Source organism: Arthrobacter sp. UYCu511 (genome assembly GCF_040547105.1).
Classification (GTDB): Bacteria; Actinomycetota; Actinomycetes; order Actinomycetales; family Micrococcaceae; genus Specibacter; species Specibacter psychrochitiniphilus.
The window spans coordinates 115,344-173,014 of the sequence record NZ_JBEPPB010000007.1 but is presented as its reverse complement, the minus strand read 5'-3'; the positions used below and the strand labels follow the sequence as shown (position 1 = coordinate 173,014).

46 protein-coding genes (2 of these 46 cut by a window edge) are annotated in these 57,671 nt (G+C 58.0%); 26 read left to right on the top strand and 20 right to left on the bottom strand.

Annotated features, from left to right (window positions below; translation table 11 throughout):
• From gnd to dnaA, 3 genes are all read right to left on the bottom strand, one after another.
• A protein-coding gene (gene gnd, locus ABIB48_RS11610; RefSeq protein WP_354213055.1) for a phosphogluconate dehydrogenase (NAD(+)-dependent, decarboxylating) crosses the window boundary here: on the bottom strand, positions 1-287 show its beginning. It extends 610 nt beyond the left edge of the window; 287 of the gene's 897 nt are visible here — the first part of the coding sequence; the start codon lies at positions 285-287; its stop codon lies off the left edge, out of view.
• A 51-nt stretch (positions 288-338) separates the two neighbouring features.
• A complete protein-coding gene (dnaN, locus tag ABIB48_RS11605) occupies positions 339-1,463 on the bottom strand; it encodes a DNA polymerase III subunit beta (protein WP_110105701.1) in 1,125 nt (374 codons plus the stop codon).
• A 457-nt stretch (positions 1,464-1,920) separates the two neighbouring features.
• The gene (gene dnaA, locus ABIB48_RS11600) at positions 1,921-3,357 is read right to left on the bottom strand and encodes a chromosomal replication initiator protein DnaA (protein ID WP_110105702.1); all 1,437 of its coding nucleotides are present in this window, start codon (positions 3,355-3,357) and stop codon (positions 1,921-1,923) included.
• 567 nt (positions 3,358-3,924) lie between these two features.
• On the opposite strand from dnaA, the gene rpmH reads away from it, so the two are divergent.
• The 8 genes from rpmH (at position 3,925) to ABIB48_RS11560 (ending at position 9,402) form a co-directional block, all read left to right on the top strand.
• Complete coding sequence (gene rpmH, locus ABIB48_RS11595; protein WP_044569795.1) at positions 3,925-4,062, top strand: 50S ribosomal protein L34; 138 nt, start codon at positions 3,925-3,927, stop codon at positions 4,060-4,062.
• A 55-nt stretch (positions 4,063-4,117) separates the two neighbouring features.
• On the top strand, positions 4,118-4,543 hold the full coding sequence (gene rnpA / locus ABIB48_RS11590; RefSeq protein WP_110105703.1) for a ribonuclease P protein component: 426 nt from the start codon (positions 4,118-4,120) through the stop codon (positions 4,541-4,543).
• The gene (gene yidD / locus ABIB48_RS11585) at positions 4,540-4,935 is read left to right on the top strand and encodes a membrane protein insertion efficiency factor YidD (RefSeq protein ID WP_110105704.1); all 396 of its coding nucleotides are present in this window, start codon (positions 4,540-4,542) and stop codon (positions 4,933-4,935) included. Before rnpA ends, yidD begins: the two co-directional genes overlap by 4 nt.
• An 18-nt stretch (positions 4,936-4,953) precedes the next feature.
• Positions 4,954-5,919, top strand: a complete 966-nt coding sequence (gene yidC, locus ABIB48_RS11580) for a membrane protein insertase YidC (RefSeq protein ID WP_110105705.1) — start codon at positions 4,954-4,956, stop codon at positions 5,917-5,919.
• Entirely contained in the window at positions 5,919-6,446 is a 528-nt protein-coding gene (locus ABIB48_RS11575) for a Jag family protein (protein ID WP_110105706.1), read from the top strand. The genes yidC and ABIB48_RS11575 overlap by 1 nt, the downstream gene beginning before the upstream one ends.
• Positions 6,447-6,530: 84 nt before the next feature.
• On the top strand, positions 6,531-7,169 hold the full coding sequence (gene rsmG / locus ABIB48_RS11570) for a 16S rRNA (guanine(527)-N(7))-methyltransferase RsmG (RefSeq protein WP_110105707.1): 639 nt from the start codon (positions 6,531-6,533) through the stop codon (positions 7,167-7,169).
• A 74-nt stretch (positions 7,170-7,243) separates the two neighbouring features.
• The gene (locus ABIB48_RS11565) at positions 7,244-8,299 is read left to right on the top strand and encodes a ParA family protein (protein WP_281268038.1); all 1,056 of its coding nucleotides are present in this window, start codon (positions 7,244-7,246) and stop codon (positions 8,297-8,299) included.
• 89 nt (positions 8,300-8,388) lie between these two features.
• Positions 8,389-9,402 (top strand): ParB/RepB/Spo0J family partition protein, encoded by a 1,014-nt coding sequence (locus ABIB48_RS11560; protein ID WP_354213054.1) that lies wholly within the window; start codon positions 8,389-8,391, stop codon positions 9,400-9,402.
• A 260-nt stretch (positions 9,403-9,662) separates the two neighbouring features.
• Here ABIB48_RS11560 and ABIB48_RS11555 read toward each other — a convergent pair whose 3' ends face one another.
• Positions 9,663-9,875, bottom strand: coding sequence for a hypothetical protein (locus ABIB48_RS11555; protein ID WP_354213053.1), 213 nt, complete (start codon positions 9,873-9,875; stop codon positions 9,663-9,665).
• 2,757 nt (positions 9,876-12,632) lie between these two features.
• On the opposite strand from ABIB48_RS11555, the gene ABIB48_RS11550 reads away from it, so the two are divergent.
• Positions 12,633-13,043 carry a hypothetical protein gene (locus ABIB48_RS11550; RefSeq protein ID WP_354213051.1) on the top strand — a complete coding sequence of 137 codons (411 nt, stop codon included), beginning with the start codon at positions 12,633-12,635 and terminating at the stop codon, positions 13,041-13,043.
• A 200-nt stretch (positions 13,044-13,243) separates the two neighbouring features.
• Here ABIB48_RS11550 and ABIB48_RS11545 read toward each other — a convergent pair whose 3' ends face one another.
• The 8 genes from ABIB48_RS11545 to ABIB48_RS11510 form a co-directional block, all read right to left on the bottom strand.
• On the bottom strand, positions 13,244-13,597 hold the full coding sequence (locus ABIB48_RS11545; protein WP_354213050.1) for a hypothetical protein: 354 nt from the start codon (positions 13,595-13,597) through the stop codon (positions 13,244-13,246).
• Positions 13,598-16,345: 2,748 nt separating this feature from the next.
• Positions 16,346-17,278 (bottom strand): HNH endonuclease signature motif containing protein, encoded by a 933-nt coding sequence (locus tag ABIB48_RS11540; RefSeq protein WP_354213048.1) that lies wholly within the window; start codon positions 17,276-17,278, stop codon positions 16,346-16,348.
• Positions 17,279-17,383: 105 nt separating this feature from the next.
• Entirely contained in the window at positions 17,384-18,235 is an 852-nt protein-coding gene (locus ABIB48_RS11535; RefSeq protein WP_354213047.1) for a DUF222 domain-containing protein, read from the bottom strand.
• A gap of 1,086 nt (positions 18,236-19,321) precedes the next feature.
• On the bottom strand, positions 19,322-19,648 hold the full coding sequence (trxA, locus tag ABIB48_RS11530) for a thioredoxin (RefSeq protein WP_110105714.1): 327 nt from the start codon (positions 19,646-19,648) through the stop codon (positions 19,322-19,324).
• Positions 19,649-19,664: 16 nt separating this feature from the next.
• A complete protein-coding gene (trxB, locus tag ABIB48_RS11525) occupies positions 19,665-20,645 on the bottom strand; it encodes a thioredoxin-disulfide reductase (RefSeq protein WP_110105715.1) in 981 nt (326 codons plus the stop codon).
• Positions 20,646-20,746: 101 nt separating this feature from the next.
• A complete protein-coding gene (locus ABIB48_RS11520; RefSeq protein WP_354213046.1) occupies positions 20,747-22,144 on the bottom strand; it encodes a hypothetical protein in 1,398 nt (465 codons plus the stop codon).
• A gap of 132 nt (positions 22,145-22,276) precedes the next feature.
• On the bottom strand, positions 22,277-23,923 hold the full coding sequence (gene murJ / locus ABIB48_RS11515) for a murein biosynthesis integral membrane protein MurJ (protein ID WP_354213044.1): 1,647 nt from the start codon (positions 23,921-23,923) through the stop codon (positions 22,277-22,279).
• A 226-nt stretch (positions 23,924-24,149) separates the two neighbouring features.
• Positions 24,150-24,680, bottom strand: coding sequence for an NUDIX hydrolase (locus ABIB48_RS11510; protein WP_315914604.1), 531 nt, complete (start codon positions 24,678-24,680; stop codon positions 24,150-24,152).
• Between the two features lie 139 nt (positions 24,681-24,819).
• Here ABIB48_RS11510 and ABIB48_RS11505 point away from each other — a divergent pair, with 139 nt between their 5' ends.
• The 4 genes from ABIB48_RS11505 (at position 24,820) to ABIB48_RS11490 (ending at position 30,023) form a co-directional block, all read left to right on the top strand.
• Positions 24,820-26,343 carry a CCA tRNA nucleotidyltransferase gene (locus tag ABIB48_RS11505; RefSeq protein ID WP_315914603.1) on the top strand — a complete coding sequence of 508 codons (1,524 nt, stop codon included), beginning with the start codon at positions 24,820-24,822 and terminating at the stop codon, positions 26,341-26,343.
• Between the two features lie 43 nt (positions 26,344-26,386).
• Positions 26,387-27,016 carry a histidine phosphatase family protein gene (locus ABIB48_RS11500; RefSeq protein WP_354213043.1) on the top strand — a complete coding sequence of 210 codons (630 nt, stop codon included), beginning with the start codon at positions 26,387-26,389 and terminating at the stop codon, positions 27,014-27,016.
• Between the two features lie 68 nt (positions 27,017-27,084).
• Positions 27,085-28,566 (top strand): glycosyltransferase family 87 protein, encoded by a 1,482-nt coding sequence (locus ABIB48_RS11495; protein ID WP_354213042.1) that lies wholly within the window; start codon positions 27,085-27,087, stop codon positions 28,564-28,566.
• 2 nt (positions 28,567-28,568) lie between these two features.
• Positions 28,569-30,023 (top strand): phytoene desaturase family protein, encoded by a 1,455-nt coding sequence (locus tag ABIB48_RS11490; RefSeq protein WP_354213041.1) that lies wholly within the window; start codon positions 28,569-28,571, stop codon positions 30,021-30,023.
• Between the two features lie 85 nt (positions 30,024-30,108).
• Here ABIB48_RS11490 and ABIB48_RS11485 read toward each other — a convergent pair whose 3' ends face one another.
• The 3 genes from ABIB48_RS11485 to ABIB48_RS11475 form a co-directional block, all read right to left on the bottom strand.
• The gene (locus ABIB48_RS11485) at positions 30,109-30,498 is read right to left on the bottom strand and encodes an META domain-containing protein (protein WP_110105723.1); all 390 of its coding nucleotides are present in this window, start codon (positions 30,496-30,498) and stop codon (positions 30,109-30,111) included.
• Positions 30,499-30,607: 109 nt separating this feature from the next.
• Positions 30,608-31,306, bottom strand: coding sequence for an ABC transporter ATP-binding protein (locus tag ABIB48_RS11480; protein ID WP_354213040.1), 699 nt, complete (start codon positions 31,304-31,306; stop codon positions 30,608-30,610).
• 225 nt (positions 31,307-31,531) lie between these two features.
• On the bottom strand, positions 31,532-32,641 hold the full coding sequence (locus ABIB48_RS11475; protein WP_354213039.1) for an ABC transporter permease: 1,110 nt from the start codon (positions 32,639-32,641) through the stop codon (positions 31,532-31,534).
• Between the two features lie 189 nt (positions 32,642-32,830).
• On the opposite strand from ABIB48_RS11475, the gene ABIB48_RS11470 reads away from it, so the two are divergent.
• The 6 genes from ABIB48_RS11470 (at position 32,831) to ABIB48_RS11445 (ending at position 45,264) form a co-directional block, all read left to right on the top strand.
• On the top strand, positions 32,831-34,207 hold the full coding sequence (locus tag ABIB48_RS11470) for a sensor histidine kinase (RefSeq protein ID WP_354213038.1): 1,377 nt from the start codon (positions 32,831-32,833) through the stop codon (positions 34,205-34,207).
• A complete protein-coding gene (locus tag ABIB48_RS11465; protein ID WP_110105727.1) occupies positions 34,200-34,850 on the top strand; it encodes a response regulator in 651 nt (216 codons plus the stop codon). Before ABIB48_RS11470 ends, ABIB48_RS11465 begins: the two co-directional genes overlap by 8 nt.
• Before the next feature lie 359 nt (positions 34,851-35,209).
• On the top strand, positions 35,210-36,358 hold the full coding sequence (locus tag ABIB48_RS11460) for an NlpC/P60 family protein (RefSeq protein WP_354213037.1): 1,149 nt from the start codon (positions 35,210-35,212) through the stop codon (positions 36,356-36,358).
• 302 nt (positions 36,359-36,660) lie between these two features.
• Positions 36,661-41,643 carry an NPCBM/NEW2 domain-containing protein gene (locus ABIB48_RS11455; RefSeq protein WP_354213036.1) on the top strand — a complete coding sequence of 1,661 codons (4,983 nt, stop codon included), beginning with the start codon at positions 36,661-36,663 and terminating at the stop codon, positions 41,641-41,643.
• Positions 41,644-41,760: 117 nt separating this feature from the next.
• Positions 41,761-44,673, top strand: a complete 2,913-nt coding sequence (locus tag ABIB48_RS11450; RefSeq protein WP_110105728.1) for an NPCBM/NEW2 domain-containing protein — start codon at positions 41,761-41,763, stop codon at positions 44,671-44,673.
• Between the two features lie 216 nt (positions 44,674-44,889).
• The gene (locus ABIB48_RS11445) at positions 44,890-45,264 is read left to right on the top strand and encodes a hypothetical protein (RefSeq protein WP_110105730.1); all 375 of its coding nucleotides are present in this window, start codon (positions 44,890-44,892) and stop codon (positions 45,262-45,264) included.
• An 18-nt stretch (positions 45,265-45,282) separates the two neighbouring features.
• Here ABIB48_RS11445 and ABIB48_RS11440 read toward each other — a convergent pair whose 3' ends face one another.
• Both ABIB48_RS11440 and ABIB48_RS11435 read right to left on the bottom strand, forming a co-directional pair.
• The gene (locus ABIB48_RS11440; protein ID WP_110105930.1) at positions 45,283-45,939 is read right to left on the bottom strand and encodes a response regulator transcription factor; all 657 of its coding nucleotides are present in this window, start codon (positions 45,937-45,939) and stop codon (positions 45,283-45,285) included.
• Positions 45,940-46,000: 61 nt separating this feature from the next.
• On the bottom strand, positions 46,001-47,311 hold the full coding sequence (locus tag ABIB48_RS11435; RefSeq protein WP_354213035.1) for a sensor histidine kinase: 1,311 nt from the start codon (positions 47,309-47,311) through the stop codon (positions 46,001-46,003).
• 214 nt (positions 47,312-47,525) lie between these two features.
• On the opposite strand from ABIB48_RS11435, the gene ABIB48_RS11430 reads away from it, so the two are divergent.
• Positions 47,526-49,208 carry an ABC-F family ATP-binding cassette domain-containing protein gene (locus ABIB48_RS11430; protein ID WP_110105732.1) on the top strand — a complete coding sequence of 561 codons (1,683 nt, stop codon included), beginning with the start codon at positions 47,526-47,528 and terminating at the stop codon, positions 49,206-49,208.
• Positions 49,209-49,321: 113 nt separating this feature from the next.
• Entirely contained in the window at positions 49,322-50,521 is a 1,200-nt protein-coding gene (locus ABIB48_RS11425; protein ID WP_110105733.1) for an MFS transporter, read from the top strand.
• Here the strand turns inward: ABIB48_RS11425 and ABIB48_RS11420 are convergent.
• Complete coding sequence (locus tag ABIB48_RS11420) at positions 50,518-50,898, bottom strand: phosphatase PAP2 family protein (RefSeq protein WP_354213034.1); 381 nt, start codon at positions 50,896-50,898, stop codon at positions 50,518-50,520. The two genes, ABIB48_RS11425 and ABIB48_RS11420, sit on opposite strands and share 4 nt — an antisense overlap.
• A gap of 255 nt (positions 50,899-51,153) precedes the next feature.
• Between ABIB48_RS11420 and ABIB48_RS11415 the strand changes: the two genes are divergently transcribed.
• From ABIB48_RS11415 to ABIB48_RS11395, 5 genes are all read left to right on the top strand, one after another.
• A complete protein-coding gene (locus tag ABIB48_RS11415; RefSeq protein ID WP_354213033.1) occupies positions 51,154-52,095 on the top strand; it encodes an ABC transporter ATP-binding protein in 942 nt (313 codons plus the stop codon).
• 2 nt (positions 52,096-52,097) lie between these two features.
• Positions 52,098-53,000: an ABC transporter permease gene (locus tag ABIB48_RS11410; RefSeq protein WP_354213032.1), complete on the top strand. Its 903-nt coding sequence runs from the start codon at positions 52,098-52,100 to the stop codon at positions 52,998-53,000.
• A gap of 47 nt (positions 53,001-53,047) precedes the next feature.
• Positions 53,048-54,331, top strand: a complete 1,284-nt coding sequence (locus ABIB48_RS11405; RefSeq protein ID WP_245932111.1) for a sensor histidine kinase — start codon at positions 53,048-53,050, stop codon at positions 54,329-54,331.
• A gap of 13 nt (positions 54,332-54,344) precedes the next feature.
• Positions 54,345-55,028, top strand: a complete 684-nt coding sequence (locus tag ABIB48_RS11400; protein WP_354213031.1) for a response regulator — start codon at positions 54,345-54,347, stop codon at positions 55,026-55,028.
• A gap of 83 nt (positions 55,029-55,111) precedes the next feature.
• The gene (locus ABIB48_RS11395) at positions 55,112-56,386 is read left to right on the top strand and encodes a M18 family aminopeptidase (protein ID WP_315914578.1); all 1,275 of its coding nucleotides are present in this window, start codon (positions 55,112-55,114) and stop codon (positions 56,384-56,386) included.
• A 32-nt stretch (positions 56,387-56,418) separates the two neighbouring features.
• On the opposite strand, the gene ABIB48_RS11390 is transcribed toward ABIB48_RS11395, so the two are convergent.
• Together ABIB48_RS11390 and ABIB48_RS11385 are read right to left on the bottom strand one after the other, a co-directional pair.
• Positions 56,419-57,069, bottom strand: a complete 651-nt coding sequence (locus ABIB48_RS11390) for a DUF1345 domain-containing protein (RefSeq protein ID WP_315914577.1) — start codon at positions 57,067-57,069, stop codon at positions 56,419-56,421.
• Between the two features lie 7 nt (positions 57,070-57,076).
• Positions 57,077-57,671: the 3' end of a TM0106 family RecB-like putative nuclease gene (locus tag ABIB48_RS11385; protein ID WP_354213030.1), read on the bottom strand. 3,131 nt of this gene lie beyond the right edge of the window; only the last 595 of its 3,726 coding nucleotides appear in the window; the start codon falls outside the window, past its right edge; the stop codon is at positions 57,077-57,079.

The window sequence follows — 57,671 nt, the reverse complement described above, 5'->3', positions numbered from 1 at the left end:
CCGTGTTTTTGATCTTCCGTGAATCGTGAGTTCCCGCCGTCAACCACAAGGTCTCCTGGTTCGAGAAGTCCTGAAAGATCTGTGATCACTGATTCTGTAACGGCACCGGAAGGAACCATGACCCAAATCAGGCGAGGAGCCGGAACTGCTGCCACGAGTTCAGTCAAAGTAGTGACATCACTGACCTCGGGGTTTTGGTCAAATCCGGTGACTTCGATCTGCGCTGCACGCAAACGGGCCCGCATGTTGAAGCCCATTTTTCCAAGTCCAACAAGTCCAATATGCATGATATTTACTCTCTTCCGTGGGAATGGGCTAGAACGGCGGCAAAATCGAAATTACGAGGAAGGCAACCTCACTGGCATTACCAGGTAGCGGTACTCATCCCGGCGGTCACCGTCAAGATCATCTTGGGCATTGATCATGGCTGGTTTTGGTGCCGAGGTGAAGGAGAACCGAACGTACTTGCTGTCGAAGGCATTCAGACCCTCACTGAGGTAGTGCGGGTTGAATGCAACAGTAATTTCATCGCCCACAAGTGCTGCTTCCAGGTTCTCCGACGCCTGTGCATCCTCGCCAGTGCCCGCATCGAGGGTGAGCTGACCATCAGTGAAAATCAACCGTACTGGCGTGTTTCTTTCAGCAACCAGGGAAACTCGACGAACAGCTTCGGCCAAGGCATGGGTTTCTACTGTTGCATAAATGGGAGTGGTGTCCGGGAATAGTGACCGAATCTTGGGATATTCTCCATCAACCAACAGGGAGGTGGTGCGGCGTCCGCCACTTTCGAAGCCGATGAGTTCGCTGTTGGATGACAAGGCAATGTTGATGTTTCCAGCATTGCCAAGAGTTTTGGCCACTTCGCTGAGAGTTTTTGCCTTGATCAAAGCGGCGGCAGAAATATTGGGCGTTGAAGGGTTCCAACGCACTTCCCGCAGTGCCAACCTGTACCTGTCAGTGGCCAAGAGAGTGATCAGATCACCCTCAATTTCCATCTTGACGCCGGTCAGAACGGGAAGGGTGTCATCCTTGCTCGAGGCAATAATGACCTGGGAAACAGCCTGCGCAAAAGCCTCGCCGTCCACCGTTCCACTAATTTCTGGAAGAGCAGGAAGTTCCGGGTAGTCGTTGACAGGCATGGTGGCCAAATGAAAGCGGCTGCTACGGCAAGTCAAAGTCACCTTGTTGCCGTCGGTCTCTACATCAACGGGAGCGGCCGGAAGGCTTCGGCAGATGTCCGCCAAAAGACGCCCGGAAACAAGGATGGTCCCTTCTTCGGAGATATCTGCTGGTATCTGCAACCGTGCCGAGATCTCGTAGTCAAAGCTGGACAGGCTCAAGGTACCGGCTTCGGCCTTTAGCAACAGGCCTGAGAGGACCGGGACAGGAGGCCGGGGAGACAAGGAACGTGCGGCCCAGCTGACTGCTTCGGTCAGAACATCCCGTTCGACTCGGAACTTCACGGAAGGGTGCCGCCTTTCAAGGTACGAAAAAAATTTAAGGGTTCCCAGTGGACCTGTCCGAAGGGGTCAGACACCAAGGTTGAAATTACATCCTTGGAGACAGCTTAGCGCCTTGGGAAGTTCATTTGGACATTGGTCTTTGCCCTGGGCAGGGCCGGATGGGATAAAAGGTAAATGTTGTTTGAAACGAAAGATTCTTGTAGTTCGTAGTGTTAATAAGTCCTGTGGATACTGTGGATAAGTGCCTTTGAGCACGTGATTTCGCAGAAGTTGCCTGTGCACAGGTTGTGAGGCTGTCCCGTTTTGGGGTGTGGGGAACGGTGGAGAACTTTTTGAGTGCTTTTAATGATCCACAGGCAACCCGGTAGTTATCCGCAGGTTGGGGAGGTTGTGCCTGAGTAATCCACAGGCTTATCCACACCTGTTAATTTCTCAGAATTTTTCCCCGCTCCGCGGGTTACCCTTCGCGCTGCTGCTGTTTAATCTTGTTGGTGAGCTCAGTTACCTGGTTGTAGATGGCGCGTCTCTCAGCCATCAATTCCCGGATCTTCCGGTCTGCATGGATCACCGTGGTGTGGTCCCGCCCGCCAAACTCCTGACCAATCTTGGGAAGAGACATGTCAGTCAGCTCACGGCACAAGTACATGGCAATTTGCCGGGCTGTAACCAGGGTGCGGGTCCGCGACTTGCTGCACAGCTCTTCTAGAGAAATGTTGAAGTAGGCAGCCGTCTGACCAAGGATTGCAGTGGACGTGATTTCCTGGGCCCCATCGTCAGTAATCAGGTCCTTCAACACCAGCTCTGCAAGCCCAACATCTACTGGTTGCCGGTTCAAGCTCGCGAACGCTGTTACACGAATCAGTGCGCCTTCAAGTTCCCGAATGTTTGTGGAGATCTTCGATGCGATGTATTCCAAGGCGTCATCCGGTGCAGAAAGCCCTTCTCCAATAGCCTTTTTCCTCAAAATCGCGATCCGAGTCTCGAGTTCAGGGGGCTGAACGTCTGTCAGCAAGCCCCACTCAAAACGTGAACGCATGCGCTCCTCGAAACCCTGGAGACGCTTGGGCGGCAAATCCGAGGTGATAACTACCTGCTTGTTGTGGTTATGAAGCGCATTGAAGGTATGGAAGAACTCTTCTTGTGTAGCGTCCTTATTGGCCAAAAACTGAATGTCATCAATCAGAAGGATGTCCACATTGCGGTACAGCTGCTTGAAGCTGGCGCCTTCATCGTCCCGGATGGAGTTGATGAAGTCATTAGTGAACTCCTCAGAATTCACATACCGAACCCGGATGCCTGTGTAGAGGCGGCGCGCATAATGACCAATGGCATGCAAGAGGTGAGTCTTTCCCAGACCGGAATCGCCGTAAATGAACAGCGGGTTATAGGCCTTGGCCGGTGCCTCAGCCACGGCAACTGCCGCTGCATGGGCAAATCTGTTGGAAGCACCAATCACAAAAGAGTCAAAAACATATTTCGGATTGAGCCGGCCAAATTCTTGTGACGTGCTCGGCAACATGGGAGAAGGCTTAGAGATGTGCTCCACGGGTTCATGGTGGGCCGGGCTATCAGCACGAACCTGAACCTGCGCGGGAACAGTCTCTTCTTCCTTAGCAGGAGGTACCAGGTCAGCGTTGACACTGAAGGCGCAACTGATTTCCTCGGAAAAGACTTGGGCCAAAGCATCGCTCAACGCTGTATGAAGCTGGTTTTGCAGCACTTCACGAGTGAGTTCATTGGGGACCGCCACCAACAAGGTGTTTCCGATCAGGCCCTGCGGCTGTGTCAGAACTACGAATCCGCGTTGCCGCGGAGAAACACGTTCGTCCTGCTCAAGAATGCGAATGACTCGTCGCCAGGAGCTGCCAACGTCATTGATGTCCTCAGTGCTCATTGACCGTTCCATCCTTACTGCCGACTCAAGAGCCGAAAATTTCGCAATTCACACACACCGTGTACGTGACTTCAGTTACACACATAAAACCAAATTTTTTTATGAGCGCAGACCCACTCAAACTGAGTAATCCACAGAGTTATACACATCGGTGGATAACTTGCCACTGGCCTAGCCTAGAGGATGGATGAGCCAGAAGATAGCGAGAGAAAGTGCTTGTGGATAAATGTCACAGCAGCGCCCTCCTGCGCACCTCATCCACAGAAGTTGTCCACTTAGTTATGCACAGCTGTGGATGAAGCGTTTATAAGCTGTTTTTCAGGATTCCGAGGACCCAAACAGGGACAATTCGCCTCCGTGGCGCTGAAGTCTTCATACTCCGGTTTGACTGACAGGTGTTGCGTGACCTAACGTTGTGAAGTCCCATGTGTCTGTTTTGCGCCCCGGCGTGCACTCCCCATAAATGAGGAGTGGAAAGGAACAGGCATCCATATACTTAGCGTCGACCCCTTTCTTACCTGTTAGTTACGGGCAAGGCGCATCTTTGATTGTCTTGGAGTAACTACCGTGAGCAAGCGGACTTTTCAGCCGAACAACCGCCGTCGTGCCAAGAAGCACGGCTTCCGCCTACGCATGCGCACCCGCGCCGGCCGCGCCATTTTGGCAGCACGCCGCACCAAGGGTCGCGTAGAGCTGTCGGCCTAAACAATAGCTGCTTGACGATTCGTCGAGCCTTATAGAAGTAACGGTTGATCGCAAGGTGCTAGCCACCAAGAATAGAATGCGGACTTCCGCCAACTTCTCACATACTGTACGTTCCGGCGTCCGAAATGGACGCCGGAACTTAGTGTTATATATGGTGTCCACTTCTCCGGATGCACCCAGCCAAGTTGGGTTCATTGTGGCGAAGACTGTTGGGAACGCTGTGACCCGCAACCTCGTTAAGAGGAGACTGAGGGAAATTGTTGTTGAGACAATTAAGCAGCATCCTTACGGGGTCAATGTAGTTGTGCGCGCTTTGCCCGTTTCAGCGCAGGCTTCCTTCAACGACCTTGTCATGGACTATCGAAAGGCCTTCTTTGCTGCATCGACCCGTTTACGGGACAGTGCAGCAGGCTCTTCGCCATTAATTTCAACACCATCAGTTGACAAGGCACATGAGTCAAAAGGAGAAGATGTTTTGTGAGCAGCTCACAAACTCAAGGGCGTGCGCCCAGCCTACTCGGCGCCGTCGCACGTTTCTTGTGGCATGTTCCCCGCAACATTCTCATTATCGTTTTGAAATTATACCGGCGCGTCGTCTCACCCATTTATGGGCAGGTGTGCCGGTTTTTTCCGTCATGTTCAGCCTACGCACTGGAGGCTGTGACTGTTCACGGCGCAGTCAAGGGCACATGGTTTTCCATGCGACGGGTTATCCGCTGCCATCCTTGGAGCGCCGGTGGCCTGGATCCGGTTCCGTCACCGGCAGTTGTGGATTGGGATGACCCTTCCACGGTGCCACTCATTGTCCAACTGAACCACCCGGTTGTATTTCTGGCCAAGCAACAGGAAACGCAAAGTCGCAAAGCGGCTTGAGGAGATAGATAAAGAAATATGGGCTTCTTCAATACAATTCTGTTCCCCTTCAAGTGGATCGTCTCGTGGATCATGGTTGCCTTCCATGATGTTCTGACAACCTTGGGGATGGATGCTGCCTCGGGCATCACCTGGACCTTGTCAATCATTGGTTTGGTGTTGGTGATTCGTGCCGCATTGATTCCGGTTTTCGTCAAGCAGATCAAGGCACAGCGCGGCATGCAAGCGCTGCAGCCGGATATGAAGAAGCTGCAGGCCAAGTACAAGGGTAAGACCGATCAGCTCTCACGCCAGGCCATGGGCCAGGAACAGATGGCGCTGTACAAGGAGCACGGAACCAACCCGTTCTCTGCTTGTTTGCCCATGTTGATCCAGATGCCGTTTTTCTTCTCCCTCTTCCAAGTGCTTTCGGGCGTGGCCAAGGCCAACTCTGAGAACATCGGTATTGGTGCGATGACTCATGCGCAGGTTGTGCAATTTGACGAAGCCACCATCTTCGGTGCCCGCCTTTCCGATGCCCTGCTTCCCTCGTTTCAGGGCGGCAACCTGACGGTCACCATTGCCGTGCTGTCAATCGTGATGATTCTGGCAATGATTGCCTCACAGTTCATCACGCAGAAGCAGATCATGTCGAAGAACATGTCTGAAGAAGCCATGCAGGGCCCTTTCATGAAGCAGCAAAAGATGATGCTTTATGTACTGCCGTTGGTCTTCGGTATTGGTGGTATCAACTTCCCTATCGGTGTTTTGATCTACTGGACCACTACCAACCTGTGGACCATGGGTCAGCAGTTCTTCGTTATCCGCCGCATGCCTACTCCCGGCTCACCGGCGTACAAGGAATACCAGAAGCGCCGCGAGGCCAAGGGCCTGCCGCTGCTGGGTGCATCCAAGAAGACGGTCGAGGCAGAAGTTATTGCGGAGAGCCCTGATCTGAAGGGGCAGCGGAACCAGCCACAACGCAAGAACAGGAAGAAGAAATAATGCCTGAAGAAACGCAGCTTGTCCCTGAGGAAGTATCCGCCCCGGTAGAACCCGGTGTTAGCCGCTTGGAAGAAGAAGGCGACATTGCCGCCGACTACCTTGAAGAGCTTCTCGACATTGCCGATATCGATGGCGATATCGACATTGAAGTTCGTAATGGCCGGACCTACATCTCCATTGTTGCTGATGAGGAGTCTGATTCGTTGCAGAGCCTGGTAGGTCAGGACGGCGAAGTCCTTGACGCCTTGCAGGAACTGACCCGTTTGAGTGTTCTCTCGGCAACGGAAAGCCGGTCCCGTCTTGTTCTGGACATTTCTGGCTACCGTGGCCGCCGGAACGAAGAGCTTGCCAAGATTGCCCAGGATGCGGCAGATCTGGTCAGCGGTGGCCAAGAATCAGTGGCGTTGGATCCCATGGGAGCCTATGAGCGCAAGATTGTGCACGACGCCATTGCTGAACTGGGTTTGGAATCCGAATCTGAAGGTGAAGGCACACGCCGTCACATTGTGGTGAGCGCAGCTCATTAGGCCGCAGTTTTCAAATAGCTACCAAACGGTCCCGGCCGCTGCCTCAGGGAGCGGCCGGGACCTAAATTTTAGAGGACACATATCGTGGTGGAACTTACTGCACAAGAGGCTCTTGCGGCCGAACAAATTTTTGGCGAACGCCTTGATCTCGCCAAACGATATGTTGAACATTTGGCAACGTCAGGCATTGAACGTGGGCTGATTGGTCCAAGAGAAGTACCTCGTTTGTGGAGTCGGCACGTTTTGAACTGTGCGGTGGTGGCAGAACTGATTGCCGACGGCGCTAAAGTTGCCGATGTGGGCAGTGGCGCCGGCTTGCCAGGGCTCTGTTTGGCTATTGCCCGACCTGATCTGTACCTGACACTCATTGAGCCACTTGAACGGCGGGTCACCTGGCTCGAAGAAGTCGTCATGGATCTGGGACTCAACAATGTGGAAATCATTCGCTCCAGGGCAGAAGCCGCCATTGGCAAGGTTGAATGCTCAGTTGTTACCGCTCGAGCAGTATCTGCTTTGAAGACTTTAGCTCCACTGACTATTCCGCTCTTGGGTGGCGAGGGGGAACTCTTGGCGATCAAGGGCCGGAGTGCTGAAGACGAGATTGCTACCGCTGGCAAGACACTTAGAAACCTCGGTGGGTATGAGACATCGATCGTTATTGCAGGGCAAGATGTTCTGGACGAGCCCACAACAGTGGTTCGTGTCAAGGTGAAGCGGCGCTGATTCCCACTGCTGTGGGAATGAACCGATAAGCTAGAGGTTGGCAACCATCGCCACAAGAAAGTGAGAGTGCAAGCGTGACCAGTAGCGAAGCAGCTTCGCAACGGATCCCTCCGTTCATGACATTGGGGTCGGCACGTTCTAACGCCTCAAATCAACCTAATTCAATTGATTTACGCCAACGAAGTTCTAATGCTGGTGTTTCACGTGAAACAAGTGCGGATGCTTTGAGTTCACTCAATGATGAGCTCGATGACAGTAGCCCCATTGCTAGCCAGCTCGTCAGTGAGACTAAGCGTCGCGAACGGTTGCTGGGGCGCAAGCTTCCCCGGCCGTCACATACGCGCATTCTGACGGTGGCTAATCAGAAAGGTGGGGTCGGAAAAACGACCACCACAGTGAATGTTGCAGCTGCACTTGCTTCGGCAGGATTGCATGTTCTGGTGATTGATATTGACCCTCAGGGAAATGCATCCACAGCACTCGGCATACCTCACCATGCGGAAATCGATAGTATTTACGATGTTTTGATCAATGATGTGGCCATGGCCGAAGTAGTTGCCCAGTGCCCCGACATTGCGAATTTGTACTGTGCCCCCGCAACCATCCATCTCGCGGGTGCTGAAATTGAGCTTGTATCCCTCGTCGCGAGGGAGCAGCGACTTCGCCGGGCCATAGATGAGTATGTTAAGTTCCGGGCAAAGAGCGGTGAAGCGCGGCTAGATTTCATCTTCATCGACTGCCCGCCCAGCCTTGGGCTCCTGACGGTCAATGCGTTTTGTGCGGCGAACGAGGTTATGATTCCCATTCAGTGTGAGTACTACGCACTGGAAGGACTGAGTCAGCTTTTGAAGAATATCGAAATGATCCAAAAGCATCTGAATTCAGATCTGATTGTCTCCACTATTTTGCTGACCATGTACGATGGGCGGACAAACTTGGCTGCTCATGTGGCAGCTGATGTGCGCGAGCACTTCCCACAGCAGGTATTGAGGGCCATGATTCCACGGTCCGTCCGTATTTCTGAGGCTCCCAGCTATCAGCAGACGGTGATGACTTACGATCCTTCGTCAACTGGAGCACTCTCATATCTTGAGGCTGCGGCTGAACTGGCTGAGCGCTCCACGGTTTAATGCGATTAGTCGCATAGAATCGTTCCAATTCACTTTAAAGTTCATCAGAGCCCACATGGCGTGGGTTTCATTCAATGGAGGATGTCTCAATGACTGACAAGCGCAGGGGTCTCGGTCGTGGGTTGGGTGCATTGATCCCGAACTCATCTGGTGATGAGAGTGGATCCTCTCAGCCAACACGTCCTGTCGACTTGTTCTTTCCGGAGCCCAAATCCCGTAAACCAGCGGTAGCTCCCACTAATACCGTAAAAAAGCCTGTAGAAGCCAAGAATGTTGAACTTGTAGAAGTTCCAGGTGCCACTTTCATGGAACTTCCTGTTGGCGAAATCCATCCGAACCGTAAACAGCCACGTACTGTCTTTGATGAGGACGATATGGCGGAACTGGTTCACTCAGTCCGTGAAATCGGAATCCTACAACCAATTGTTGTCCGCAAGTCCACTGAAAAGGGCGATCAGCCCTACGAATTGGTAATGGGTGAACGCCGCTGGCGTGCGAGTCAGGCCGCAGGCTTGGAAACTATTCCCGTTATTGTCAGGGAAACTACTGATGACAACTTGCTACGTGATGCTCTTTTAGAGAACCTGCACCGAAGCCAGCTGAATCCACTGGAAGAGGCCGCCGCCTACCAGCAACTTTTGGAAGATTTTGGCACTACGCATGAGCAGCTTGCCGATAAGATCGGCCGCTCACGTCCACAGGTATCGAACACGTTACGACTGCTGAAGCTTCCTCCGTTGGTTCAGCGCAGGGTGGCCTCCGGTGTGTTGTCTGCTGGTCATGCTCGGGCGCTCCTGGCTCTTCCGGATGCGGTGGCCATGGAAAACTTGGCTCAGAAGATTATTGCCGAGGGGATGTCGGTTCGCTCGACCGAAGAGGCTGTCCAGCTCTATCAGGCACCGTTGGATGGAAAGAAGCCGGCAACTAAGACTTCTAGCCCACGTCACGAACGACTTGATTTCTTGGCAAGTTCGCTGGCAGATCGACTGGACACGAACGTGAAGATTTCCCTCGGTGCCCGTAAGGGTAAGGTCAGTATTGAGTTTGCGTCAGTCGAGGATCTTAACCGGATCATGGATGTCTTGAGTCCCGACGCGAATTAGTGAGTGTTAACGAGAGTGGCGGTGTTTCACGTGAAACACCGCCACTCTCGTCTTTAAAGTATCTTCGCCAGGATTGATCCTAAGCGTAAATATCGCGACCTTGACTGACACTCAACGCTTCCAGATTCGGTCAATTTAGGATAGCTGTTGCAACTTGGATGCAACGTTCCACGTGAAACATCTTTTTGAAAAACTAATGAAGTTTAGTTCCGTGCGCCGGATCGGATGGTGTAAAAGTATGGGAGCTTAGACTGGGCTGTTTACTGAATGGTAAGGGCCGCCATCGCAGCTGAATGGACAACGAGGTTTTTATGCAGCGGCGTGGAGTATCCGGTCTGGGAGATGGGGTCGGGGAGTATGGCCTGTTTTTCATGTTCAATCGCGATTGTCCGCTCGGGCCGGTGCTTGCTGCGGAGGTGAACATCTAGTGCAGTATTGCCGGTGGGCCCCTCGTAAAGGGAGGGTGATGGCAAGTGTGCTCCTGGCCCATAGCTTTAGCTGGCACCTGTGTGCGTGCTCCTTGGAAATCACATAGTCTCATTGCCGGGCAAGACGAACATTTTGGGAATGGTATTTTCGAAAACAAACGTCTCTAGCAAGACCCCTTATGAGCAGCTAGTCCGCCTTTCGGCAATCTTAAGCGGCGAGGTTGTTCGGGTGTTTGACGAGGGACAGGTGCCAAGCGTCCAAAGCGGTGATTCTGAGGATCGCTAAACACGAAGTCTAATTCCGCAAAGAGGCGACCATTCAAATTTGCGGCTATCTACCCGTCTCATACACAGCTACTGCAACGCTCATCTAGGTTGGAGGGAGCCTACTAGGATGCGAGGCCTAGATCAAGGCGGCTGTGCGTCTCCCTAAGGGCCTGGGAGGTGTTCCGGCACAACCGGGCCTGCTGGGGTAAGCCGGAAGGGCGCACGTGGGATCTGAGCTTCTAGATTGACCTCTGCTAGTCCCGTTGCACATGAGGTATGTGACTAAAGGTGCTCAGAGGGTGATCGGTGCCTAGGCTGACTCCATGAACCCGTGCAGGACAGCCACCAGTTGTGCAGTAGGTGGGTGACTGCAAAGAGGGTCTCCCGCCACTTAGCTGTTGTTTGATCTGCTGGAATAGGAAGTGCCAGTACCACCCCGGCCCATGGCCAGAACCTACTCAATGACTTGGTGGAGTAGTTGTCTGCCCGGTTCTTTTGTGCGACTCCGGCGTTGGCCGGCATTGGCTCCTGTATCCCCAGCAGGACCGTGTGCCCATCGGCTTTCAGCCAGGGCAAGGTGAAAAGCACAGGGTTCAGAAAGAGTGACACTAGTAGGTGTAGATCGATGCACCAGCGTGTATATCAGACGCAGTACCTGCTTCTAATTAAACCGGCCAGCTCTAAGCGGCGTGACGTCTCGATGGTGCGCCCGCATTCATCCGGAATGGAATCGTTGATACACATACCGCCTAACCACAAGACAACCTCCCGCTTCAGGAGCGCGATGGGGGCGCGAGTGCTTACCGTATTTATAGTCAGGTCTATTGTGCCTGGGCCCTGTTGTACCGGGCTGCGTTGTTACCCAGTACCTCAGCCAAATACGGGAGCTCTGCAGTTCAGTGCATGTGTATGGATCTATCAGCACTGTTCGTAGGTGCGACCGAGTAGGGCCGCCATCTCTGCAATAGCGACCCGTGCGGGGTGGTGATGTACGGTTGCGAAACGATCGCCGGATACCTGGGTGCGAGTGTCGTATCGGCCGTCATAAATGGGTAAGTTGTGCCGGTATATCCCGACTGACCTTTCACCCGTTGGAATCGAACAGCCAGAAAGCTTCACAGTCTACCGCCGCATTCCTTACCCTGCCCGCCGGAGCGAACTGATAGCCTGCAAACGATTCCGCGCCTTACGCCTTGTGCGAGTCCACAAATACGCCGTATCTGCTGTGGTGGGATGGGATCGCAGCTTTTCCATGGAGAGGGGAACACCCGTAAGAGCCATGTGGTGCTGGGATTATCCATGATTCTCTCTGGTGGTGCGGCGTCGGTCCTTGTCACTTCATTGGTACCAGGGTGGCCTTCTGCTGACTTAGTTGTGGGCAGGTTGGTGGTACCGGCCAATTGCGGAGAAGGTGAACAACAACGGCTCTCTCAAAGCCGCTACTGACGTTGAGTTCTAACAGAATTGATAGTGAAGCCGTTCACGAGGAACATGTCAACGGTGCTTATCCAGGGCTGTACGGGTACTGAATCTTTGAACTCGGAGAACTTCCAAACTCGCAGTAACCGGGTATATTTTCGCTTACAGGGTCCGCTTGTCCCGTCCGGGTCATGCTTCATCCACGGCACTGAGACCGTACTGGTGAACTGAGCCAATGAGCCGGTACCAGGCGCGCAGTCTTTATCTTGGGGAATTCGTCATGGATGCTTCATTCGCCGTAGCTGCCGATGCTCTGCCATGTATAGACGAGGCTTTCAATACTTCGTAGACAGCTGCCGGCTCGGTTGCACAGGCAGCTGTGCCGGTGGTTAACGAGTGGACATCACATCAGGTTGTTCTTCTTGGTGTTTGGCACATTGGTCCTCGTAGTGTTATCGTTTGAGATTCCATTGTTTTGCCGAGCACGACGCACCGCAGCGGTCGGCGTTGGGCGTGGGCAAGGAGACTGGCAACCTTGGTAATAGGCCTGCCGGTTCGCGAGGGTGATCTGTACGACTGACTGGTCTGCGGGACTATCCTGGGTGTTTTCTAGCGGCCAGGATTTCCCCGGTCTTGGATGATTGTCAGTACTGCCGGATCAAGGTCTCCCTGAGGCCGTGTACGGACTTGCATGTAGTACAAGGCTTTGGCTTCCAGGGTCGGTTAGGGAATCGGCTGTGTTGCCAGCGTATGTGTTACGCGTCGCGTTGTTTGGGGCGCATTGGTCATTGTGGGTGACGATGTAGCTGCTGTGGTTTGTGCTTAGTTGGCAGCGTCAACCCGACGACCAGATCCGCGATTCCCGCCGGGGCCCGAAATCTCTGAGCAACCAAAGTGGCAGCATGATTTTGCTCGGGCCGCCCGTGGTGGAGTGATTCCTTCGTTCCCTTGTTTCGCTGTTCTCCACGAAGTGGCCCCTTCCTAGCCGGGGCCTGGTAGGCAAGAGTCATTGACATGATCTTTTGGTATAGGAAGAGGAGCGGGCGCGATGATGGTCGTGGGTAGCCCCGATCAGGCCGGGACGGCCTTGCTGGCGGGCGAAATACCCTGTCCTCATTGCTCGACGCCGCTGCGCCCCACGGGCACTCCCGTCACCGCACCGTGCGTGGCCTGGGCCAGGAGCGGCTGACCCTACAGCGGCGGCGAGCCCGCTGTGCCGACTGCGGACGTACCCAGTTCCTTTTGCCGGCCGCGTTGGCCCTACGCAGGGTGCGGCGCTGGCTCCGCCGTGTCCCGGACACACACGTTCACTGGCTGAAGCAACAGGCAGTGAAGCACGCGTTCCGTGTCAACCCCGACAAGCTGGTCCGCCCCAAGCAGTGGCCGAGCCTGCTCGGCTGGCACCTGAATATCTTGGCCGGCGCCGCATTGGCTTTCAACCATCGGGCAAGTGTCGAGCTGCCGCCTTGGACCGTGATCGGGCACTTCACACGAGATAACATACTCAGCCCACCCCTGCACACCTAAAAAGAGACGAGACCGTGCTTTGCCATGCCCTGAAACACCACGTCACCATGACGAGCGGTCCATCGATCCCATCGTCATTTAAGGCGACGACGTCATCGTCAAATAGCGCACTCGGTAACAGTATGTTGAAGTAAATCCCAGGCTGTACGCGGTGTGGAATGGTCCAGGGATTGGCGCGGCCGGCGGTTGTTGTAGTGATCTCAAAACCGGTGAATCCTGCCCTGAAGGTGCTCGAACATGGCGGGCTGCTGCACGTCGAGGAACCGCAGCAGGGTTTGCTGAGAGCGCTCGTTCTTGCTTTGCGTGGTGGGTTTGCCGGGCAGTCCGCTGATCGGCATGGTCCTTTTGGAGGCGAGGAAGATTTCACCGGAACCGATCCTGCCGGCCCGCAGCTGATTGAACGCCAATGAGTTCTCCGACAGCACATCTTTGGTCGGGCCGTAAACGGTGATGGCTCGTTCGAGGACGTCCTTGGCATCGGTACTGTTCTCGGCAAGTGAGTACGCTGCTGTGCCCACATCGAAGCGCGAAGAGTCATCGAGGAGCTGGTACACGGTGATAACTTATTCGCCAGCGAAACGGTACTCGAAAGCATCCAGTTGCCACAATGACATCACGGTGGAGCGTACGAACGGGATGTACGGTGACTTGGGTCGTTCCCTGGGGGCTGCGTAGACGTGACAGACACTGGAGAGCAGGCGGGTTATCCCTCGCGACCGAGGAAACCTTCCCACCCGGGAACCTCCCTTGCTGGCTGGCTTCGTTATAGATCGAACGTGGGCCATAGCACCAGCCATCGGCTTTGAGTTGCTTCCGGATCTTCACCACTTTGTGAATCAGCCGGGACCATATTTACGGGCCGGAGTCTTCGGTGCACGGGAACGCGGGTGAAAGAGAGTTCGCCATTCAATGACTATCGCTGCCAACCCGTCGGTAAAAGTGTCTCCGACGTGGGGAGAGAGTGTCGTCTCCGAAGTGACGAGATCCGATGTATACGAAGTGGCGAGATTACACACCAGATCGACACAGGCCCGCTACCGAAAGCCTCGACTAAATATGCCATATCCGGCAGCTGGCTCTTGAACATTTGTCCGTGCTCGACCCTTAGTATTCCCAAGGAGGGGACATCCGCCAAGACGACACCCAAGTCAACATGATCCACCCCGGATAAGAAGAATCACCCTAGAATAGTGCATATCAGCTCCACACGGATTGACCAGGTTCACTGCCGTGCCACTGGCTGCCAAATAGCCGGAGTCAAGGAGCGGAACACGGCACCGAAGAACGCCCAGACCAGCTGACACCCGGCAACACTGCAGCGAGCAACGGGGAGGTATGCTGGCCAAAAGAATAAGTGACGCGAACACAGACAGCGATGATTAACGGGTACAGCTCCCTAGCTACCTCGTTTCGGGTCCGCGTCCTTGTAGTCGATCGGGAGCGCCACCCTCACCGTGGCGGTGGCGTCATGCTCCGGCCCGCTTGCCCACAGTGCGCATCTACAAACCGACAAGCAACGCCCTAAGTGCCTCCAGATTCCGACCAGCTGTTAGTGCTTGCGTTGTTGTTCGATGCCGGCGTCGTTTTCAGCGACGAGGTGATTGTTGGGTCTGCTTGTCATCGTGATGTGCGGGCTCGTCAGGATGCTCGGCTGAGTCCGCGCGGCTAGATCTTGGGGTATCCCAGGATATCTAGATTGAGGTTGCCTAAGGTACTGCAATATATCCTCGTGCAGCCACTCGGTATGCGATGAGGACACCCTGGCCCAGCAGGCTGGACGCCATGTGGGCTGGCAGCGTCGCTGTGGAGTCCCGCGAAGGATAGTACCCAGACGGCAATGCTGCCGCAGACTACCTCGTGGTGCTCATTATCATCATCGTCTCTGTTCCTTTACGTTATCTCAACGCCCCGGGATGGGATGCTTGCCCATCATTGCCGTTGCTGGGAAGGGGTGCATTTTGGGTAGTTTGGCACTGCCTCGGAACAGATGAGTCACTCCACCATTGATTGGCGGAGAAGACCACTGTGCCAATCAGGCTGCACAAGATACTGGGTGCAGAATAGACCGCTGAATTGGTCTTCACGCTGACGCGGTGGTCAAACAAAGAGACGACGGATTCCTCGGCCTAAGACGCGTGAGGGTTCCAGGACGGGTCAAAGAGGAGCCAATAGTACTGACATGTAAACGGATGCAGTGGTGCCAACCTTTTGGCAGACGAGTGCGTCAACGCCATGCAATATTTCGCTGGATAGACTCGTTCGCGATCTACGATCCGCATGACGGTCGTAGAGCTCATCGCCAGGAAGGGAATGGGGGGACCAACCGGGAAGCAACGTGGCTCTGCCCGGTGGGCGTGGGGGACCGAAACGGTACCAGTCGCAGACCGTGGTTTGGGCTGCCAGCGCATTTGCAAGAGTGCTGGGTACTGAACTCAAGCTGGCACTACGGGATTCTGGATCCAATATCAGGTGAACGCATGATGGGGCTTTCCCGCTGTGGAAATAGCTCAATGTGATCGGAATTGGCCACATGACTTCAATGGCTAATTCCTCACTCTCACCTTGAGTCCTACCAGCCCTGCCGTTCGAAAGGTGTCCAGCGCAAACTGGTGGGTCATGCACAACTAGGAGCTGCGGACAAAGACTCGAGTATTAGGAGGCAATGTTGCGTGTACCAAAGGCTTGGCTGCGGTGACAGCTCATCTTTCGTATGTGCCGGGCACCAGTCTCTCTTCGATGCCACGCGCACGTTCTTATGGCTCGCTTCATCCAGGTACTAACGTACCTCGCTGATCCTCACTGCCAACAGTATGGTGGCGTAAGGTGGAATCCCTTCTGCGAGTAACCTGACCATGGAAACCATCCAGGACCACTTGGTATATGGTCAGGCGTTTTGAGTGGATCGATTGGGTCTCCGCAGCTGATCAGAGCTTAGGTGTTTGATCTGAATGAGGCTCTCGGTATCGCAAGAGAACAAGTAGTGTTCCACGTGAAACATGAACGTCAGGTAAGTGAGTTGATACAGAGGGTCGGTTAGAAGATCCGGGGGAGGCCTACCGGATTATTTGTCCGTGTCTGCCAGGGGTTCATTTGCGAGGAATGCCTTGATGGCCATCTCGGTGAGGATCTCTTCATCTTCGTCGCTGGGGATGAGCTCCTCGGTTGGTTCGACCGTGGTGAATTGATCGCAGTAGCCATCTTGGTCCGAGAGGAAAATGCCAATTTCATCCTCGAATCCCTGGGAGTCAATCTCGTGTTGGTCCTGCGTAGAGATTTTGAGCTCTACAATGTTCCGCAGCCATTTAGGGTAGGTGGGGGGGCTGGCTATCGCTGTCCCTGGGCGGATGATAGCGCCCTGAGGGTGACGTCCATGCGATTCCCCTGTCCGTCATTGCCGGTGTCCAGCCCCGCATTTTCACTTCACGACGTTCGGGAGTCTGGTCTGTGCGGTAGTGGCCCTGATGGGTTCTGTTGTCCTTGAAGTGCTTTAGCGCGTGATGCCGCCGGCACAGCACCTCCAGGTTCATGAAGGTCGTGGAGCCGCCGTTCTCGTACTTCCTAATGTGGTCTATCTCGGAAGTATGGGCCTTGGCGTCGCAGCCCGGGAATTGACAGTACTCATCCCTGATCCGCAACATGGTTCGCATTGCCTTTGTAGTTCTATAGTGTTCAGGGGCGGAATCCACTGTCTGGTTCGAGATGGGATCCACCAGAATGCGGTAGAAACTTGAAGACTGCGCCACCAGATGTCTGGCCACTTCCATGCTGATTGGACCAGCACCTTCTATCCACGCCGGCTCGTTGGTGGCGCCGAGCATCGAGAGTATCGGTACCATCAAGACGGGGGTGACCTGGGGCATTGGCGGCCAGACAGGGTCTGTCTTGTCTCTTGTGGTTGTGCCGGCACTGATCTTTGGTGGGGGGATGAGATCGGGAGGGGACCAAGCAGGGATCCAATCCGCCCAGTCATCAATGTCTGGGGCTCTGAACGCAACGTCTCCATAGTTTGGATCATCATAGACAGGGACCTGGCAATTATCGAGGTGGTAGTCACCCCGGTCGAGATCAGGTGTCAAGGATTCTCCAGAGGTTTCCTCTTCATTGCCCAGAGACTCGTGGCTCTTAGACGATTTGACCACACTGGTTGTGGTGAATGGACTGTGAATAAACTCTTGAGCTGTTCCCGTTCCAGCCTCTGTGTCAGGGGTTGGTGAATAGACACTGTTCTCCTCCATGGACTGGTTTAGCAGCAGTGCCGCCGCAACATCAGCCCGGAGCTGAGTTAGTGTCCGGTCCTCATGCGGCCCCTGTGCAGCTTGAGCAGTGCTGGTGCACAGGTTTCAGACACCTTCCAACGTGGGCGCCGGAGCGTAAAGGCTCAACCAGGACATGCCGTCTTGGCCGTGACTGATGCGCAAGTAGCGGCTGGAGTATGCGCGGCGGGTCCGGGCAGGGATGGTTTCAGGATACTGGCGTTCACGGAGTCGACGTGCCTTTTCACGGAAGCTTGGCAGAGTTGACGCTGCGGCCTTCTCGAGCAGGGCTTGCTCGAATGCGTGGATTGTGACTGGCGGCAAACCTGCTGCGCGCAGTAAGTCCGTCTCCTCGGCGATGACGACGGCGTGTTCCCACCCCAGCCCACCATCAACCAGCGTTGCCAAAGTTGTTGGCAATTGCTGGACTAGGGTGGATGCGTGATCCAGAAGCCTCTCGGACATGTTTTCAGGGATGGATAGTATGCTCGCGATTTCGGCTCGGATGCTGTTCATGCACTGTTGGTGTTGCCATGGATCCGCGTTTAGGACAGTGGCTTCCAATAGCGCTGTGGCCTGTAACCGCTCGATGAGCACGGCGGCCAGTGCGGCACATTGGTTTTGATGCTTCTTCAGCGCGACTAGTGCATCTGTGCATTCATCCATGAGAAGTCTGGCTGATTCCAGCTGCGATTGGGGGCCTTGATGCGAAGAATTTTCTGCAGACGACTGGAGGTTGTCTGGAATTCTGTCTCCAGACCGTGGGACGGCAGGGTCAGCTGAATGAGGTTCAGGATACTTCGGGAAGGATGACATGGCAGAAATGTCAGTGTCCAGCGGTTCAATAAGAGGCAGGGTCAGTCCAGCAATCAGGTCCGCCACATGTCCTGTGGTGGATGAAGCATCCCAGCCAGCCGGGATATTCATTGAATCGCCCATATCTTTATTTTAGTGTATATACACTAGTAGAACAAGGATTATTATGATGCATCGTTTATAGGTTCTAAGTCGTATGTTGAGCGCCAAGTACGGCCTGGTGTGCTCCTTCAAGTCCATACAGCTCTTGCGACTGTTCCTGCATGAGCGGTGACAAGGCACTTGCGAATCTATTGGCGGCAACCTCTGGCTCGAACAGCCCGGATACTTCCGGGCGATGTGGAGCCCACACCGGTTCACTCAGGTTCACACCGATTTCCCCCGATCCGTTCCTGACCGGTCTGCCCCTAGTCAATCCGCCCCGATCAGTTCGAATTCAATCCGTTCCGCGATTCTCGTTCACCACCTCCATGCGTGTACTGACGGCCTCCATGGGGCCCAAAGATCAGCATTGGAGGCGTGAGAGGGGTGCTGACAGTCGCCGGTTGGAGGGCCAGAACACGGTGGCTGGAAATTTGTGTGTCGGTTGTAGACGCTGTCTGGACAGCTGATGAAGGTGCTCTTCTGACTGCTTCGATCTTCAGCTTGCTTGCCGAGTGCTAGAGGAGATCATGGCTGGCAACTCATGGGGATCGAAGTGAATGATAGCTTTGCCTCGCGAGCGAAGATGGAGGCCCTACTGGAGGCACTACTGCGCGGCTGTCCAGGGCTGTTCTACTGCGTTGCTGGTCTTCGCTAATTGTCTTTGATACCCGGCTGCGTCACACGACTCTGCGTTGAGTTTGGCGCCAATAGCCCATTCAGGTTCAGTCGGGAAGCCGAGTATCCTATTGTCCCGCCCAGACAACGGCCGAACCCATACCATTCAGTTTTAGGATGCGTGCTTTCTGGAGTCACATTCAGGAGGCCACGTTTCACGTGAAACAGAAGAGGTAGAGGTAGGAGCAGCCTGAGAAGCAGCCGGCATGAAGCAGATTTTCTAGGGGACCCACAAATAATAGTATTGCGCGGGTGAGAAAAAGGGAATTTCCGCGCGGAAGCTATGAGCGCTTTGAAGCTTAGGATCAGTCTGAGAGAAACGCTGGAGTGGTTTAAATGACTGTGGACCGGGAGCACCCCGGTCCACAGTCATTAATATCATTCGCCTCTTTACTTCAGGACGTCTGCGAATTCCTTCTCAAAGTACTGCTTGGGGCGGGCACCAATAACAGTGCTCTGCACTTCTCCGCCGTTGAAGAGGTAAACGGCAGGAATGGAGGTGATTCCATACTTGGCGGAAATGGCGGGATTTGCATCAACATCCACCTTCACCACCTCTACCTTGTCCGAGTACTCCACAGAAATTTCATCCAGGATGGGGCCCAGCTTGCGGCAGGGACCGCACCATTCTGCCCAGAAATCCACAATAACCGGCTTTTCTGACTTCAGGACAACGTCTGCAAATGTTGCATCCGTGGCGCTCTTTGCGTTGCTCATGGGAATCTGCTTTCTCTTAGGAGTCTTGCTCGGCGAGGTAATGCTCAACATCTAGTGCTGCAACACAGCCTGAACCAGCGGCCGTGATGGCCTGGCGGTACGTGGGGTCCACTACGTCGCCAGCAGCGAAGACACCCTTGATGCTCGTCTTGGAGGAGCGACTCTCTACGGCAATGGTTCCTGCCTCTGTTAGCTCCAGGACACCCTTGACGAGATCAACACGAGGATCGTTGCCTATAGCAACGAATAGTCCCGTCACGGCCAAGTCACTTTGTTCCCCTGTGACAAGGTTGTTTAACCGTGCACCGGTTACCTTGGCTTCACCTTCGACGCTGACAACCTCGGAGTTCCAGATGAACTTGATCTTCGGATGCTTCAGCGCGCGTTCGGCCATGATCTTGGATGCGCGTAGGCTGTCACGGCGGTGAACAACCGTGACTGTTGCCGCAAACTTGGTTAGGAAGATGGCTTCCTCCATGGCGGAATCGCCGCCACCAATAACGGCAATGTCCTGGCCCTTGAAGAAGAAACCGTCGCAGGTGGCACAGGAGCTGACGCCATGGCCCACCAGGCGCTTCTCACCATCAACCCCAAGTTCCCGGTAAGCCGAACCCGTGGAAATAATTACGGTGCGTGCCTTGAATTCCTGGCCATCGGCAAGGGTTACAGTCTTGATGGCACCCTCGAGCTCTACTGATGTGACGTCGTCGTACATCACCTCGGTGCCAAACTTCTCAGCCTGCTGGCCAAGGTTTTCCATCAGATCCGGGCCCATGATGCCATCGGGGAAACCGGGGAAATTCTCCACGTCAGTGGTGTTCATCAGTTCGCCACCAGCCGTGACTGAACCGGCAATCATGAGCGGTTTGAGGTCGGCGCGGGCAGTGTAGATCGCGGCCGTGTAACCTGCGGGGCCGGAGCCAACAATAATGACGTCGCGGACTTCGCTGGCGGGGGTAACTTCAGTGCTCACGGGTGAGTGTTCCTTTTCCTTCATAGACGGAACCGCGCTACGGCGGCCCAATAGCTCCTTCGCTAACCACAACCGGTACAGAGAGACACTTATTCCGAATAGGTTGTGGGCGGCGTAGGGGATGGTTACTTGATGCTGATTTCAGTGATCTTTAATCCGAAGGGATAGGTGACATACGGCTGCAACCGGGGCAGTTCCGTGAAGTTGATAATCACGTATTTGGCGGTAACCCCAGGAGCTGCCGTCAACGTGAAGTCCGGTGAGCTGAATGAGCCGCTACCGATCTTCGTGGCATCCTGCAGAACAGGCTTACTGTTAGTTAGGATGTTGAACTGGCCACCGAATCCGGCGAGCTGGTTAATGGTGACTGAACTGATGGTTGACTCAGCCTGTAGTTCCACCACCAGGTTGATGCTGTCTGTCTGGTCGGCGAACGCGGCGTTTGAGAACTCTACGGTAGGCCAGTAAGTGGCTTTGTTTCCATCGATGGCGTCCTTGAGCCGGGGGTAAAACGCCTCACTGTAGTTCGGTGCGCCCGGATTGTAGACGGTGATATCCGTTAGCCCCTTGATAACAGGTGCCACGACCGCGGGCGCTGGGGGTGCCGCGGGGCTCTGCGCTTCTGTGGGCACAGGAGCCGTGGTGGTGGTAGGGCCAGCTTGAACTTCCGGGCCGGGGAACAAGTTGGTGATGTGCGATACCGCAAAGATGAGAGCGCCAATGAGCAGGACACCGAAAATGGCGCCCGTCAGCCAACGGCCGGTGGCACGAGGAGCATTTCCGTCATCCTCGTCGTCGAGATAGTCCTCGGACTCCGTGTAGTCGTCATGGGCGTCCAGGAGTTCCGCCGGGAATCTTCCGGGCCGCCTGGTCTCGTCCAGGTTCTCCTGATGGTCCTCGTTGATGAATCCATAGTCATCCTCATCCCAGAGCGTCACCTTTGAAACAGGGGGTGGTGCTACTGCGGGGGAAGGAACTGCGGCGGCACTTGCGCCGGCGATTCCGCTCACCGCTGCGGTGGGCGGCGGGGTGGGAACATCCGCGTGTGTTGGTGGCGGGGTGGTAATGCCGGGGATGGGGTGGGCCGGCGTCAGCGGGGAGTTGTCCTCGTAGACGTAGGCATCCTTTATAGGAGCTGCGTCCCGGGCCTTGCCGAAAATTTCCGTGCCAAGAGTATCAGTGAAGAACGGCTCCTGGTAGACCTCTTCCAAGGGTTCCGTGGGAACCACCAAGTCAAGCAGGTCAGCAGGGGAATTCCTGGCGGCGATGAGGTAGGTGGCGTTTCCTTCCACACCCAGATCCAAGATGGAAACACTGGAAACCCTTGCACCCGTGGCCACTTCCCTGGCGCTCTGCGTCAGGTTGGGTGAGTTCTCAACAGCTGCCACCAAGATACTCACGGGGCGGTTGAGGACCTGATCCAGGCCGTCGAGGATAATATCGTTCTCGGCAGAGGCCAAGATGCGGCCGGTCACTTTGTAGCGGCCGCCAAGGATAGAGCCCACATCAATGGGTTGTGGCACCAAATCCTCCTTTTACAAACACGGTGGCCGGTGTCAATGAAGATCACAAGCCATATTTTGACTGATTCTATAGGAAAACACTGTAAGGGCCGTGGTTGGGGCGTATCACGGAACGGCGTTGGTCCAATATCTTTATTTTCCGGGTATCAGATTGCGTACTTTGTTGATCAGCGGATTCAAAAGGGCATCAATTTCATCCACACGCAGCTGCTTCAAAACCAGAACATAGACCACCGCCATGGCAGATCCCACAACAGCCAAGGTCACCACTGACGCTTGAATAGATGTCCACATAAAGCCTCCGGTTGCGGAGCTTCCAAAAAGCCTCAACAAAAGCTCCCCAACAATGCCGCTAAGGAGGGCCGCAGCGAGAAAACGCATATGTGCGCGCAGAATAAGGCCGCCACCGTAGTCGCCCAGTTGGGCCTTCAGTAATCGGTGGCTGATCATGGGCCCTACGAAGTTGCTGATGGTGTAGCTCAGTGCAATGCCGTAAATGATCCATTCCGGGGGCAGTTGACCGGCTATCAATACACAGCTTAGAAGCACAGCCACTGCGATGCATTGCAGAATGAATGGGGTCTTGGCATTCTCCTGAGAATAGAAAACTCTGTTGAGAATGAAATTGATACTGAAGAACGGAGCCCCGACGGCCAAAATAGCCAGCGTGATGGCCACCTGACGGCCCACCAGCTCCTGATTTCCGCTAAAGAGCATCCCGAGGGGACCGGACAGCACCAGCAAAGCCATAGCGGCAAAGACCGTAGCCATCCCCGTGGTCCGCAACGCACTGGAGACGGAGGATCGCAACGCCGGAAGGTTCTTGCTTGCTGCGGCGTGTGCCATGGCCGTAAACATCACCGTGGCAATGGACAACGCAATGGTTGAATGCGGCATGATGTACATCTCGGTTGCACGGCTCAATACCAGAGCGCCAGGATACACAGACCCACCAGCGTTGCTGTCTGCGCCGCTCGGGATGGTGGCGATGCGCAGGATGAGGATAAAGCTCAAGTTGCCAATAATCATGGTTCCCATGGTCCATGTGGCGATCTTGGCAGTGGCTCCTAGCCCTGCGCCCTTCAAAGAGAACTTGGGGCGCAGGTTCAAACCCAGACGGTGAACAGGTATAAGCAACACCACGGACTGGGCGATGATGCCGAGAGTGGCGGTACCGGCCAGGATCCACGATTGTCCGGTGGTCCAGTTACCGACCGTGTGCGGGTTAGTCGCGGAGCTGCCAGCAACAAAAATGAACACGAGCAATCCGGTAATGGCCACCACATTGTTCACCACAGGGGCCCAAGCGTAAGCCTTGAAGGAGTTATGCGCATTGAGGACTTGCCCCAACAGCGAGAACAACCCGTAAAAGAAGATCTGTGGCAACAAGAACAAACCAAAGGTAATGGCGAGTTCTAGTTGCTTACCTGTGAACGAAGTTGACAGGCTCATGATGGGTACCACAAGGAGCATGACGACGGCGGTCAGCGTCAGCAGACCCAGAAGTCCTAGGGTCAGCAGCCGAGAAATGAATTCACGGCCGCCATCAGGATGCTTGCTGGCCTTGGCAATCTGCGGGATCAACACGGCATTGAAGACACCTCCTGCCAGCATGAGGAAGATCAAGTTGGGCAGGTAGTTGGCGCCTTCAAAAATGTCACCGATGACCGTGCCGGCCACGGCGATGCTCAAGATAATTCCCTTAATCAACCCCAAAATACGGGACACCAAGGTGCCAACTGCCATGTTGGCGCTGGAACGCGCAGCAGAAGGGCTCATGCGTCCCTTGCTCGCGGTATGAGCTAGGGGCGGAGCGGGGACAAGAGCAGGGTTCCGGGGAGGCACACGCGGTGCGGCTACGGGTTTAGGCGGGATGTTAACCCGTTCAACATTAGACATCACCACCATCATCTCATTGCAGCCTTGAGACGCGCTGACAATGGACACGCACTGAGCGTGGACTCATGGGAGTGCACGCTCACTATCCTGAGCGGCGGCTACTGGACTAAAAATATTCCGGTAATAATTCCCGCGCCAAATCGGTGATGCGCCGCTCATTGGGGAAGGAGAGCTTTCTTGCCAGCTCATTGAGCGGCACCCAAGCGACATCTACTGCTTCATGGTCCGGATCGTTCTCAATGGTTAAGAACCCGCCGGTGGCACGCAACAAGAAGTGATGGACCGTTTTGTGCACTCGGTGGCCGCTAACGGTAAACCAGTAGTCAATGCTGCCCAGGGGAGCCAGAATCTCCCCGGCTATGCCGGTTTCTTCCTCAATCTCCCGGACAGCAGCCTCTGCATGAGTTTCCACACCTTCGGGATGCCCCTTCGGCAGGCACCACTCAAGCCGGCCGCCACGGTTGATGCGGGCAATGATGGCAACCTGGGGAACACCTTGGTGCATTTCCACCACCACACCACCTGCCGAGACTTCCTCAATAGTGGGTAACTGGCTCGGTGCTGCGGGCGCTCCGAGTGCTCCCATTGCCGGTGGCAACGGGTTCCTCTTGGGCGCGCGCGGCACGGGGTGGACCATGCAGTCCACTCTAGCTATCTTTGGCCTTGGATGATGACAGGCCCAGCGGTGCAGTTTTGCGGTGCCTTATGAGTAGCGAGGCGGGATTGGTGTCCTGGACAAACCCGGGAGGGTAAAAGTCTGGCATTCTTAAGGGACCATGGATTTAGTGCCTGATACCTCAAAATTTGACCCGGTTGTTCTTGAACTGGGGATGCTCTTTGCCAATGCTGGCTTTGAGCTTTCCCTCGTTGGCGGACCGGTCCGCGACTTGTTTCTGGGCCGGGTTTCTCCCGACCTAGATTTCACCACGAATGCCACCCCGGATGAGATTCTCGCCGTGGCAAAAAAATGGGCGGATTCACACTGGGAGATGGGCCGCGACTTTGGCACTATTGGCTTTCGCAAACGCAACTCTGCGAAAGAGGTGCTCCTCATTGAGGTCACCACTTACCGAGCAGAAGCTTACGATCCGGACTCCCGCAAACCCGTAGTGGCTTTTGGCACCTCCCTTGTGGATGACCTGCAGAGGCGTGACTTCAGCGTCAACGCAATGGCGTTGCGGCTGCCCGCCATGGAACTTGTGGACCCGTTCGGCGGTGCCAAAGACCTGGCCGCCGGGCTGTTGCGCACGCCGGGAACTGCTGAAAATTCCTTTTCTGATGATCCCCTGCGCATGATGCGCGCCGCACGCTTTGCCTCGCAACTTGGCTTCACATTGCATCCGGACGTGCTTGCTGCCATGAAGGACATGGCCGGGCGTATCAGCATCATCTCAGCCGAGCGGGTTCGCGAGGAGCTGGTCAAGCTCATTTGCGGTGCCCACCCGCGGGCCGGGATCGATATTTTGGTGGAAACGGGCTTGGCCGAACTGGTGCTGCCAGAGATTCCAGCGCTTAAGTTGGAAACCGATGAGCACCACAGGCACAAGGACGTTTACCAGCACTCACTGCAGGTTCTGGAGCAGGCTGCCACCTTGGAGACAGGGCCGGAGGGGCCTGTTCCCGGGCCAAACTTTGTTTTGCGTTTTGCTGCGTTGATGCACGACGTCGGCAAGCCCAAGACCCGCCGTTTTGAACCGGGCGGCGCGGTCAGCTTCCGCCACCACGATCTGGCCGGGGCGAAACTCACGGCCAAGCGGATGAAGGCGCTGCGTTTTGACAACGATTCCATCAAGGCCGTTTCCCGGCTTGTGGAGCTGCATATGCGCTTTTACGGGTATGGGGAATCGGGCTGGAGTGACTCCGCCGTTCGCCGTTATGTGACGGATGCGGGCCCGCTGTTGGAGCACCTGCACCGGCTAACCCGTTCCGATGTGACCACAAGAAACCAGCGCAAGGCGGATAGGCTCTCCTTTGCCTATGATGATCTGGAACAGCGCATTGCTGTTCTGGCGCAGCAGGAAGAGCTGGATGCTATCCGTCCTGACCTTGACGGGGCTGCCATCATGGCCCTGCTCGGCATCAAGCCAGGGCGTGTGGTGGGCCGTGCCTACAACTTCCTCATGGAGCAGCGGATGGAACACGGTCCGCTGGGGCCGGATAAGGCGCAGGCCGTCCTCCGCGACTGGTGGACGGAGCAGCCCGAGTCGCAGCCTGAGGCGGCACATGCGCCACGAGTGCCACAAACGCCTAAGTCAGAGCTTGAAGGCGCAGCTAAGTCCGCGGGTCCTGCAGAAGACTGACGAGTGAGATTCATAATAATATTCTCTGATTGGAATATACGCAATGAGTAATATATCAAAGGGAAGCACTCCGACCAGTGCAACAGCAGCCCTGGGCGGGCCAAAACTCTGGCTATTGCGCCATGGCGAGACCGAGTGGTCCCGCAGCGGCCAGTACACGGGATTGACGGACTTGCCGTTGACACAGGTGGGAGAGGACCAGGCACGCTCCGCGCAGGCTGCATTGGCCGGCGTCGACTTTGACCTTGTTCTTACATCCCCATTGCAGCGGGCATACCGTACGGCGATTCTTGCCGGCTTCCCTGAGGCAATTGTGGAACCCAACGCGGTGGAATGGGACTATGGCGATTACGAAGGCGTTGACAGCGCTGTGGTGCGCGCGGAGAACCCCGGGTACTTGATTTGGGACAACGGAGTTCCCAACGGGGAAACTCTGGAGCAGGTGGGAGAGCGTGCGGATCGGATTGTGAGCCGGGCATTGGCCATCACCCGGGAGGACGGCAACCCTGCCAACGTTCTGTTGGTGGCCCACGGACATTTCCTGCGCATCATGGCCGCCCGCTGGCTGCGCTTGCCGGCCGGTTCCGGCAGGCATTTTGTGTTGGGTACAGCCAAAGTTTGCACGCTCGGATGGGATAAGAAAACCCCTGCGATCGAACAGTGGGGACTGTAGCACCGGCGTCGAGGTAATGCGCACACACCAAGCGGGCCATGAGGGGTTGAACAGGTAGGCTCGTAGCCATGCATCACTCACAGGCTTCGGGGACTCAAACCCGGCATCCCATTGTTGTGCCATCACGCAGCGACAACTTGCTGCGCACGTGGACCGAGGCTGTGGGCGGACCTCTGGGTACGCGCACTTCGCCGGGGCAGACCAACCCGGGTTTCTTCACTGTTGAGCGTGTTCTTGTCCTGATGGCAGCCGTTTCGGCGCTGATTGCAGTCATGACCAAGTCCCACTGCCGCACGGACGGCTGGACAACTCCCGACCAGTACTCCACAGTGTGCTTTTCGGTTTTCCCCAACGCTTTTGTTGATGACTCGGTGGGGACCTTGCTCCCCTTTTTCTCCCAGGGTTCCCCCTTTGAGCAACCGGTTCTGGCTGGCTGGATTGCCACAATCACTGCATGGCTGACGGGCAGTGCCGGGACAGGGGCCTTGCGCCAACTGGCTTTTTTTGACGTCAATGCGGCACTCATTGCGGCGGCTTGGATTACCGCCGTGGTACTAGTTGCCCGGACATCCGGGCGCAGGGTGTGGGACGCCGCCATGGTGGCAGCCAGCCCGGTGCTGATCTTGATGGCCTATGTGAGCTGGGACTTCTGGGCTGCGGCACTGGTCAGCGCCGGGATTTACCTCTTCGCTCGGAAGAAGACACTCTCGGCAGGAGTCTTCTTTGGCGTGGCCGCACTGGCCGCACCATACCCCATCTTCATCCTCATGGCGCTGGTGTTCCTAGGTATCCGAACCGGCCACGTAGCCAAGATGCTCGAGCTGATTGCCGCAGCGGCCATCGCCTGGCTACTGGGTTTGGCCCCGATCATGGCCATCAACCCGCCAGCCTTCCCGGATTACCTCAAAAACCTGATTTCCGCTGACGCCACGGAGTCCTCTCTATATGGGGGAATTAACTTGATTGCGGCCCGCATGGGCTGGCCGACTCTTGAGATTGGTGCCATAAATGCCATGTCAGGCATGCTCTTGATCTTGTTGGTAGCCGGGCTGTTGGGTTTGGCGATCTATACGCCCAGAACACCCAGGGTGGCACAGCTGGTGTTTATTGCGGCAGCAGGATTCATGGTCTTGAACAAGGGCACCGAACCGTGGCATGCGGTGTGGTTGGTGCCGCTGATTGCATTGGCCATGCCACGGTGGCGCCCGGTGCTTGTATGGCAGGCCGCGATCGTGACGCACTTTATTGCCCTGATGCTTTTCCGCAGCAAGAGCCTCGGTAACATCAGTAACCAGCACGCCATAGACACACCCTTTTTCCTCATGGCAGCCGTCATAGGCACAGTGGCAACCTGCATCATGGTGGGCTTGGTGATCCGTGACATGTTTGTGCCTGCCTATGATGTGGTGCGCCGTGCAGGGGTGGCCGATCCCCAGGGTGGGGTACTGCTGGAACCGAGGGCGGAATCCCTGATGGAGAAGGACTCCGGGGAAGGACTGCCTGGGAAAGAACTGCCAGGACAAGCGCCAAAGATTGCGGAAGTGCGCTGATCATGGTGGATGTTGCTGTTGTGGGTTCTGGCCCCAATGGCCTAGCCGCCGCTGTGACCTTGGCACGCGCGGGGCTGTCGGTGCAGGTTTTTGAAGATGCCGATTCGATTGGCGGAGGGACGCGTACTGCAGAAAGTACCTTGCCGGGTTTTCTTCACGATGTGTGCTCTGCCGTCCACCCCATGGCCTTGGCCTCGCCCTTCTTCCGAGCCTTCGAGCTGGAACGCCGGATAGAGCTGCTGGTACCTGAGGTCTCCTACGGGCACCCGCTGGACGGTGGCCGGGCCGGAATTGCCTACCGCGGCCTAGACCGAACTGTTGAGGCACTGGGCGCGGACGGGCCGGTTTGGCGCGCCCTGATGGAACCCCTCCTGCGCCGGCTGGAGGGGGTTGTTGATTTCACGCAGGGACCGCTGCTGCGACTGCCCAGGGATCCGTTGGCGGTGCTGAAATTTGGGGCCAGGGCCCTGCTGCAAGGAACGCCGGCATGGAACCTTGGCTTTGCGTTAGACGTGGCACCGGCCATGCTGACAGGAGTGTCCGCACATGCCATTGGCCGCCTACCGTCACCGTCCGCTGCGGGGGCGGGACTGCTGTTGGGAGTCTTGGCGCATGCCGGGGGCTGGCCGGTTCCCAAGGGCGGCTCACACGCTATTTCCCAGGCGTTGGCCGATGATCTGTTAGCCCACGGAGGCCGGATTGAGATGGGAGTACGCATTGACAGCGTGGCCGAATTACGGGCTGCAACGGGCGCCACTGCCATCATCGCCAGCACTACGCCGCGTGCCCTGGTTGGGATGGCGGGTGCCGAGCTGCCATCTGCTTATGCGCGGAAGTTGGAATCCTTTAGCTATGGGGCAGGTGTGTGCAAAGTAGATTTTGCCCTTTCCGGACCTGTCCCGTGGACCGCGACCGATCTGCGGGCTGCGCCGACCTTGCACTTGGGCGGATCGCGGGAACAAATAGCGTTTGCCGAGAGTGAAGTGCTGGCAGGACGCCACCCAAAGAACCCTTATGTGCTCGCGGTGCAGGCAGGAGTTATTGATCAGACTCGGGCGCCGGCAGGACAACACACTTTGTGGGCCTACACGCACGTTCCGGCAGGATCCTCACGTGACTGCACAGCAGAGATCATTGATGCCGTAGAGAAGCACGCCCCAGGTTTCAGAGACTTGATCCTGGCAAGTTCAGTACAGAGCGCTCATGATGTGGGCGCCTACAACCTCAATTATATTGGCGGTGACATTGGCTCTGGAGCGGTCACCATGAGGCAGCTTTTACAACGCCCCGTGGTATCGATGGAGCCGTGGCGAACGCCCGTGCAAGGGCTCTACCTGGGATCAGCTTCCACCCCTCCCGGGCCTGCCGTGCATGGGATGGGCGGCTGGTTTGCAGCAAAATCTGCGTTGAAGCACACCTTTGGGCTGCCAATGCCAGCCTTGGGGGTGGATGTTTAAACGTGTGGCCCGCAGCTAACGCTGCGGGCCACACGTTTAAACATCCACCCGATGCTTAGGGTGGAGGATCAGGCTACTCTCAGAATTAGTTTCGGCGATCCAGAGTACCGATGGGGAGTCCCGCTGCATCCTTAATGCTCAAAACATCACCATTGATGACACCGCCAGCGGCCTTGGTTAGCCACTGGTCTACGCCTTCGCAAGCCATTTGAGTGCCGCTGAGCTGTGAAAAGGAGAGCTTGCCCTCAACCAGGAACCACTGGCCGGTAATCCGGTTGCAACCATCGCTGCCGCTGATGAAACCTGCTTGTTCGAAATCTGGGCTTTTATCGGCTCCCAAGGAGAGCTCCAAATAGGGTTGCTTGTCGGTGTTGTAACCATTGCCCCATGTGCCAACGGGGCCTGTTGCGGCACCGCAGGAAGAGATGGTCAAAGCAAGGAGTAGGCTGCCGCCAAGGGCTGCAATGCGTTTCATGATGAGGGGGGCTCCGATCGCGCTGGTCTATACATGCGTTTCCCTTATGTTATTGCATGGCCGCACAATCACGGCTTTTGCCTCCGGCGGGACGCTCGGATAACTGGGTCTAGAAGCTGCCAGCCAGTGCGGGCACCGGGGCGGTCAGGACGCCGTCGCGCATGGTGGCAACCAAGTCGGTGAGTGGGACAAACTCGGTGTCGTGCGTGACCATGATGGTGGCCACATTGAACTCGTCGCTGACCTTACGCAGCAACCGTACGATCGAATCGCTGCGAGCGTGGTCAAGGGCGGCTGTAGGTTCATCAACCAACAAGAGTTTGGGGTCGGCCATTAGAGCACGGGCTATATTCACGCGCTGACGCTGACCACCGGAGAGCTGGTGGGGACGTTTGCCAGCGCAATCGGCCAGCCCCACGAGGTCCAACAGTTCGGCGGCACCCACTGCAGCAGCCTTCAAGGACTTGCCGCGAAGGTGGTCAGTGATGATCAGCTGCTCCGAGGCAGTGAGCGAGGCCAACAGGTTGGGCTGTTGGAAGATGATCCCTACCTTGTCACGGCGCAGGGATGCCAGCTCTTTCTCGGAGAGTGCCGTGGCGTCCACGCCGTCGATCATGACAAGGCCCGAGGTGGGCTTGACCAAGGTTGCGGCAACCGCCAGCAGGCTCGACTTTCCGGAGCCGGACGGGCCCACTAGGGAGACAAACTGGCCGGGGTGAACTGTGAGGTTCACGGCGTCCAAGGCCGTCATTACCCCATCCCCATCGGGGTATTGCAGTGTCACATTGATCAGGTTCAAAGCAGTCATTTGGAGTTTCCTTAACAAATGGAAGGGGAAAGCTGTGTGTCTGGCGTGGTTGGGCCCACGCGTCCGAGGGTCCCGCTGCGAGCTTGCGGGCTGTGTGTCTGGCGTGGTTGGGCCCACGCGTCCGAGGGTCCCGCTGCGAGCTTGCGGGCTGTGTGTCTGGCGTGGTTGGGCCCACGCGTCCGAGGGTCCCGCTGCGAGCTTGCGAGTAGTGGGAGGGCGTGGGGACTAGTTGCCGCCGAGGGCGATCATGGCGTCGACCCGGGTGACCTTGCGGACAGCCAAGGCTGAACCGGCCAGGCCCAGGAGCACAATGCCGATTACCGGGAGCAAGGTGGTGGCCGGTGTGAGCAGAAACGGTGCACCCATTGCGGCGAAGAAACCGCCAACAATTCCCACGAGCCCACCAAGCCCGGCGCCTGCCACCAACACGATCGCCGCCTGCGTCAACGCGTCCCTCAACAAGTACGGACCGGATGCGCCCATGGCCTTCAGTACCGCAATGTCACGGGTGCGCTGGACGGTCCACACGGTCAGGAACGCCACGATCACCAAGGCTGAGATGCCATACAGGAACGCCTGCATCATCATGAGTGAGCCGTTCTCGCTCTTGTAGCCGCCCAGTCCTGCAAAGGCGCCGGTCCGCGTGGTGCTTACTGTGCCAGCGGCAGAGTTGGCGGCTGCGGTATCAACTGTTGCGCCGCTGCTGTACGTCACGGCCAAGGCAGTGGCGAGCTGGTTCGCGTCGCTCACATGCGCAATCTTGGTCCAGGCCGGCAATGACGTCCACACCACGGAGGAGTGTGAATACCATTGCTGGGGCACAATGGCGCTGACCCTCAGGTCCACACCGCCGAGGGTGACCATGTCGCCGGTGTCCAACGCCAAATCCTTGGCCACGTCCGCGCCAATGACCACCGTCTCATCGGTGACGGCCGACGGCGCGATCCCGCCACCTGTGCCATCCCCGCCGACACCAAAGACAGCCACGTTCGTGGTGCCCTGGCTAGCTCCCTTGGCCTGGAAACGGGTCTGGTTGATACCCAGCGGCACCACCGAGGCAACGCCGGGGGTCTTGGCCCATGAGTGCGCCTGTTCCTGGCTCACTTCACTTTCAGTGAAGGAAACCTTGGCCTCATTCTTGCCGGGGGCACCAAACACCACCTGGTTGACGGCGATGCTGCCGCCGAGTTTTTCCAGTGCCGAGGTGTTTTGATTGCCCAGCCCTGCCGTCAGGCCGGACAACATCACCAACAGGAGGCTGATGAGTGCAACCACGGAGCCCATAAGGGCGAACCGTCCCTTGGCAAAGCGGATGTCTCGGATTGCGAGGAACATAGAAGGCCTCTTTCAGATGCTGGAAGAACTAGTGTTTTTCCATGTGGATCAGTCATTACTTCAACTCTCCTGCGAAAACACTTCGCCTCCATCGCGGGGTTGGTTGATAGCGCGGAAGCGAGAGGTTGATAAGCCAATCAACCAATTGGTTGATGCGCAGAGGGGGCCACCAGCACTTATGCTGGTGGCATGTCTGCCGTGGATGCCCCGCCCGTCACGAATGCCCCGCCCATCACAAGTACTTCACCCGGCACGAGTACTGCGATTCTGCGATTCCTTCGCGTTACCTTGCATGTTGGCTTCGCAGTATTGCTGGCGGTAGGGGTTAGCCGCCTGCTCCTAGAAGCCGGTGAGCGCCCCAGCAGGTATGTCTACTTCGGGCTCAGCGTTGCGCTGGCACTGGTCTACCTCGTGGGGACGGTGGCTGAAAAGCGGTTCTCGGCCGGCAGGCTTCAAAAGAATCCACGCCGTTGGGCTGTGCTGTGGCTGGGCCTGATCACGGTGATGTGGGCAGTGTTGATGTTTGGATCAGTGGAATTTTCCTGGCTGGTCTTTCCGCTATTTTTCCTTCATCTGCATCTCCTGCCGCGGTGGGCGGGTATCGGCATGGTTTTGGTGATGACAGCGGGGGTGATACTTGCCCAGTGGGCCTCCTCCGGGGCTGATTTCCCCCCTCTGCCTGTGGTGCTGGGACCGGTTTTTGGCATGGCTTTTTCGATCGCCACTGCCAAGGCGTACAAGCTGCTGTATCAAGAAGGCGAGGCCCAGCGCCACGCTGCTGAGGAGCTGCGGCGCACCCGGGCCGAACTTGCCTCTACCCAGCACGAAGCAGGTGTTTTAGCTGAACGTGCACGACTGGCCCGAGAAATCCATGACACCCTGGCCCAAGGATTTTCCTCCATCATTTTGGTCTCCCGGGCGGCCCGGCGCAGCTTGGATTCAGGGGATCTGGAATCCGCCGGTGAATCTTTGACGATGGTGGAGGCAACGGCAGCCGAGAATCTGGCCGAGGCACGAAATTTTGTCCGCGGGCTCTCTTCGCCGGCGTTGGCTCAAACATCTCTCGTGGAGGCCCTGTCCAGGCTCTGTTCCAAGACGGAGCGTGAGGCGGCTGCCCGCGGCGGCCAGCTAGCGTGCAGTTTCCGGCTGGACGGGGAGCCTGTGGAGATCCCGCAGCCATACAAGGTCACCTTGTTCCGTGCCGCAACCACGAGTCTGGCCAATGTCTGGCTGCACGCCCACGCCACGTCCGCCGTCGTGAGTTTGGCGTTTTTGGGAAGTGAAGTAACTCTTGACGTGTACGACGACGGACGTGGCTTTGATCCGGATATCCTCCCCGGCGCGGTGGCTGGGCGGTCTGATGGAAGTGGCTTTGGGCTGCGCTCCCTCCGGGAGAGGGTGGTTGTCCAAGGCGGTACTCTGGCCCTGGAAACAGCCCCCGGTGAAGGAACAGTGGTAGCCATCCGGTTACCGCTAGGGGCGGGGGTTGATACTGGGTTTAATGCGGGGCTGGGTACTGAATTGGGTACTGGTTTGAGTTCGAGACAAGGGGATAGTAATGGGTGAAATTCGGATTTTGCTGGTGGATGACCATCCGGTAGTGCGTGCGGGATTGCGAGCCATGCTCACCGAGTTTGAGGGGTTCACCGTGGTGGCCGAGGCGCCCGAGGGTGGTGCCGCCATCAAGGAAGTCCAGCGGCTCGCGATGCTTGGTGAACCTGTGGACGTGGTGTTGATGGATCTGCAAATGGGTGCCGGCATGGACGGTGTCAGCGCCACCAAGGCCATCAAGGAATTGACCGGGGCACCGCCAGTGCTGATTCTGACCACCTATGACACCGATGCGGACATTTTGGCGGCGGTAGAGGCCGGGGCCAGCGGGTACATGCTCAAGGATGCGCCGCCAGAGCAGATCCGCAGTGCTGTGCAATCGGCCGCGGCGGGACAGACGGCACTGGCACCAGAGGTTGCTGCGCGGCTCATGGGCCGGATCCGCAACCCTGCCCCCGCACTGTCCGGGCGCGAGGTGGAATTGGTGGAGTTGCTCGCCACGGGAATGGGCAACAAAGCAATCGCAAAACAGTTGTTCATCTCTGAAGCAACTGTCAAAACACACCTTGTACACATTTACGACAAGCTGGGCGTGGACAACCGGACAGCCGCCATCTCCGTTGCCGTCTCACGTAGGATTATTCGCAGTGCTGGCTGAAACCGTGCACGCCCGTACGAGGAAGATTTATAAGTGACCCGAGCCATTTCGGGCAGTAAGAATTATGTGTAATGTGAGCTAGAACACGGGGTGGTACGTGGGCAATATGGCTCCTAGTGGCTATGGGGGTTTGGCGATCCAGAAAAATGGGGCGTACGTCACATATCTTCCATTAGTGATATGCATAACAATTGTGTGGAATAGTGTGAATTGTTGTTCGCCACTGAACTTTAGGACCTCTCATTCGAGTGGTTACAGGACTCAGTAGGCGGCGTAGGCTCTCAATACAGCGTGCAAGGAAGCAGGAGGACCACCCGGTGAGGTTTTCGAAGGGCAAGGCGCGTTCGTACCAATTGAGCATGGCAGTGGTGTGCACACTATTGGCCTCTGGTGGTTTTGTGAGTGCGGGTTATGCCGGTACCTCGGCTGCGGATGCCGCAGCCGCCCAGGGTGCGCAGGCACTTATCCGTACCTCAGACAAATTCGAGGAAGCGTCCCCCGCGGGCTTCGACTCCTTCGCTGCGCAGGGGCTGGGTGTCAATATTTCCTTTGCCAAGACGTTGATTCTTGCCAAGAAACCGGCTGCTCCGCTGCGCTTTGACCTCACGGATCCCAATGGAAACACCCCTCATCTGGCCCGCTCAGTTAACGCCATGCGCGGAGATATTCCTGAGGTTTCAGCGGAGCTCATTTCCCAGGTTCGCAAAGACATTCTTGCTGCTGCTTTCCAAGGCTTGGGCCATCCGTATGTTTGGGGCGGCACCAGCTTTGATCATGGGTGGGATTGCTCCGGTTTTGTTCAGTGGGCTTACGCTCAAGCCGGAGTGGGCCTGCCCCGCACCGAGCAGTGGCTTCCGATGGTGGAGACCAGCAATCCCCAGCCAGGGGATCTAGTAGTGCAGAACCCGGACGGCCCTAACCACTGGTCGCATATTGGCCTCTATATTGGCAACGGCAAGATGATCAGTGCCTTGAACCCTTCGGTGGGAACATTTATCCACGCGCCCGCAGATGTCAGTAGTTCTTCCGCCTACTTCACCATGCCTGCCTTTGCTGCTGCCGATGAGAAGGCTGCCAAGGAAGCCAAGGAAAAGAAGGGCAAACTCTCCGCCGCTGGAAGCACTGACAAGACCAGCGCGGCCAAGCCCTCCGCGAAGCCGTCCACCACTACCGGAACCTCGAGGCCGGGCACCACAGCTCCCGGTACCACCGGGCCGGGCGCCACGACTCCCGGTACTACCGGGCCGGGCACAGCAACTCCCGTAACCGCGGGTCCGGGCACCACGCCTCCTGCTGTTGTGGACCCGCCGGTGACGACGGATCCGGCCACCACACCTCCCGTGGTTACTGATCCGCCCGTGACTACAGGACCCGCGGAGCCCGAGACGGTGGAGCCCATTGCGCCTGAGGCACCAGCGTCGACAGAGTCGGGAATCCAGGTGCCCGTTGGTGCGTCAACGCCGTCTGCACTAACCACTCTTCCAGGGCTGGAATCTGGAGCGCCGTAAACGGCACCTTTGGCCCTACGTCAGTAGGGGTAGCAACATTTTGACGGGGCGCCCGCCTTGGCCATTCGGCTGAAGCGGACGCCCTCTCTGGGTTAAGTGGTGAGGGAAAATAACGCCCCGCCACCAAGGTGCCCAAGCGGAAAGCAAGGCTAAGCGTATTTTGTGCCTCAGGTCACGAAATACGGTGTTATCCATCACATTTTCATGTACGCTGGACTCAGATCACGAATGTTTGATTAATCATGAGTTCTACGCGTGAAAAAGCATCACAAGACATCATTTCCGCTTGAAAGTGAGTTCCCATGTCAGTGCTCCACAAAAACAATCCGGCGAACCCGCCGACAAAAATCCCAGAGCGGAGGATCTTTGGCCGACGGGCTACGGCAGTTGCTCTTGCAGCTCTGCTCGCCGCGGGCGCCGTGCCAGCGTTGGCATTGTCTCCCGCTGCGATGGCCGCTCCCGGAACTCCGATTTCGGCATCAAACATTAAGCCCGAAGTTGCTGTGGACGCTGGTGGGGCCACTTTGGGTGCAATCAGCGCATTCACCAAAGCCGGCAATGTGGTTAATTTGACCCCCGCCACGGGCGCCGTTCGGGTGACCTTCCTTGACGATGGCAACTTCCGTCTGGAAGCAACCCCCACGGGAACTTTCGCCGACCCGGCAAACACCCCTGCGAGCCCGGCCGACCCGCAGCGCTCGGCCAACATTGTGGTTGGCCAGGCTGACTTCGCCGCAGGCTCTGTCGACGTCATCGATGCTGGCGGCCTGATTACGATGACCACGGCAAAAGTCAAGCTTGAGGTCAAAAAGTCAACTGGAGCTTTCACTCTTAAGCACACGGACGGCTCCATCATCTGGCAGGAGTCCTCAGCACTGAGCTTCGGTGCGAACTCAACAACTCAGCACCTAACCCCGATTAAAGGGGAGCAGTTCCTTGGCGGCGGCATGCAGAACGGCCGCGTGGTTCACACCGGCTCCACCATCAACATCTCCAACAACTACGATTGGGATGACGAAGGCCACCCGAACGCCGTTCCCTATTACATGACAAGTGCCGGCTACGGCGTGCTGCGGAACACCTTCGCGCAGGGTTCCTATACCTTCACTGACAATGAAACCACCACACACAGGGAAAAGCGTTTTGACGCTTACTACTTCGTCGGTGACTACAAGCAGAGCCTTGACGGATACACCAAGCTAACCGGCCGCCCCAACCTCCCGCCCGTCTACGGCCTAGAGTATGGCGACGCCGATTGCTACAACCGCTCGAACCCCACCTACTCTTCTTCGGGTTTCAACAACCCAGCTGCGCCCAAGCAGGTCACCTTTGACGCGGTGAAGACTGCTAAGGAATTCAAAGCCAATGACATGCCCGCAGGCTGGATGATTGTCAATGACGGTTATGGCTGTGAATACACTGAGGACGCCGCAGGCTACGACAAGAACGCGCCCTACGATCCCAACAGTCCCGACAAGGGTCTGGGAAATACTGTCAAGGCCATCAAGGCCGAAGCAGACCTGAAGACCGGTTTGTGGACCCAGCGTTCCTTGACCAAGCAGGAGGCTGAAGTTGGCGCCGATGGCATTGCCATGCGCAAGCTTGACGTGGCCTGGGTTGGAGAAGGCTACCGCCTGGCGTTGACGGGCTGTGAAAGTGCTAAGGGTGGCATTGAGGAATACTCCAGCGGCCGCGCCAACACCTTGATGGTTGAGGGCTGGGCCGGTGCACAGCGTTGTGGTGTGCAGTGGACAGGAGACCACTCCGGCAACCTGGACCAGGCGCGCTGGGGGGTTCCGGCACTGGCCGGTGCAACCAACTCGGGCCAGGCCTTCACCACTTCCGACGTTGATGGGATCTTCGGCGGAAGCACCGAAAGCTACGTCCGGGACTTGCAGTGGAAGGCTTTCGCTCCGGAACTGTATTCCATGAGTGGCTGGGCCGCAGTGGATAAGCGCCCGTGGCTCTATGGTGAGGCTGCCACGGAGATTAACCGCAAGTACCTGCAAATGCGCCAGGAACTCATGCCTTACATCTACTCACTCTCTGTTAATGCCCACAACACCGGCGTTGGCATGATGCGGAGCATGCCGTTGGAATTCCCCAACGATCCGCTGTCGTACACCAAGGAAGCCGAAACCCAGTTCATGGTGGGTGCGAACTACCTGGTGGCGCCAGTTTCTGCCAGCAGTGATGTTCGCAGCGGAATTGTCCTGCCGTCAGGCAGCCAATGGGTGGACTACTGGTCCGGCACCATCTACCAAGGCGGCCAGGTTCTCAACGGCTACCATGCACCGCTGGAGACGCTCCCCATGTTCGTCCGTGCCGGTGCAGTGGTGCCCAAGGGCCTCATTGAGCGCAACGCTTCGCTAGTGCCGGAAAACTCCGCCCTCACGGTTGACGTTTACCCCACAGGCAACTCCTCCTTTGCTTTGAACGAGGATGACAAGGTCACCCGCGAGTACAGGAACGGCAAGTCCAGCAAGCAGGAATTCAAGGTCACCGCGCCGGCTAAGAATGGTGGCGACGTCACCGTCACCATCGGCAAGCGCGACGGCGACTACACCGGCAAGGCGGCCTCCCGCCCCTACAAGCTCGCTGTTCACAGCGGCTCGGCCCCGGCCTCCGTCACTGTTGGCACCACCACGCTGACCAAGTTTGCTGACGCCGCAGCCTTGGAGGCTGCTACCACCGGCTGGTACTACGACGCTGCCGACGCTGGCGGTACTGTCCACGTCAAGGCCGGCGCCGTTGCCTCTGCGGCAACGGCTACCATCACGCTGAAGGCAACCTCCGCCGTTGGCGGCACTGACTCCGATGCCAAGGCAGCTGAAGTTGCCGTTCAGCTAGAAGATAAGGTCTTCCAGGGACAGGCAACCTCAGCCTCAGCTTCCTTCACCAACACCGGCAGCAACGCCAAGACCAATGTTGTCATCAGCCCCGTAGTTCCTGCGGGCTGGACTGTCAGCAACGCCAAGGGCGCTACGGTGGCCTCGGTTGCTCCCGGCACCACGGTCCAGGCCATCTTTGATCTGGTACCTGGGGCAACTTCTGCCGCGGGTCAGCAAACAGTGGGCGCCAAGGCAAGCTACAAGGACTCCAAGAGCGTGAGCCAGGAAGTCTCCGGTGCGAACCAGATGTACGTGGCGTACGGCTCACTCGCCGGAGCGTTCAACAACATCTCGGTCACGAGTGCAAGTGGTTCCTTTGCTGACAAGCTGGGCAACTTTGACGGGGGCAACGCCTCCTACAGCATTGAACAGCTGAAAACGGCTCCGATTCCCGCCGGTGGCGTCACGCCCGGTTCCACCGTCACCGTGGATGCCGGTCTGGCCACAGAGGTCAACTACACCTGGCCTACCGTTGGCGCTGACAAGAAGAACGCCGTGGCGCTGGATGGGCAGACTGTTGCCCTCTCCGGCCAGGGCACAGACCTGGCTATCTTGGGCTCCTCCAATAGTGGTTCGGGTGCCTCCCCGGAGTTCACCATTACCTACACGGATGGCACTGTTCAGAAGCAGTCCACCTACTTCCCGAACTGGCTGCCGCAGGGCAATACTCAAGGGGCTAAAGTGGCGATCAAGTCACTTGGACGTAATAGCCAGTCCAACGCTGAAAATCCGGAGTACAAGGACTACGGCTACCAGATTTATTCCGGTACGCTGCGCCTGTTGCCGGCCAAGACACTGGCCTCAGTGACACTGCCAGTGACAACCTCCGTCAAGATCTTTGACTGGCAAGTGGTGAACTTCCCCTTGCCTGACGCCCCCAGTGCAGATGCCTTTGTCTCGGATCTGGATTGGGTATCAGCCAGCAACGGTTACGGCGTCATCGGTAAGGACGTAGCAAACAAGGACGCCGCGAATTCACCTGACGCGCCGTTGACCATTGTTGACGCTTCCGGTGCCGAAACGGTTACACACAAATACGAGAAGGGCCTTGGCGTTCACGCCCCTTCCAACGTCAGCTACTACGTGGGTGGGCAGTGCAGCCGCTTCACCAGCCAGGTTGGTCTGGAAGGCGACTTCGCTGGCAAGATCATCTTCTCGGTGGTTGGCGATGGCAAGCAGCTCTACCAGAGCCGCACCTATGTACAGGGCTTCGCTCCGGAGTCCCTTGATCTTGACCTGACGGGCATTTCTTACTTGGAACTGCACGTTGACCCGATCTCTGCAGGTGCCATCAGCGGCGCCCACGGCGTGTGGGGCAATGCCAAGGTCACTTGCTCGGATGCCGCACCGGCTGACACGGTTGCCCCTGTCACCACGGCCACCGTGGATCCCGCCGCCCCGGCCGCCAGCGGCTGGTACACCACGGTTACCTCGGTCTCCTTGGCCGCCACGGATAATGTGGGTGTTGCCAAGACCGAATACCAGATCGGTTCCGGCCCCTGGGTTGACTACACCAAGGCTGTCACGCTGCCCGAGGGTGTCAACACCTTCAAGTACCGCTCCACTGATGCCGCAGGCAACGTTGAAGCGGAGAAGGCAACTGCCGAATTCAAGGTGGATACTCAGGTTCCTGTTGTCACTGCCATTGTTAACGCCGGTGCGCGCACTGTTGTTGTGGAGGCTAGTGATTCAGGTTCTGGCGTTGCCACGGTGGAGTTCTCCACCAATGGTGGTGCCACCTGGCAGGCGTACACCTCGGCTATCAACGCCAAGGACGACGGCGTGTCCGTTGCTTACCGCGCAACGGATAAGGCCGGTCTCATGACCAGCTCAACTGTTGATGCTGTGATTGCACCGATCGAGGCGCCGGAACCGGGCGCACCGTCCCTGTCTGCGCCTACAACGGGTGTTGCTGGCTCCGAGATCACCGTTACGGCTAAGAACCTGATCGTAGGCACAAACTATGAGCTGTGGCTCCACTCGGAGCCGGTCAAGCTGGCAACCGTTAAGGGTGCAGGGACTGGGGCGGCTTCTGTGAAGGTCACCATTCCTGCCGGCTTCGAGGTGGGAGCTCATGAGCTGACACTGGAAATCGAAGGCACTGTGTTGGCGCGTACCGCCATTATGGTCACGGCGGCAACGGTTGACCCGCCGGTCACCGAACCCACGGACCCGGCAACCCCGACCGATCCGGCGAAGCCGACCACACCGTCCACCACGAAGCCCAGCGCTCCGACGGACAACGGTGAGAACACCAACAGTGACAACACCAACAGCAACGATGATGGCCTGGCCAGCACCGGTGCAAAGGTGATGTTGCCGGCCGGCATTGCACTGCTGCTGGTACTCGGAGGTGTTGTGGCGCTGGTCATCACCCGCCGCCGTCGGGCATAAGAGAAGAACAGACCTAAACAATGGCTAAGCGCCGGTCCGTGCAGAGAGTACAAATTTCTCTGCACGGGCCGGCACCTTTTTCACACACGCAACAACCAAGGAAAGCAGGCTTGATTTATGACATGGAAGCCAAAATACCGCGCCACAGCACTCGCCGTGGCAGCACTGATGGGGATGGCTGCGCTACCAAGCATGGTGGCCGCGCCAGCAACAGCAGCCCCGGCCCCGGAGACCGCAGCCGCGGGCGACGCTGACTACGCACAGGCTCTTACCCCGCCCATGGGATACAACAACTGGGCGCACTTTATGTGCAACATTGATGAGCAGCTTTTCAGGGACCAAGCCGATGCCATCGTGGCCAAGGGCTTGGACAAGGCAGGCTATGACACCGTCACGGTGGATGACTGCTGGATGCAAAAGGACCGGGACGCCAACGGGGATCTGCAAACCCGCTCGGAAACGTTCCCGTCAGGAATGAAAGCGCTGGGGGATTACATCCACAGCAAGGGCCTGAAATATGGCCTGTACCAAGATTCGGGCACCGTGACGTGCTCGGGTGGCGACTACGCCGGCAGTTACGGTCACTTTGATGAGGACATGAAACTGTTCGCCAGCTTCGGCGTGGACTACGTCAAGATGGACGGCTGCAACGTCCCCTCCGTCGCGGGGGAAACACAGGAGCAGACCTACAAGCGGATCTACTTCGAGGAAGCACAGGCCATTAAGGACAGCGGCCGTCCCATGATGCTTTCCAACTCAGCACCGGCCTACTTCTCCATCCCGACCAAGCTGCCGGCCTGGTATTCGGTCATGGACTGGTCCGGGGACATGAGCCAGCTGTGGCGTGAATCGTGGGACATCGATGTCTACAACACGGCCAACCCCAGCACGAGCCGCTGGCCCGGGATCATGCGCAACTACGACTACAACAAGCCCATCCAGCGCTTCGCCTCGGTGGGTCATTGGAACGACCCCGATTACATCATTGGCGGCAACGCCGGCGTGAGCCCCGTCGAGGCCCGGACACAGCTGTCCCTGTGGTCCATGATGGCCTCGCCGCTGATTTTGAGCACCGACATCACCGCCATCCCGGACAGTTTCCTGGCTGATCTTAAGCATCCGGGCATGATTGCCATTGACCAGGACCCCGCCGGCATTCAAGGCACCCTGGTTAGCAGCGACGGCACTGGCGAAGTCATGTACCGGCCGCTGTCTGACGGCAGCTTCGCAGTGAGCCTGTTCAACCGTTCCGGGGCACAGGCCACTGTCAGTACGACGGCGGCCAAGCTCGGTTTCGCAGCCGGCGGCAGTTACGAAGTGAGCAATGTGTGGACCGGTGAAAAATCCACCACTGCGGGCGCCTTCAGTGCCTCTTTGGGTTCGCACGCCACAGAGCTGTTGCGGGTCACACCCGTTGACGGAGCTGTTTTTGCCGCCCCATCGGGGCAGATCATGGCGCCGCAGGAAACCCGCTGCCTTGATGCGTCCGCAGCAGCTGCCACTCCTGGTGCTGCTGTGACACTGCAAAACTGCAACGGTAGCGAAGCCCAGCGCTTTGTCCGTGGCGCCGACCGCAGCCTGCAGGTTCTGGGCCAGTGCGCCACCGTTGACGGCGCCGGGATCAGGGGCTCAAAGCTGGTACTCAGTGACTGCACCGGTGCGGATGCGCAGAGCATTGGCTACAAGAAGAATGGCCAGCTGATCAGCGACTCGGCCGCACTCTGCGTGGGTACGCCCACCGGCGGTGCCGTCACTGTGGACAGCTGCGGCGACAATCCGCTGTACCAAATCTGGTCGGTTCCAGGTGAGGTGAGCAGCACTGTTGACCCGTTGCCGGCCGTGCCGCCGTCAGGTACCAACTGGCTTTCCGATATTGCCTGGACCAATGCCTCGGTAGGCTATGGCGTCATTGGCATTGACTCCGGTGTGAAGGACTCTGCTTCAGACGCGGATGTGCCCCTGACTGCTAACTACACCGACCCGGTGACGAACAAGAACCCTGTCTATGCCAAGGGACTGGGCGTACATGCTTCCTCCATCCTGAGCTACAACCTCGCCGCAAATTGCAGCAACTTCAGCTCGGATGCGTTCATGCAGGACCCCTTTGCCGGAACCGTAGTGTTCTCCCTCTGGACCGACGGGGTCAAGCGCTGGACGTCCAACCCGTCAACGGCAGGCACCGCGCCGCAAACCGTCAGCCTTGACGTTTCCGGGGTGACGGACCTAGAACTCCGTGTTGACCCGCCAGCCGGTGGCAACATCAACGGCGCCCACGGCGACTGGGGCAGCCCAAAGCTGGTGTGCGCTGACGCTGACACCGAACTTCCGGTGACCACGGCAACGTTCTCGGGTACGCCGTCGGCGTCCGGCTGGTACACCAGCGCCCCGACGTTGACGCTTGGCGCAACCGACAATGACAAGGTGGCCTCGAGTGAGTACCGCCTCAACGGTGGGGCCTGGGAAAGCTATACGGCGCCCGTGGCACTGCCCGAGGGTGAGAACACAGTAGATTTCCGCTCCACGGACGCCACAGGCAACCGTGAACCGGCCAAAACAGCCACCGCCAAGGTTGACACGCAGCTGCCGACGGTTTCTGCGGTTGTGGATGAGGATGCGCGCACCGTCACGGTGGACGCAAGCGATGCCGGTTCCGGCATTGCGTCGGTGGAATACTCCACCGACGGCGGCGCCACCTGGCAGGCGTACACCTCGGCTATCAAGGCCACGGACGGCGGAGTTTCCGTCGCCTACCGTGCCACGGATAAGGCCGGTCTGGTTGCTGCTTCTACGGTTGAAGCCGTGATTGCACCGATCGAGGTGCCGGAACCGACACCGACACCGACCCAGACCCCGGAGCCGAGCGATCCGTCAACTCCCACCGCTCCGCCAACCTCCAGTGCGCCGTCCATCAGCGACAGCGACGAGCTGGCCCACACCGGTGCCAGCGTCTTGCTGCCGGCAGGCATTGCCCTGCTGTTGGTGCTGGGAGGTGGTGTGGCGCTGGTCGTCACCCGCCGCCGTCGTGCTTAAACAGCAATAGGGACTAAGTAAAGGGTGCCGGGTTTCGGGGCAGGATTCACTGCTTGCCGGAATCCGGCACCCTTTCCCATGCAACCATTAGGGTGGTGCTTGGATTCGTCGGGTCCGAAAGCTGCTGTGTGCGCGATGCTTTTGACGTCGGGCTGTTTCCCCAGCCAAGAAGCTGAAAAGCCTGCTGCGGATTTGCGGACCGCGAAGAGCACCACTATGGGAAATGAGCGGGAAATAATTGCCGTCATTGCCCCGGAGGACATTGTGGAGGTCAAGCAAAACGAGACATCCAGTTTGCTCGGTTGTAGCGATGGGGAATACACGTGGACAGGACAAATAGCCGCTTACTTGCAGGACGGGGTGGACGGACCTGCCTATGTGCAAAAGATAAAGAAAACCTGGTCCGACAAAGGTAACTGGGACGTGGCTGAGCGCACCACAGCCCAAGGCATGACGGTTGTTGATATCTCGAACGCTGCGGGGTATAGCCACGGCATAGATTATTCAGAAAAGCACCACCTCGTGCGGGTCATGTCCTTTTCACCCTGCTTCACCATGGACCCGCCTTACCAGTACGGCAATGAATACTGACGTTTGCAGGGCTGCTGCCTAGCCGCGCTTCTGCAGGAAGTGCAGAACCGCAAGGACCCGGCGGTGGTCGTCACTGCTCTGATGCAGTCCCACCTTCATGAAGATGGCGCTGATGTGTTTTTCCACTGCGCCACCGCTGACCACAAGTGTCTTGGCGATGCCAGCATTGGTCAGGCCCTGCGCCATCAGTTCCAGCACCTGTGCCTCGCGCGGGCTCAGCTTCCTGATTGGATCGGTGGCACCACGGTTTGCCAGCAACGCTCCCACAACTTCAGGATCGATCACCGTGGCCCCTGCCGCAATGCGGTGGACGGCGTCGCTGAAATCCTCAAAGCGGGCCACCCTGTCCTTGAGTAAATAGCCCAAACCCGCGCCGGTTGTGGCGCCGGCAAGGAGCTCGCCTGCATAACTCAACTCCACATATTGTGAGAGTACGAGGACCGCCACCGCTGGATATTTTGCCCGTACCTGAAGGGCTGCTTTAAGTCCCTCGTCCCGGTGCGCGGGCGGCATGCGGACATCCGTGATCAGTAGATCCGGGAGGTGCTCATCGACAGCCTTGAGTAATTCGACGCCGTCACCCACTGCTGCGCACACCTCCGTACCGATTTCCTCGAGCAGGCGGACCAAGCCCTCACGGAGCAACACGGAATCTTCAGCAAGAACAACACGCATGGCTCCAGCGTACTGCCGGCGGTTCCCGAGCTCTGTTGCTGGGGCAGTTGCCAGGGCCGTCTCAGCCATGCAGGGGGATGTCCACGCGCAGGGTGGTGGGTCCGCCGTCGGGACTTATTATCTCCAACGAACCATCCACACCCGCAAGCCTGTCAACCAAGCCGGAAAGCCCATGCCCCTTGCCCACATGGGCGCCGCCAACGCTGTCGTCAATGACCTCAACGACCAACGTGGCGGCCGTGGCATCAAGTGAGAGGCCGGCCTGACATGCCCCGGAATGCTTTGAAACATTTGCCAGAGCCTCGGAAATGACAAAATAGGCGGCATTCTCCGCGCTTTGCGGCAGCCGGGCCCCCGGCTCAAGGCTGCCGGCAACGCTCACGGGAACTGTGGAGCGGGCGGCCAAAGACTCGGCAGCGGCACGCAGGCCCCGATCGGCCAGCAGGGGCGGGGCGATCCCGCGGGAAAGCTGGCGTAGCTCATTCAGGGCCTCCCTGCTCTGTTCCAGTGCCCCATCCATGAGCTCCCTTGCTGCGGCGGGGTCGGTATCCATGCGGCGCTGGGCCGCCTCAACGTCCATCTGCAAACGGATGAGCCGCTGCTGCGGGCCGTCGTGCAGGTCCCGCTCAATTCTGCGTAGTGTGCTTGCTTCCTCCGAAACCACCTGGGCGCGGCTGGTGGTTAGCTTTTCGTCGCGTGCCCGGAGTGCAGCGTTCTCGTTTGTGAGCAGGCCACGTGCAACGGCGGCGTCCGCCATCGCCAAGAGTCGGGTGATGAAAGGGAACAACAGGAGCAGCGCGATGCCGTAAAACACGCCAAGGATGCCCTCCGCCACGGTGGGGCTGACGCCCATGAACCTATCAAGGCCGATGAGAGCAGCCAATGAGGTGTTATCCGCGGGCAAGAAACGCAGCCAGAACCATTGGGTCAATCCACCGAGAATGGCCGCCATGATGCTCAGGACCACGCTAAATGTAGCTGTGCGTAGCGGAAACGCCACGAGGAAGCCGTGCGCGAAGTCCTTCCACAGCTGCGGGTCTGCGAGGTTCTTGAACATGCCGCTGATGGTGAAGCGGTGTGCGGGGCGGTAATGCACTGGGGGAATGCTGCTGGCCCAACGCTTCATCGCGGCCCTGTTGAGGTTGGCAAACCAGCGGGCTGTGGCCAGACAGGCCACCAGAACCGGCAGACCCACCCAGACGACAATCGTGGACAAGCCAAGGGTGAACAGTGCCGTTAGCGCAGTGAAGGAAGCAATAGAGACTAAGAATCCTGGCAGGATATAGAAGAGGTCAGTGCCGATTTGGCGCCACGTGGCAGGCCGCCAAATGGCCCACGAGGTTCGGGGCAGGGATGCAGTGCTGTTCATCATGATTCAATCCTTGCCGCGGCGGGGTGCTGAAACCATCATGCCAGCCGGTCTTTACAAGGTAGGGATATCCCCACCACTGCTCATGCGGACCCGTGCCTGAATTCATCCGGGAGAAATGGTCGCTTAGCGGGGAGCTAAACGACCATTTCTCCCGGATGGACGCGTTCGGAAAGAGCGGGCAGGCAGTGGGCTCAGAAGATGGGAGAATTGCCAAGTGGGACATATTGACGTTGCAAACATTGACTACTTTCTCTCCGACGGCCGGCAGCTGCTGAACGGGGTGAATTTCCGCGTCTCCGACGGCAGTAAAACCGCTTTGATTGGCCCTAACGGCACAGGTAAAACCACCTTGCTGCGTATCATCTGCCAGGACATCAAGGCCGATGAAGGAGCCGTATCGCGCTCCGGAAGCATGGGCATCATGCGCCAGTTTGTTGGCCAGGTCCGCGACGAGAGCACGGTGCGTGAGCTATTGCTCTCGGTGGCGTCGGCGACCATTGCCGCGGCTGGCAAGGCTGTGGATGACGCCGAACTGGCCATGCTGGAGCGCGACGACGAGCCCAGTCAGATGGCGTACGCCCAAGCAATTGCCGATTGGGGTGATGTTGGCGGCTACGAGATGGAAACCACGTGGGACGAAGTCACGATGGCTGCCATGGGCATGGATTTTTATACCGCCCAATATCGCAAGGCGGCCTCCCTCAGTGGTGGTGAGCAGAAGCGGCTGGTCCTGGAGGCACTGTTCTCCGGCCCGGATGAACTCCTGTTGCTCGATGAGCCGGACAACTATTTAGATGTGCCCGGCAAGCGTTGGCTTGAGGCAAAGATGGCTGCCTCAGATAAGTCCGTACTGTTTGTTAGTCACGACCGTGAGCTGCTGGCCAATGCCGCGGACAGGATCGTCACCCTTGAACCGGGCATCAACGGCGCGTCCAGCTGGACGCACGGCGGCGGTTTCGAATCATATGTGACCGCGCGTGAGGACCGCAACGCCCGCTTTGAGGAGCTGCGCAAGCGCTGGGACGAGGAGCATATCAAGCTCAAAGAACTCGTCAACATGTACAAAAACAAGGCCGCTTTCCGCTCCGACATGGCCAACCGTTACCAGGCCGCACAATCACGCTTGTCCCAGTTTCTGGAGCAGGGTCCGCCTGAGGCTCTGCCCATTGAACAGAACGTGAAGATGCGGCTCAAGGGCGGGCGCACCGCCAAACGCGCCATTGTCGCCACCAAGTTGGGGCTCACCGGGTTGATGAAACCCTTCAGCACCGAGATCTGGTTTGGTGACAGGGTTGGTGTGCTGGGCTCCAATGGCTCCGGCAAATCCCACTTCCTGCGGCTTCTGGCGGCCGGAGGATCGGATCCGGACAAGGAACATGAGCCGGTTTCCGATGTCACCATTGCCCCCGTTCCGCATGAAGGCAACGTCAAGCTCGGCGCCCGCATCCGGCCCGGCTTCTTTGCCCAGACGCATGCCCGGCCAGACCTGCTGACCCGGACCCTACTGGACATTCTGCACCGCGGAGACGAGCACCGCTCCGGTTTAGGGCGTGAAGCTGCTGCGGCATCGTTAGACCGCTATGGCCTGGCCGCCAGCTCCGAACAAAAGTACGATTCACTCTCCGGCGGCCAGCAGGCGCGTTTCCAAATCCTGTTGCTGGAACTCTCCGGAGCCACGCTGCTGCTGCTGGATGAACCGACCGACAACCTGGACCTGCACTCCGCTGAGGCGCTGGAAAAGGCCATCGACTCATTCGAGGGAACTGTTTTGGCGGTGACCCACGACCGCTGGTTCGCCCGCTCCTTTGACCGCTTCCTGGTGTTCGGCTCAGACGGCAAGGTCTACGAATCCGAGGAACCTGTGTGGGACGAAAAACGAGTTGAGCGCGCCCGCTAAGCCGTAGATACCAACCCGGCGTCTCCGGTACTAGAGTTGCCTCAGTGCCTACCATTAGTGGCTCAAACCTTGTTCCCGGGCGAATAGCCCCTGCGTAAAGAGAACCACACATCATGAATCAGCAAGCGGTCCGCCGCGCAGCCATTGCCACCTTTGCCGTGTTCGCCATCAACGGCTTCGTGTTTGCCAGTTGGGCTGCCAGGATCCCGGCCGTCACCCGCATCCTTGAGCTGACCGCCGGGGAAATGGGGCTGCTGCTGCTGACCATTGCAGCCGGCTCCGTAATTGCCCTGCCGCTGGCCGGAAGCGTGGTGGCGAAGATTGGCACGGCCAACACCATTCGTGTTGGTGGCTTCGCCGCGTCCTTTGGCGGCCTCATCATTGCCCTGGCTCTGTTCCAGCACAATGTGTCCCTCACCGCAACCGGGTTGTTCTTTTTTGGTGTTGGCATTGGGCTGTGGGACGTGGCCCAAAATATTGAGGGTGCCGATGTGGAGCGCCACCTGGGCCGCACCATTATGCCGCAATTTCATGCAGGGTTCAGTGGTGGGGCGCTGATTGGCGCCCTAGTGGGCGCGGGGCTCTCCGCCCTGGATGTGAGCATGTCCTTGCACCTGTTGGTGATTGTGGTGGGCGTATGCCTAGCCATGGTGCTGGTGCCGCGGATGTTCCTGCCCGAGACACCCACCAGCGGAAGCCGCGCGGATGCCGCGGTCAAGACCCATAAGGGCCGCAGCGCGTGGACGGAGAAGCGCACGCTCATGGTGGGGCTTGTGGTGCTCGGTGCGGCCTTGACGGAAGGGGCCGCCAATGACTGGATTGCCAAGGCCAGTGTTGACGGCTTCGGTTCCACGGAAGCCCAAGGCGCCATCATGTTCGCCGTCTTCGTTGCCTCCATGACGTTGTTCAGGTTCTTCGGCGGGCGCTTCATTGACCGCTTTGGCCGCGTTCCCGTGCTGTACGGCAGCCTAGGCTCGGCACTGGTGGGCCTTGTCATCTTTGTTCTTGCCCCGAACATGGTGCTGGCCGGCGTAGGTGCCGTACTGTGGGGCGCCGGTGCCGCCATGGGTTTCCCCATGGGCATGAGCGCCGCCGCGGACGATCCTGCCCGGGCCGCAGCCCGGGTATCAGTGGTTTCCACCATTGGCTATGTGGCCTTCCTGGCAGGCCCGCCACTGCTGGGATTCCTGGGCGATCACATCACGATCCGCTGGGCGCTACTGGCCATTGCCGTGGCCATCATTGCCTCACTGCTGACCGCACCGGCGGCCAAACCGCTGCCCGCATCAGAGTTTGAGTCAGTCAAGCACTAAGCTGGAGAAATATTCCGCGGGAGGTACTTATTGCTCATCGCTGCCCACAGCAATAAGGTGACACCAACACCTAGCATTGCCCCGGCCACGGTGTCTGATAGCCAGTGAACGACCAAATATGTGTGGCTGTACATCATGGCCAGGCTGAGAATGGCGCCTGCCGTGAACAGGGCCAGCCGCCAATGGCGCCGTAAAAGCACCATGAATAACGCGGCACTGTAAATAGCCATTCCTGCACTGCCCACAACATTCAGCACTACGTTCGCATCGGTGAGCCACTGTGAACGTGAGGACACCATGAGGTGGTACCAGCCGGCGTCGTACTTTTGAAAAGGCGGGTTATTCCCCGTGGCCCACACCAGAACATCGCCGGTCACCAGCAGGATCAGGGCCGGTACGCAGAGCTACAGCAACTGATTGCGTGGCCGATCCAGGGGGTGCAGGGCAGACGATGAAGGCATCTGGCCAGTCTAAGGGCGGGCGTGCACGGCAGGTCATCCGTTGGGATTACCCTGAGCAAACCGTGAATCATCCCTGAGATAGAAGAAAATGGGGAAGGTGTTGCGTACGGTTGTAATAGATTCATACGCAACGCCGCACGCGTTGTGGGCTCAACACAAGGGGAACGCACCATGATTGAGGCAGTAAACCTAACCAAGCGCTACGGTGCCAAGATGGCGGTTGGTGGTGTCACGTTCACCGTCAAGCCCGGAATAGTGACTGGTTTCTTGGGCCCGAACGGTGCAGGCAAGTCAACCACCATGCGAATGATCGTGGGATTGGATAAGCCCACTGCCGGCACCGTCACCGTGAACGGCAAGCCCTACGTCAAACACCGTGATCCCTTGCATCAGGTGGGGGCCCTGCTGGACGCCAAGGCCGTGCACACCTCACGAAGCGCCTACAACCACCTGCTGGCTATGGCAGCTACACACAGTATCCCCACCAGCCGGGTCAACGAGGTCATCGAGATGACAGGCCTGGCCGCGGTGGCCAAGAAAAAAGCCGGCGGATTCTCGCTCGGCATGGGCCAGCGGCTCGGTATTGCCTCGGCACTGCTGGGTGATCCCCAGACCTTGATCCTAGATGAGCCTGTCAATGGGCTGGACCCCGAGGGCGTGCTGTGGGTGCGAAATCTGGCGAAATACTTGGCCTCTGAAGGTAAAACGGTGTTTCTGTCCTCACATCTCATGAGTGAGATGGCGCAGACTGCAGACCACTTGATTGTGATTGGCCGCGGATTGATCATTGCTGATGCGCCGATCGCCGAGATTCTTGCTGGCGCTTCGCAAAGCAAGGTACGCGTGCGTACCTCAGCGGTCACCCGGCTGAGCCAGCTGCTAGCCAGCAACGGCGTCACAGTGGCATGCCACGAGAATGAAACCTTGGAGGTCACCGGGCTCGATGCCCGCCAGATCGCCGGTATTGCCCTGGCAAATCAGGTGCTCGTGTATGAGCTGACACCGCTGACGTCCTCCTTGGAGGAGGCCTACTTTGACCTGACAAAGGACTCGGTGGAATACCATTCCCAAGAACTTGACTCCAATGCTTCTGCTGCTGTGAAGGAACGCTAACCATGAGTACGATTTCGACTTCCGCGCCTAGGCACACAGGCGGCTCGGTGTCCTTTGGCGGTGTGCTGCGCAGCGAATGGATCAAGTTCCGGTCTCTGCGCTCCACGCGGTTGCTGCTCGCTTTCGCTTTCCTGGCAGTGGTGGGTGTTGGCACCATGGCCGCCTGGCTGCGAGGAGTCATCATTGAAAACATCATGTCTTTTGGGTCGTCAGGTCGGGGATCCGGTGTTGATCCTAGTGCAAGCAAGATCACGCTTGACCAAGCCATAGAGCTGGCCAAGGGACAAGGGATTCTTCTTTATAACACTCCCATTGCGGGCCTGCAGCTGGGCATCCTGATTCTGGGTGCTTTATCCGTTTTGCTGATCTCCTCCGAGTTCGGTACCGGCATGATCCGCTCCACCATGACGGCCGTGCCTAAGCGTTTGCCGGCCTTCTTCGCCAAGGCGATTGTGCTGGTGGTGGTCTCCTACGTGCTGACCCTAGCGGCAGCGTTTGTCACGTTCCTGATCTCCGTCCCCGTCATGGGGGCCTACGGCATTGAGCTGTCGCTGAGTATGGACGGGGTGCTGTACAGCATGCTCATGGCCGGTGTGTATGTTGCGGGTGTTTCACTGGCCGGCCTGTCCCTTGGTACGTTGCTTCGTAGCTCCGCTGGCGGCATTATTGTCCTTGTTGCGCTGTTCTTTCTGGTGCAAATCGCGGCACCGTTGCTTACCCTGGTTCCAGGTGAGTTCTGGAAGTACGTGCCGCAGTACCTGCCCAGCGTGGCAGGTGGCCGGATGCTCGAAATTGGTGAGACGGCAGCCTACATCTCCCCATTGTCCGGTGGGCTGATCTTCCTGGCCTGGATCACTGTGCTGATGGTCCCTGCCATCATCTCCCTCAAGATTCGTGACATTTAGGAGCTGCTGGAGTCCGGCGCATCTGCCGGGAACTTAAGCTCATTCCCATGCGCACACAAGACCAGGCGGCGGAGGCGGAACGAACGGCCGCTTCCGCCGCCGAACTACCATCCTTTGAACGGCGGGCCGCAGAATTCTCGGACCGCCGTCGAGGCAGAATCCGCAACTACTTTTCCAACCACCCCCGCATCATGGATGTGGTGGTGGTTTTGGTGTATTTGTTGCTTGGCCTGGGCACCTTTGTGGACCTGCAACCTGACATGAACGTGAGCTCCCACGTGGTGATTGTGGCTGCCTCAGCCACTGTGCTCTTATTCCGCCGGGACAAGCCCTTGGCAGTCCTTGGTATTCTGACGATTTTTGAACTTCTCAATATTGCCCAGATGCCAAATACAAGCAATGTTGGCATCAGCATTTGGTTTGCCCTCTACTCCGTGGCGGTCACCTACCGCCCCTTGCTGAGCTTCTCAATGGCAGTGCTGGCGACGCTACCACTTGGCTTCTACACGCTCTTTTTTTTCCAGCTCCCGTCTGAATATTTAGTGGCGGACGGTCCCACTGCGGCCCAGACCAACATTATTTCCGCCATCATTATGCTGCTGGCCAATATTATTGCCGCAGGAATTGGGTCCTCTGTACGTAGCAACCGGCGCCATGAAGCCGAAATGCGTCAGTGGGCGGTGCGGAATGCGCAGCTGGCTTCCGTGGCCGAACGCAACCGGATTGCCCGAGAAATGCATGATGTGGTGGCCCACTCGCTGACCGTCATGGTGGCACTTGCCGATGGTGCCGCCGTGGTGGTTAAGCGTGATCCAGCCAAGGCTGGCGAAGTTCTGGGCCAGCTTTCACAAACCGGGCGTACCGCGCTTGCGGACATGCGCCGGGTACTGGGCGTGCTGCGTGCAGATGGTGGAGTGCAGCGCTCTCCGCAGCCGGTCCATACGGACATGGGCGCCCTGATTGAGGGGTTCCGGCAGGCCGGGCTGCCCATCACTGTTTCCAATTCGGGACCACCCACATCACCGGATCCCGCTTTGGCGTTGACGGTGTACCGGATTGTGCAGGAATCATTGACCAATGTGCTCCGCTATGGGGCGGCCGTTTCCCGGGTTCAGGTGAGCCTGCTCAACGATGTGGCCACAGGCGAGTTTAGGGTGCAGATCGCCGATGACGGCCGCGGCACGCTCAAGGGTTCCCTCGGGACGGGGCAGGGCATTGAAGGCATGCGGGAACGGGCACGAATATTTTCCGGCACGCTCGACGCCGGACCTGGTACTCAGGGTGGGTGGCGTGTACACGCTATCCTGTACCCTGCGGATGGACCGGAGTAAATAAAGGAATGTTATGGATGAGGGCTTGATCAAGGTTCTGCTGGTGGATGACCAGCCGCTGCTGCGGATGGGATTCCGGCTGATCCTGGAGGGCGAGGATGATCTGGTTGTTGTGGGTGAAGCCTCCGACGGGGTTCAAGCCCTGGCCGCTGTGGAGTCGCTGGATCCTGATGTTGTGCTGATGGATGTGCGGATGCCGCTGATGGATGGCATTGACGCGACAGCCAAGATCAGCGCTTCATCCTCTGGCGCACGGGTCATCATCTTGACCACTTTTGACCTGGATGAGTACGCGTTTGCCGGCCTGCAGGCCGGGGCTAGTGCATTCCTGCTCAAGGATGTTGTACCTGCTGAGCTGATCCAAGCTGTGCGGCTGGTAGCAAGCGGCGATGCCGTGGTGGCGCCACGGGTGACGCAACGACTCCTGGAGAACTTTGTCCGCAACAGCCCGCCACGGCCCGCACTGCAGCCGGACCCGCTGCTCGAAGAACTCACGCCACGGGAACTCGAGGTGGCCCAACACATTGCTCAAGGGCTCTCCAATGCGGAGATTGCCCATGCCCTGTTTCTCTCCGAGGCAACAGTCAAAACCCATGTGCGCCGGATCTTGACGAAGCTGCACGTGCGTGACCGTGTTCAAGTGGTGGTTTACGCCTACGAGACGGGCCTGGTCACTCCTAGCAACCCTGACTACTAGGCTGACGATTAGTAGTGGGTGGACGGCTGGCGGCAAGAGAGCGTGGCCCCGCCGTTTCCTCCCCTTCGTGGTTGAATCGAAGTATGACTTCTGTTGAGCACATTCTGGACCTACGCGACTTCATCGAAGCGGCGCCGTCGAGCTTTCATGCAGCGAGGGAGGCTGGGAAGCGTCTGGCCGGGGCAGGTTTCAGCCAACTGGCTGAAACTGATGCCTGGCCCGTGACCGGCAAGTTCTTCATGATCCGTGATGGTGCCATCATGGCGTGGATAGTGCCGGAGGGGGCAACTGCCACCACGCCATTCAACATTCTGGGCGCCCATACTGACTCACCCTCGTTCAAGCTCAAACCCAAGCCGACCATGAGCAGGTTTGGCTGGTTGCAGGCAGGCGTAGAGGTTTATGGTGGCCCGTTGCTCAACTCGTGGCTGGACCGGGAACTGCAATTTGCTGGCCGACTCGTGGACCTGGACGGCACCGAGACCCTAGTGGCCACCGGAGCATTGCTGCGCTTTCCGCAGTTGGCGATCCATCTTGACCGTGGCAGCAATGACGGGCTCAAGCTGGATAAACAGTTCCACATGAACCCGGTATGGGGCCAGAGTGAGGGAGTGGAAAGCGACCTTTTGGGACTGCTCGCGGACCGTGCCGGTGTGGACGGCGCAAGCATAGGTGGCTATGACATTGTTGTGGCAGATACCCAGCCCGGCCAGATCTTCGGTGCCAACAATGAATTCTTTGCGGCCGGGCGGATGGACAACCTGACCAGCGTGCATGCGGGACTTGTGGCGCTGATGGCTGCTGCAGCAGCACCCGCCGCCGGTGTGATTCCCGTCTTGGCCGCCTTTGATCATGAAGAAATTGGATCGGGTTCACGCTCCGGCGCCTGCGGGCCCATTCTAGAAGATGTCCTGACCCGTGTCTCTGACGGATTGGGTGCCAGCGAGAGCGAACGCCGCCGAGCCTTCGCCAGCTCGTTCTGTGTCTCTGCCGATGCCGGGCATGCTGTCCACCCCAATTATGGTGAGCGCCACGATCCCGTCAACCTGCCGGTGCTCAACGGCGGCCCGCTGCTGAAGATCAATGCGAATCAGCGCTATGCCACTGACGGTGTGGGGGCAGCGGTGTGGGCCCGATTGTGTGCGAAAGCCGGGGCCCCGTACCAGGAGTTTGTCTCCAATAACAATGTTCCCTGCGGCTCCACCATTGGGCCATTGACAGCCACCCGGCTCGGCATTAGGACCCTTGATGTGGGCACACCGCTGCTTTCCATGCACTCTGCGCGGGAACTGTGCGGCGTGGATGATCCGCACCATCTGGCGCAAATCACGCAGACGTTCTTCGCCGCGGCGGTGTAGCTCGCGGCTACCGTCATGGGAGCGCGCGGAGGTTACGCGGCGAGGCTAACCACTAGGTTGATGGTGGTGGCTAGAATGCCGGTACCAAAGACAAAGGCCAGCAGAGAATGACGGAGCACTGCCCCGCGCATGGGGCGCGTTGTGATGTTGGTGTCCGAGACCTGGTAGGTCATGCCTACGCTGAACGCCATGTAGGCAATGTCGGTGTACTGCGGCGGTTCCTCTTGGTTGAAGCCAATGCCGCCGGGCTCCCCGCTGTAATAAATCTGGGCGTAGCGCAAGGTGAACAGCGTGTGCACCATGAGCCAGGACATGGCGGTTGCGCTCAGTGCCAGCAGTGCCAGCAGGAACCTTCCCGTGCCTTGAATGTCTTTGCTGCCCACCATGACCAGGACGACGGCGGCCAAGGAACCCAGCGCTGCCAACAGAATCAGCAGATCGGTGGTGCGCAGTCCAGGATCCTCCTCCTGCGCATGGGTTGCCGTTTTAGTTGCGTCCATGGGGGCTATGGTCAGCCAAACCGTGGCGTTGTAAATGAGAGCGGCCACGGCCCAGCCCACGGCTGGCGCGTAAATCCAGGCGCCGAGGACACCTGTCAGCGCTGTAGCCGCTATCCCGCACACCACCATGCCCAGAACACGGAGCTGCCGGTGCCGGGCGCGGGTTGACGTTACCTGGTTCATGCTGTGATCATGCCACGGCGGTGCCGTGGTTGCCTGCAATAGGGCCGCGTCCGGGGTTATCGCCGGCATGGCACAGCCCAATGAAGGCTCCCAATTCCGCCATGCCTTCGGGCCGGCTGGGCATGAAGTTGCTCAGTTCGGGGGAGCGAATAATAACGGCCCGCCACTGGCCGCGCGAAACAGCAACGTTGATGCGGTTGCGGTTCAGCAGGAACTCCATGCCACGCGGGGCGCCTGACGGGTCCGCGCAGGCCATGGTCACCAGCACCACAGGTGCTTCCTGGCCTTGAAACTTGTCCACCGTGCCCACCCTGACATCCTGCAGCCCAGCGTCATCGAGGGCGCCGCGCACCAGGTGGACGTGGGCGTTGTAGGCAGCCACCACGAGGATGTCGTCCTGTGCCAGCGGCCGGGGTGTCTGATCCTTGCCGGGTGTCCACATCAGGCCTAGGTGCTCCCTGGCCTGGTCCACGACCTCCGTGGCTTCCTCTGGTGATGACTGTTTGTTGTCCTTGCCGCTTGCAGGGTCCTGTCTGACGTAGATGGTTTCCACACCGGGATCCTTGCCCTCCAAGTGGCGCTGGGTGGCTGCCAGCGCAGAT

What these genes read in the sequence shown, in the direction of transcription:
- trxB (WP_110105715.1), bottom strand. Translation starts at nt 20,645, where the DNA reads ATGAAGGAAAAGGAACACTCACCCGTGAGCACTGAAGTTACCCCCGCC.
- ABIB48_RS11415 (WP_354213033.1), top strand. Translation starts at nt 51,154, where the DNA reads ATGATTGAGGCAGTAAACCTAACCAAGCGCTACGGTGCCAAGATGGCG.
- ABIB48_RS11450 (WP_110105728.1), top strand. Translation starts at nt 41,761, where the DNA reads ATGACATGGAAGCCAAAATACCGCGCCACAGCACTCGCCGTGGCAGCA.
- ABIB48_RS11575 (WP_110105706.1), top strand. Translation starts at nt 5,919, where the DNA reads ATGCCTGAAGAAACGCAGCTTGTCCCTGAGGAAGTATCCGCCCCGGTA.
- ABIB48_RS11440 (WP_110105930.1), bottom strand. Translation starts at nt 45,939, where the DNA reads ATGCGTGTTGTTCTTGCTGAAGATTCCGTGTTGCTCCGTGAGGGCTTG.
- ABIB48_RS11485 (WP_110105723.1), bottom strand. Translation starts at nt 30,498, where the DNA reads ATGAAACGCATTGCAGCCCTTGGCGGCAGCCTACTCCTTGCTTTGACC.
- ABIB48_RS11455 (WP_354213036.1), top strand. Translation starts at nt 36,661, where the DNA reads ATGTCAGTGCTCCACAAAAACAATCCGGCGAACCCGCCGACAAAAATC.
- ABIB48_RS11410 (WP_354213032.1), top strand. Translation starts at nt 52,098, where the DNA reads ATGAGTACGATTTCGACTTCCGCGCCTAGGCACACAGGCGGCTCGGTG.
- ABIB48_RS11475 (WP_354213039.1), bottom strand. Translation starts at nt 32,641, where the DNA reads ATGTTCCTCGCAATCCGAGACATCCGCTTTGCCAAGGGACGGTTCGCC.
- ABIB48_RS11400 (WP_354213031.1), top strand. Translation starts at nt 54,345, where the DNA reads ATGGATGAGGGCTTGATCAAGGTTCTGCTGGTGGATGACCAGCCGCTG.
- ABIB48_RS11495 (WP_354213042.1), top strand. Translation starts at nt 27,085, where the DNA reads ATGCATCACTCACAGGCTTCGGGGACTCAAACCCGGCATCCCATTGTT.
- yidC (WP_110105705.1), top strand. Translation starts at nt 4,954, where the DNA reads ATGGGCTTCTTCAATACAATTCTGTTCCCCTTCAAGTGGATCGTCTCG.
- ABIB48_RS11390 (WP_315914577.1), bottom strand. Translation starts at nt 57,069, where the DNA reads ATGAACCAGGTAACGTCAACCCGCGCCCGGCACCGGCAGCTCCGTGTT.
- ABIB48_RS11535 (WP_354213047.1), bottom strand. Translation starts at nt 18,235, where the DNA reads ATGGGCGATTCAATGAATATCCCGGCTGGCTGGGATGCTTCATCCACC.
- ABIB48_RS11395 (WP_315914578.1), top strand. Translation starts at nt 55,112, where the DNA reads ATGACTTCTGTTGAGCACATTCTGGACCTACGCGACTTCATCGAAGCG.
- ABIB48_RS11480 (WP_354213040.1), bottom strand. Translation starts at nt 31,306, where the DNA reads ATGACTGCTTTGAACCTGATCAATGTGACACTGCAATACCCCGATGGG.
- ABIB48_RS11510 (WP_315914604.1), bottom strand. Translation starts at nt 24,680, where the DNA reads ATGGTCCACCCCGTGCCGCGCGCGCCCAAGAGGAACCCGTTGCCACCG.
- ABIB48_RS11435 (WP_354213035.1), bottom strand. Translation starts at nt 47,311, where the DNA reads ATGATGAACAGCACTGCATCCCTGCCCCGAACCTCGTGGGCCATTTGG.
- trxA (WP_110105714.1), bottom strand. Translation starts at nt 19,648, where the DNA reads ATGAGCAACGCAAAGAGCGCCACGGATGCAACATTTGCAGACGTTGTC.
- ABIB48_RS11560 (WP_354213054.1), top strand. Translation starts at nt 8,389, where the DNA reads ATGACTGACAAGCGCAGGGGTCTCGGTCGTGGGTTGGGTGCATTGATC.
- dnaA (WP_110105702.1), bottom strand. Translation starts at nt 3,357, where the DNA reads ATGAGCACTGAGGACATCAATGACGTTGGCAGCTCCTGGCGACGAGTC.
- ABIB48_RS11445 (WP_110105730.1), top strand. Translation starts at nt 44,890, where the DNA reads ATGGGAAATGAGCGGGAAATAATTGCCGTCATTGCCCCGGAGGACATT.
- ABIB48_RS11490 (WP_354213041.1), top strand. Translation starts at nt 28,569, where the DNA reads ATGGTGGATGTTGCTGTTGTGGGTTCTGGCCCCAATGGCCTAGCCGCC.
- ABIB48_RS11460 (WP_354213037.1), top strand. Translation starts at nt 35,210, where the DNA reads ATGGCAGTGGTGTGCACACTATTGGCCTCTGGTGGTTTTGTGAGTGCG.
- ABIB48_RS11405 (WP_245932111.1), top strand. Translation starts at nt 53,048, where the DNA reads ATGCGCACACAAGACCAGGCGGCGGAGGCGGAACGAACGGCCGCTTCC.
- murJ (WP_354213044.1), bottom strand. Translation starts at nt 23,923, where the DNA reads ATGAGCCCTTCTGCTGCGCGTTCCAGCGCCAACATGGCAGTTGGCACC.
- ABIB48_RS11505 (WP_315914603.1), top strand. Translation starts at nt 24,820, where the DNA reads ATGGATTTAGTGCCTGATACCTCAAAATTTGACCCGGTTGTTCTTGAA.
- ABIB48_RS11470 (WP_354213038.1), top strand. Translation starts at nt 32,831, where the DNA reads ATGTCTGCCGTGGATGCCCCGCCCGTCACGAATGCCCCGCCCATCACA.
- ABIB48_RS11540 (WP_354213048.1), bottom strand. Translation starts at nt 17,278, where the DNA reads ATGGAGGAGAACAGTGTCTATTCACCAACCCCTGACACAGAGGCTGGA.
- ABIB48_RS11425 (WP_110105733.1), top strand. Translation starts at nt 49,322, where the DNA reads ATGAATCAGCAAGCGGTCCGCCGCGCAGCCATTGCCACCTTTGCCGTG.
- ABIB48_RS11500 (WP_354213043.1), top strand. Translation starts at nt 26,387, where the DNA reads ATGAGTAATATATCAAAGGGAAGCACTCCGACCAGTGCAACAGCAGCC.
- ABIB48_RS11465 (WP_110105727.1), top strand. Translation starts at nt 34,200, where the DNA reads ATGGGTGAAATTCGGATTTTGCTGGTGGATGACCATCCGGTAGTGCGT.